The organism is Myxococcus dinghuensis (assembly GCF_024198235.1).
GTDB lineage: Bacteria > Myxococcota > Myxococcia > Myxococcales > Myxococcaceae > Myxococcus > Myxococcus dinghuensis.
This window is the reverse complement of sequence record NZ_JAKCFB010000051.1, coordinates 1-57,671: the sequence shown is the minus strand read 5'-3', so window position 1 is coordinate 57,671 and position 57,671 is coordinate 1. Positions and strand designations below refer to the sequence as shown.

44 protein-coding genes and 1 pseudogene (1 of these 45 running past the window's edge) are annotated in these 57,671 nt (G+C 70.3%); 26 read left to right on the top strand and 19 right to left on the bottom strand.

Annotated features, from left to right (window positions below):
* From LZ198_RS37890 to LZ198_RS37875, 4 genes are all read right to left on the bottom strand, one after another.
* Window positions 1-350 carry part of the coding region annotated (locus LZ198_RS37890) for a phage portal protein (protein WP_253977026.1) on the bottom strand (this coding region is incomplete at its 3' end). Its footprint begins 119 nt before the window's first position, so 350 of the 469 annotated nt are shown.
* A 28-nt stretch (window positions 351-378) separates the two neighbouring features.
* Window positions 379-1,791, bottom strand: coding sequence for a terminase large subunit domain-containing protein (locus LZ198_RS37885; RefSeq protein ID WP_253977025.1), 1,413 nt, complete (start codon window positions 1,789-1,791; stop codon window positions 379-381).
* Window positions 1,784-2,200 carry a hypothetical protein gene (locus tag LZ198_RS37880; protein WP_253977024.1) on the bottom strand — a complete coding sequence of 139 codons (417 nt, stop codon included), beginning with the start codon at window positions 2,198-2,200 and terminating at the stop codon, window positions 1,784-1,786. Before LZ198_RS37880 ends, LZ198_RS37885 begins: the two co-directional genes overlap by 8 nt.
* 566 nt (window positions 2,201-2,766) lie before the next feature.
* Complete coding sequence (locus LZ198_RS37875; protein WP_253977023.1) at window positions 2,767-3,426, bottom strand: sigma-70 family RNA polymerase sigma factor; 660 nt, start codon at window positions 3,424-3,426, stop codon at window positions 2,767-2,769.
* Between the two features lie 1,028 nt (window positions 3,427-4,454).
* On the opposite strand from LZ198_RS37875, the gene LZ198_RS37870 reads away from it, so the two are divergent.
* The 5 genes from LZ198_RS37870 to LZ198_RS37850 all read left to right on the top strand — a co-directional run bounded on the left by LZ198_RS37870 (window position 4,455) and on the right by LZ198_RS37850 (window position 11,981).
* Window positions 4,455-6,809 (top strand): virulence-associated E family protein, encoded by a 2,355-nt coding sequence (locus LZ198_RS37870; protein ID WP_253977022.1) that lies wholly within the window; start codon window positions 4,455-4,457, stop codon window positions 6,807-6,809.
* Between the two features lie 135 nt (window positions 6,810-6,944).
* Entirely contained in the window at window positions 6,945-7,265 is a 321-nt protein-coding gene (locus LZ198_RS37865; protein ID WP_253977021.1) for a hypothetical protein, read from the top strand.
* 40 nt (window positions 7,266-7,305) lie between these two features.
* Window positions 7,306-8,721: a DNA methyltransferase gene (locus LZ198_RS37860; RefSeq protein ID WP_253977020.1), complete on the top strand. Its 1,416-nt coding sequence runs from the start codon at window positions 7,306-7,308 to the stop codon at window positions 8,719-8,721.
* Between the two features lie 68 nt (window positions 8,722-8,789).
* Window positions 8,790-10,013 (top strand): PD-(D/E)XK nuclease family protein, encoded by a 1,224-nt coding sequence (locus tag LZ198_RS37855; RefSeq protein ID WP_253977019.1) that lies wholly within the window; start codon window positions 8,790-8,792, stop codon window positions 10,011-10,013.
* 54 nt (window positions 10,014-10,067) lie between these two features.
* Window positions 10,068-11,981, top strand: a complete 1,914-nt coding sequence (locus LZ198_RS37850; protein ID WP_256560269.1) for a DEAD/DEAH box helicase — start codon at window positions 10,068-10,070, stop codon at window positions 11,979-11,981.
* Here LZ198_RS37850 and LZ198_RS37845 read toward each other — a convergent pair.
* The gene (locus tag LZ198_RS37845) at window positions 11,970-12,248 is read right to left on the bottom strand and encodes a hypothetical protein (protein ID WP_253977017.1); all 279 of its coding nucleotides are present in this window, start codon (window positions 12,246-12,248) and stop codon (window positions 11,970-11,972) included. The two genes, LZ198_RS37850 and LZ198_RS37845, sit on opposite strands and share 12 nt — an antisense overlap.
* Before the next feature lie 239 nt (window positions 12,249-12,487).
* On the opposite strand from LZ198_RS37845, the gene LZ198_RS37840 reads away from it, so the two are divergent.
* The 5 genes from LZ198_RS37840 to LZ198_RS37820 all read left to right on the top strand — a co-directional run bounded on the left by LZ198_RS37840 (window position 12,488) and on the right by LZ198_RS37820 (window position 16,832).
* Window positions 12,488-13,018, top strand: a complete 531-nt coding sequence (locus LZ198_RS37840) for a hypothetical protein (RefSeq protein ID WP_253977016.1) — start codon at window positions 12,488-12,490, stop codon at window positions 13,016-13,018.
* Between the two features lie 85 nt (window positions 13,019-13,103).
* Window positions 13,104-15,113, top strand: a complete 2,010-nt coding sequence (locus LZ198_RS37835; RefSeq protein ID WP_253977015.1) for a DNA polymerase — start codon at window positions 13,104-13,106, stop codon at window positions 15,111-15,113.
* Between the two features lie 56 nt (window positions 15,114-15,169).
* Window positions 15,170-15,340, top strand: coding sequence for a hypothetical protein (locus LZ198_RS37830; protein WP_253977014.1), 171 nt, complete (start codon window positions 15,170-15,172; stop codon window positions 15,338-15,340).
* Complete coding sequence (locus LZ198_RS43545) at window positions 15,337-15,885, top strand: hypothetical protein (protein WP_253977013.1); 549 nt, start codon at window positions 15,337-15,339, stop codon at window positions 15,883-15,885. The genes LZ198_RS37830 and LZ198_RS43545 overlap by 4 nt, the downstream gene beginning before the upstream one ends.
* On the top strand, window positions 15,882-16,832 hold the full coding sequence (locus tag LZ198_RS37820) for a DNA cytosine methyltransferase (protein ID WP_253977012.1): 951 nt from the start codon (window positions 15,882-15,884) through the stop codon (window positions 16,830-16,832). The genes LZ198_RS43545 and LZ198_RS37820 overlap by 4 nt, the downstream gene beginning before the upstream one ends.
* A 246-nt stretch (window positions 16,833-17,078) precedes the next feature.
* Here LZ198_RS37820 and LZ198_RS37815 read toward each other — a convergent pair whose 3' ends face one another.
* The gene (locus tag LZ198_RS37815) at window positions 17,079-18,206 is read right to left on the bottom strand and encodes a site-specific integrase (protein WP_253977011.1); all 1,128 of its coding nucleotides are present in this window, start codon (window positions 18,204-18,206) and stop codon (window positions 17,079-17,081) included.
* A gap of 236 nt (window positions 18,207-18,442) precedes the next feature.
* Between LZ198_RS37815 and LZ198_RS37810 the strand changes: the two genes are divergently transcribed.
* From LZ198_RS37810 to LZ198_RS37800, 3 genes are all read left to right on the top strand, one after another.
* Window positions 18,443-18,790: a ComF family protein gene (locus LZ198_RS37810; RefSeq protein ID WP_253977010.1), complete on the top strand. Its 348-nt coding sequence runs from the start codon at window positions 18,443-18,445 to the stop codon at window positions 18,788-18,790.
* Between the two features lie 330 nt (window positions 18,791-19,120).
* A complete protein-coding gene (locus LZ198_RS37805) occupies window positions 19,121-20,386 on the top strand; it encodes an SBBP repeat-containing protein (RefSeq protein WP_253977009.1) in 1,266 nt (421 codons plus the stop codon).
* 103 nt (window positions 20,387-20,489) lie between these two features.
* Entirely contained in the window at window positions 20,490-23,198 is a 2,709-nt protein-coding gene (locus LZ198_RS37800) for a M1 family metallopeptidase (RefSeq protein ID WP_253977008.1), read from the top strand.
* 58 nt (window positions 23,199-23,256) lie between these two features.
* On the opposite strand, the gene LZ198_RS37795 is transcribed toward LZ198_RS37800, so the two are convergent.
* Window positions 23,257-23,754: a TPR end-of-group domain-containing protein gene (locus tag LZ198_RS37795; RefSeq protein ID WP_253977007.1), complete on the bottom strand. Its 498-nt coding sequence runs from the start codon at window positions 23,752-23,754 to the stop codon at window positions 23,257-23,259.
* A 253-nt stretch (window positions 23,755-24,007) separates the two neighbouring features.
* Between LZ198_RS37795 and LZ198_RS37790 the strand changes: the two genes are divergently transcribed.
* Window positions 24,008-27,667: a DUF3857 domain-containing protein gene (locus LZ198_RS37790; protein ID WP_253977006.1), complete on the top strand. Its 3,660-nt coding sequence runs from the start codon at window positions 24,008-24,010 to the stop codon at window positions 27,665-27,667.
* A 21-nt stretch (window positions 27,668-27,688) separates the two neighbouring features.
* Here LZ198_RS37790 and LZ198_RS37785 read toward each other — a convergent pair whose 3' ends face one another.
* The 3 genes from LZ198_RS37785 to LZ198_RS37775 form a co-directional block, all read right to left on the bottom strand.
* Window positions 27,689-28,873 carry a serine hydrolase domain-containing protein gene (locus LZ198_RS37785; protein ID WP_253977005.1) on the bottom strand — a complete coding sequence of 395 codons (1,185 nt, stop codon included), beginning with the start codon at window positions 28,871-28,873 and terminating at the stop codon, window positions 27,689-27,691.
* 203 nt (window positions 28,874-29,076) lie between these two features.
* Complete coding sequence (locus tag LZ198_RS37780; protein WP_253977004.1) at window positions 29,077-31,245, bottom strand: bifunctional alpha,alpha-trehalose-phosphate synthase (UDP-forming)/trehalose-phosphatase; 2,169 nt, start codon at window positions 31,243-31,245, stop codon at window positions 29,077-29,079.
* 15 nt (window positions 31,246-31,260) lie between these two features.
* Window positions 31,261-32,409, bottom strand: coding sequence for a hypothetical protein (locus tag LZ198_RS37775; RefSeq protein WP_253977003.1), 1,149 nt, complete (start codon window positions 32,407-32,409; stop codon window positions 31,261-31,263).
* A 136-nt stretch (window positions 32,410-32,545) separates the two neighbouring features.
* Between LZ198_RS37775 and LZ198_RS37770 the strand changes: the two genes are divergently transcribed.
* Window positions 32,546-33,763 (top strand): sensor histidine kinase, encoded by a 1,218-nt coding sequence (locus LZ198_RS37770; protein WP_253977002.1) that lies wholly within the window; start codon window positions 32,546-32,548, stop codon window positions 33,761-33,763.
* The gene (locus LZ198_RS37765) at window positions 33,760-35,112 is read left to right on the top strand and encodes a sigma-54-dependent transcriptional regulator (protein WP_253977001.1); all 1,353 of its coding nucleotides are present in this window, start codon (window positions 33,760-33,762) and stop codon (window positions 35,110-35,112) included. The genes LZ198_RS37770 and LZ198_RS37765 overlap by 4 nt, the downstream gene beginning before the upstream one ends.
* Window positions 35,113-35,196: 84 nt before the next feature.
* Here the strand turns inward: LZ198_RS37765 and LZ198_RS37760 are convergent, their stop codons facing one another.
* Complete coding sequence (locus tag LZ198_RS37760) at window positions 35,197-37,014, bottom strand: SBBP repeat-containing protein (protein WP_253977000.1); 1,818 nt, start codon at window positions 37,012-37,014, stop codon at window positions 35,197-35,199.
* A 317-nt stretch (window positions 37,015-37,331) separates the two neighbouring features.
* Between LZ198_RS37760 and LZ198_RS37755 the strand changes: the two genes are divergently transcribed.
* The 7 genes from LZ198_RS37755 (at window position 37,332) to LZ198_RS37725 (ending at window position 45,520) form a co-directional block, all read left to right on the top strand.
* On the top strand, window positions 37,332-38,363 hold the full coding sequence (locus LZ198_RS37755) for a hypothetical protein (RefSeq protein WP_253976999.1): 1,032 nt from the start codon (window positions 37,332-37,334) through the stop codon (window positions 38,361-38,363).
* Between the two features lie 395 nt (window positions 38,364-38,758).
* Window positions 38,759-39,844, top strand: a complete 1,086-nt coding sequence (locus LZ198_RS37750) for a hypothetical protein (RefSeq protein WP_253976998.1) — start codon at window positions 38,759-38,761, stop codon at window positions 39,842-39,844.
* Between the two features lie 135 nt (window positions 39,845-39,979).
* A complete protein-coding gene (locus LZ198_RS37745) occupies window positions 39,980-41,428 on the top strand; it encodes a DUF6209 family protein (protein ID WP_253976997.1) in 1,449 nt (482 codons plus the stop codon).
* Window positions 41,425-41,736, top strand: coding sequence for a hypothetical protein (locus LZ198_RS37740; RefSeq protein WP_253976996.1), 312 nt, complete (start codon window positions 41,425-41,427; stop codon window positions 41,734-41,736). The genes LZ198_RS37745 and LZ198_RS37740 overlap by 4 nt, the downstream gene beginning before the upstream one ends.
* Window positions 41,737-41,954: 218 nt before the next feature.
* On the top strand, window positions 41,955-44,468 hold the full coding sequence (locus LZ198_RS37735; protein WP_253976995.1) for a BamA/TamA family outer membrane protein: 2,514 nt from the start codon (window positions 41,955-41,957) through the stop codon (window positions 44,466-44,468).
* A 5-nt stretch (window positions 44,469-44,473) separates the two neighbouring features.
* Window positions 44,474-45,085 (top strand): hypothetical protein, encoded by a 612-nt coding sequence (locus LZ198_RS37730; RefSeq protein ID WP_253976994.1) that lies wholly within the window; start codon window positions 44,474-44,476, stop codon window positions 45,083-45,085.
* A gap of 102 nt (window positions 45,086-45,187) precedes the next feature.
* Window positions 45,188-45,520, top strand: a complete 333-nt coding sequence (locus tag LZ198_RS37725) for a hypothetical protein (RefSeq protein ID WP_253976993.1) — start codon at window positions 45,188-45,190, stop codon at window positions 45,518-45,520.
* 9 nt (window positions 45,521-45,529) lie between these two features.
* Here LZ198_RS37725 and LZ198_RS37720 read toward each other — a convergent pair whose 3' ends face one another.
* Window positions 45,530-46,546 carry an NADP-dependent oxidoreductase gene (locus LZ198_RS37720; RefSeq protein ID WP_253976992.1) on the bottom strand — a complete coding sequence of 339 codons (1,017 nt, stop codon included), beginning with the start codon at window positions 46,544-46,546 and terminating at the stop codon, window positions 45,530-45,532.
* Between the two features lie 82 nt (window positions 46,547-46,628).
* Between LZ198_RS37720 and LZ198_RS37715 the strand changes: the two genes are divergently transcribed.
* Complete coding sequence (locus LZ198_RS37715) at window positions 46,629-47,804, top strand: acyl-CoA dehydrogenase family protein (RefSeq protein ID WP_253976991.1); 1,176 nt, start codon at window positions 46,629-46,631, stop codon at window positions 47,802-47,804.
* 73 nt (window positions 47,805-47,877) lie between these two features.
* Here LZ198_RS37715 and LZ198_RS37710 read toward each other — a convergent pair whose 3' ends face one another.
* The 7 genes from LZ198_RS37710 to speD all read right to left on the bottom strand — a co-directional run bounded on the left by LZ198_RS37710 (window position 47,878) and on the right by speD (window position 56,244).
* A complete protein-coding gene (locus tag LZ198_RS37710; RefSeq protein ID WP_253976990.1) occupies window positions 47,878-50,235 on the bottom strand; it encodes an arylsulfatase in 2,358 nt (785 codons plus the stop codon).
* A gap of 167 nt (window positions 50,236-50,402) precedes the next feature.
* Complete coding sequence (locus tag LZ198_RS37705) at window positions 50,403-52,040, bottom strand: FAD-dependent oxidoreductase (protein WP_253977027.1); 1,638 nt, start codon at window positions 52,038-52,040, stop codon at window positions 50,403-50,405.
* On the bottom strand, window positions 52,031-53,527 hold the full coding sequence (locus LZ198_RS37700; protein WP_253976989.1) for a polyamine aminopropyltransferase: 1,497 nt from the start codon (window positions 53,525-53,527) through the stop codon (window positions 52,031-52,033). Before LZ198_RS37700 ends, LZ198_RS37705 begins: the two co-directional genes overlap by 10 nt.
* 30 nt (window positions 53,528-53,557) lie before the next feature.
* Window positions 53,558-53,785, bottom strand: a complete 228-nt coding sequence (locus LZ198_RS37695; RefSeq protein ID WP_234066390.1) for a DUF350 domain-containing protein — start codon at window positions 53,783-53,785, stop codon at window positions 53,558-53,560.
* A complete protein-coding gene (locus tag LZ198_RS37690) occupies window positions 53,785-53,946 on the bottom strand; it encodes a hypothetical protein (RefSeq protein ID WP_253976988.1) in 162 nt (53 codons plus the stop codon). Before LZ198_RS37690 ends, LZ198_RS37695 begins: the two co-directional genes overlap by 1 nt.
* A 28-nt stretch (window positions 53,947-53,974) precedes the next feature.
* Window positions 53,975-55,873, bottom strand: a complete 1,899-nt coding sequence (locus LZ198_RS37685; protein WP_253976987.1) for a DUF4178 domain-containing protein — start codon at window positions 55,871-55,873, stop codon at window positions 53,975-53,977.
* Window positions 55,870-56,244, bottom strand: coding sequence for an adenosylmethionine decarboxylase (gene speD, locus LZ198_RS37680; RefSeq protein WP_253976986.1), 375 nt, complete (start codon window positions 56,242-56,244; stop codon window positions 55,870-55,872). Before speD ends, LZ198_RS37685 begins: the two co-directional genes overlap by 4 nt.
* Window positions 56,245-56,344: 100 nt before the next feature.
* Between speD and LZ198_RS37675 the strand changes: the two genes are divergently transcribed.
* The gene (locus LZ198_RS37675) at window positions 56,345-57,337 is read left to right on the top strand and encodes a lipase family protein (protein WP_253976985.1); all 993 of its coding nucleotides are present in this window, start codon (window positions 56,345-56,347) and stop codon (window positions 57,335-57,337) included.
* Window positions 57,338-57,457: 120 nt separating this feature from the next.
* Window positions 57,458-57,671 (top strand): annotated as a pseudogene (locus LZ198_RS37670) (peptidylprolyl isomerase); the annotation flags it as partial.

Sequence of the window (57,671 nt, the reverse complement as noted above, 5' to 3'; positions counted from 1 at the left end):
AAGTCGTTGGGGTCCGCGAGCAGTCGCAACAGCGGATGGTCCGGCAGCTCCGCCGCGCCGCCCAGGTCGACGAGCGACTTCAACCGCTCCCGCCGCACGTCACCGCAGGCCCGCCGTAGCGACACGTCGACCAGGGCCTTCCGCGTCCCCGGGTCCTGCCGGATGAATGCCCTCCACATGACGTCCGCGAACGCGTCGCCCACCGTGTCGACGATGGTCCCCAGCCACGGCATTTCGGCGTAGGCCGCGAGCAGCGCGGGCACCTCCCGGCGCGGTGGAGCGGACGTCCACCGGCTCAGCTCCAGCCCCGTGCCCTTGCGCTTGCTGCCACCGCCCAGGGCGGCACGCATCCTGTCGAGCATCCCCATACCCATCACCTCAGACGGCGAAGAACTGTTCGGAGAACACGAGGTCGTGGACGCCCCAACAGAAGGCGTCGGCCCTGTCATCGCGACGGCCGTTAACCCCCGTGAATTTGCTGAGCTGCTGTTCGAGCTTGGGGAACGTCCCGACGAACTCGACGCGGCCCGCTTCGGCCAGGGCGGACACGGGCTCGGCTCGCTTGCTCTTCGCGCTCGTCGCCCGGACGGGCTTCACGTTGACGCTCACGCCCATCTCGCCCGCGACGGTGGAGATCAGCGTCTCCACCATCTCCCCGCCCGTGTTCACCTCCACCACGAGCGCATCGCAGCCCCACTCCAGATAGGCGCGGATGGCCTTCGTCGCCCACTCACGGGGACTCGCCCGGCACGACAGGTCCGCCAGGACGGACACGCGCTTCAACGGCACGTTGTCGGGGCCGAAGAGCGCGCTCGACTTGCACCCTTCGACGATGATTCCCGTTTCGTCCGAGCCCGTTTCGCTGGTGGGGCTCGGGTCCACGCTGACGATTCTGCGGTCGAGCTGCTGGGCGTACTCGTGCGGCTCCGCGTCGACGCGCCGCCACTTCGCGGAGCCGAAAATCGCGCCGGGCACGTCGAAGAGCAGGCGCCCGAGCACTTCTTGCTGGCCCCATCGGGTGTTCGCCAGCGCCCGCATGTTGGCAATCGCCGTGGGCGCCAGGTTCGCCACGTTGCTGAGCGACGAGCCCGAGCGCAGCACCACGCCGGGCTTGAGAATCTGCTTCTCCGCGTCGGCGAAGAGCAGCTCTTCAATCTTCTTCAGCGGGCGCGGCGTCCCCGTCAGGAGGAGCTGCGGCGGGTCCTCGCGCGAGCCGATGCGAAGCACGAGGGGAAGCTGGTCGACCGCGGCCATGTCGTGTTTCCACGAAGCCGGCTCGTCGCCCCAGCCCCATCCGGCATTCGGGCCGCGCAGTCGGTCGGGCTTATCCGCCGAGTAGCAGATGGCATAGACGCCGTTGGGCCACGTCACGCGCCGCTTGCTGGGCTCGTACTTCGGCGTGAACCACGGGGGCGACAGGGCGAGGATGCCGGACGCGCCGCGAATCATCGTGTCGCGCACGTCCGCCGCCGTCGGTCCAACCAGGGCCCCGACGCTCTTCGCCTGCCACGCTTTCTTGATGACCCACCGCGCGCCGCACCACGTCTTGCCGAAGCCGCGCCCGGCCATGACGAAGCACGTCGCGAACTTGTCCGGGGGGACCTGCTCACGCCGCGCCCAGAAGTCGAGGTCGTAGACGAGCAGCTCGACTTCCTTGTCGTCGAGACCGCCGAAGAGCTTCGCGAGCTGCGCGCGAGAGCCCGCCGTCTGGACCATGCGCGACGCGGGCGACTCGTGGGGCCCGAGGTTCTCTGAGAACTTCCCCCAGGCCCCCGTCAGAAGGCTACGCATCGGTGGCCCCCTTGTCGTCGAGCTGCTCGGGCGTGGCGGCTTCGGCAGGTGCCGGCAGTTCGTCGGGCAGGAACTTCCCGAGCCGGTCGATCAACAGCTCGCGCAGGGCGGCGGTGTCGGCGGACTGGTCCTCGGGGCTCTTCGCCTCGACGTTGTCGCGCCGGCCGTACAGCTCCGGGAAGCGGCGGGACAGCAGCCACTGGACGTGCTTGGGGTTCGTCGTGGACGCGGCCTGGAGCGTCTCTGTCGCGCCCTGCATGAACTCGGCTTCCGCCTTGTTCACCGCGACGAAGAACTCGCGGTAGAGGCCGCGCGGCTCGCTCGCGCCACGATGGAACCAGCGGGAGAGGGTCTGCTCGTCGACGCCCACGAGGCCCGCCGCCGCTCGACGGAACAGGCCGGACCTCAAGTGGTCGCAGATTTTCTGCTGAAGCTCAGGGGTGAGTTTGGTTGGTCTTGCCACCCCATCTAAATGGGTGCGGTTTCACGGACTTTTTCAGCAAGTGCGCCCTGCAAAACCTCTCGCCCCTGCGGTTTTCTGAAAATTTCTCAAAAGTGGTGCGCGCCGAGCACGACAGGAAACGGCCCGTGAAAGGAAATAATGACCGGGGGGCTGACCACAGGAGATTTCACTCACATTGAAATCAATACACCCGCCGTGAATGTCATTGCTTGGCACGAATTCGCGCGTCGCACCCCTGCGTGTCGGCACACGCCACCCGCCAGCGGTGGCGCCATCGTCCGCAAGCCCCTTGCTGCTCGACGAACGCCAGCGTCCCTTCACCGCGACGAAGCCGCACGCCGCACAACTCACACGCGCCGGGGAACTGGTTGCGTCGACGCGTGGCCACGAGGTCGGCACATGCCGCGTGCCGAGCGCCAACGGCGCGCTCGTAGGTGATGACCTCGCCCTGTTCGATGGGCAGGGAGCAGACGGCGCACGGCCCCCTTCGTGTCGCGACCAGGACGGGCACGCTACGCCTCCAGCTCGGCCATCAGCTCCCGCAGCTCCACCAGGGCGCGCGCCAGCATCCGGTCGACGCGGCTCTTTGGCGCGCCCCATGCTTCTGCGACGGAGCGCACCGACTGCGCGGGGCGATTGAGACCGAACACACGTGAGACGAGTTCTCGCTTCGGTGGGGCCAACCGCCGCACCGCTTCGAGCACGAGGGCTCGACGCTCCGCCTCCAGCAGCTCTCCCTCGGGCGTGTCCCCGTCAGACTCCAGGCACGACATCTCGCGGAGTGCGGATTCCAGCTCATCGACCCACGAGGCATCTTCCGAAGCACCGTCCGAAAAATGAGACGGTATGTCTATGCGATGGACCCGGATGACGTTGCGGTCGGCGCTGTGGATTGAACGGACAGTGCGACGCTTGTGCGCGCCGTCGCTCAGGTGAACGTCGCTACCGTGCATGCGCGCGTACTGCTCACAGGCAGTCCGCACCCGGAAGTAGGCGACTTCGCCGAACGACTGGCGCCCCCTGTTGGCGTCGTACTTGGACACCGTGCGGAGCACCGCCATCGCCGCAACTTGTTCGAGGTCTTCGGGCGACAGCGAGCCCGCAAGGGACACGAGAGCCCCGACGACACGCCGGATGATGGGCCGCACAGAGACCAGCAGCTCGGCGGACAACCGTCGCTCCAGCACGGCGTTGCCGCTCGCACGGGCTGACAGGACTCGGGCCACGAGGTCGGATTGCCGGGCGGCCTGGAGGTCGTACACCCTGTGGGAGACACGCCGTTGCTCTCTCCCGATGTGACAAATGGCCGCGTGAAACATCTCCCTGCCATGAGCATGCGGCATGCCGACCACACCCGTTTCACAGATAGTCTCAGACACGAAGTCTCAACGCCTCGCCCGAAGTGGAACGCACGCGGCTGGCCCCAAGCCCAACGTGCGCTTGCCCTGTAAATGGGTGTGACTTCTGCGAGTGGCTCACGGAGGCAGCAAGGGGCGGCAATGGTGTGCGGAGCGCAGGTCCCACGTAAATGGGTGTGACTTCTGCGAACGGCTCAGGACGCGACGTCCGGCAACTATCGAGCACCCCCACTCTCCTCTCTCTTTAGGAAACCTGGAGTGGGATAGATGGAGAGAGGAGATAGGTAGGGATATAGGAAAACGAGCCCACGCCCGTTGCCGCATGACGGTTCGCCCTGCCTCTCGTGCGTCAGCCGTCCTGTCCTGTCACCCTCTCTTCTCCTTTCTCTATAGAGACCTGGGGTGAGATAGGGGGAGATAGGAAGTAGGTAAGGCTATAGGGGAACGCGTCCGCGCCCGTTGCCGCATGACGATTCGCCTCCTGCCCCTCGCGCGTCAGCTGTCATGTCCTGTCACCCCCTCTTCTCCTTTCTCTATAGAGACCTGGGGTGAGATAGGGGGAGATAGGAAGTAGGTAAGGCCATAGGGGAACGCGTCCGCGCCCGTTGCCGCATGACGCCGCTGTGGCACGACGTCGAGCCAGTGAGCCATTCACGGAAGTCACACCCATTTACTCAGGGCAGCGCGTAACGCGTGCCGCTTCCGCCCGGCTGACGATTCCGTGGGCCATTCGGAAAATCCGCACCCATTTACCGGTCACCATGCACGAGACCCACACGCCTCCCGCCTCCGTCGCACGTCTCGCTGAGCCATTCGCAGAAGTCACACCCATTTACTCGGACGTGAGCCACTCACCCAACGATGCCGCCCCCCGCCTTCAAGCCCTTCGGCTGAAGGTCGCCTTCTACTCGTCCGCCCAGGACAACATCCCCCAGGCGACGGAGCTGTCGTGGCCCGAGCTGTCCGCAAGGCTCGTCACCCACCGTCGCAGTCAGTGCCCCACGTCGCCCTGTCCGCGTGGCTGCCCCGGCAAGAATGGCCCCGCCTGGAGCCCCGTCGACATCGTCGAGCGACGACGCACCGAGAACGTGCGCGCCGTTACCGTCGCCGTGTTCGACCTGGACCACCTCAACGCGCCGCAGCTCTCGTTCCTAGATGCCGTCGAACGTCACGGGCTGGCCTACGCCCTCCACTCGACGCACAGCAACCGCCCGCCCGACGACTACTGCCTTCGACTCGTGATGCCGTTGTCGCGGCCCGTGCTCCCGCGCGAATGGGCTTCGGTGCGAGAGGCAGCCATTCGCATGCTCAGCCTTCCCGCCGACCCGGCCACGAAGGACCTGGCGCGGATCTACTACCTGCCCGACGCGCCCACAGGTGCCGAGCCCTTCGCGGCCAGTGGAGACGGTGCGCCCCTCGACGTCGACGCGCTGCTCGCCATGGCACGTTCGGGCCTGCCCACGGTGGCAGCCCTGGTGTCCGCCATGCCGCCCGAGGCGCCCGCCGACCTGTACGAGCTGCGGGCCCTCCTGCGCCGCATCCGCAAGCCCGAGAACCTCGCCATCGTCCGCCGGGCGCTCGCAGGTGAGCCGCTGGCCGCCGTCGGCGCGCAGGACACGACGTTGAACATGCTCATGTCGTGCGTGGCCTTCGTCCTGCCGCTCTCCACGCCCGAGGCCGCAATCGTGGAGCTGTTCCGCGCGTCGTTCGCGGCAACGGACTGGCGCGAGGGCACCGAGCACCTGTGCGAGCAGGCCGTCCTCAAGCTGCGGCGTCACCGCGAGCGACGAAAGTCACGCGATGGCGCACGGCTCGCAGACAATGCGGCCATCTGGGAAGCCTTGGGGCTTCGCGCTCCCGTGTCTCCGCCGAGTGATGGGCCGGGGCACGAGGAGGACGCTCCCGACCCCGACGCGTGGGTGAAGCAACTGGTCCTCGACAACACGAGAGACACGCAACAGCAGCTCCGGAACTGTGAGGCGAACATCTTCACGGTGCTGCACAGCTCCCCCGAGTGGCACGGCGTCTTCCGCTTCAACGACGTCACGAAGAAGTTGGAAGTGGGGGGAGGCCCCCTCGGCTCCAACGTGGACCTGGAAACGCTCGACGTGCTCGTCGCCAACTGGATTCAGCGCAGCAGCTACGGGCAGCTCGGCTTGCGCCCCAAGGCACTGGCCGTCGCGCAGCAGCTCCTCGCCGTGGCCAAGCGCAACAGCTACGACCCCGTCTCTGACTACCTCGCCGGACTCGTCTGGGATGGAACGCCGCGGCTCGACGGGATGCTCGCGACGTACTTCGGCGCGCAGGGGGATGACCGATACCTCCGGGCCGTCGGCTCCAAGTTCGCCATCTCCGCCGTCGCGCGCGCCCTGCGTCCCGGGTGCAAGGTGGACACGGTCATGATTCTGGAGGGCCCCCAGGGCCTTCGGAAGTCGACCGCGTTCCGCATCCTTGCCGGGGAGTATTTCACCGACGCGCAGATTGACGTCACGAACAAGGACAGTGCGATGCTCGCCTCCCAATTCTGGTTCATCGAACTGGCCGAACTGAGCACGTTCCGGAAGTCGGAAGACCAGGCCCTCAAGGCGTTCATCACCCGGACGGAAGACACCTACCGGCCGCCCTACGGACGCGCCAACGTGCAGGCCCCGCGACGCTGCGTGTTCGTCGGGACGACCAACGACGACGACTACCTGCGCGACCCCACGGGCCAGCGGCGCTTCTGGCCGGTGAAGTGCTCTCGCATCGACACGGACGCCCTCAAGCGCGACCGCGACCAGCTCTGGGCCGAAGCCGTCGTGCGCTTCCACCAGGGCGAGGACTGGTGGCTGAGTGACGAGGATGCGGCGGGCGCCGAGAAGCAGGCCGCGCTCCGGGTAGATAACGTGGGAGACAGCCGCAAGGAGGTCATCCTGAAGTGGCTGCTGGAGATGCCGCCTGAGAAGCGCCCCTTGGACGTGACGCTTCTGCGCGTGGGCGTCGAAGCCTTCTCCCTCCATCAAGCCCAGGTCGACAACAAGTTCTCACGGGAGATTTCGGCGGCCCTCAAGGCGCTGCACTTCACGAGAGGCCAGCGTCGATTCGGGGACGGGACGCGCCCGCTCGTCTACTACATCCCGGACGAGCTGAAGAACGCGCCCATGGAGAAGCGTGACGAGCGGCGGACAGGGTTCGGCAACCCCGCCGGCTATGAGTGAGCCCGCATTGGGACACCGATGCTGCGGGCAAACTGGACTGGTGACGTCTCAACACCGAAATTGGACCAAGGCATAGTATCCCGCCTCCCCCGAGTCGGAGACGCTCTCAACTGCAACACACTCGGAGGTCCTTACATGTTCAACTTGATGAAGTCGCTTGCTGGCGTGCTGGTTCTTACCTTGTTCGTGGGCTGCGGGCCCGTGGATACCACTGGTGAAGGCGGTGCCAACGCTCCTCCCGTAACGCCTGACAACAATGAGGTGTCGGCAGAGAGCCTCGATGGATTCTTCGACTGTCTCGGAGTCCTCGAAGAAGACCTGGAGGGCAACCTTTGCGTCACGAATTGCATCTTCGGCCTTCCTGACATTTCGTATGTCACCTCCTGCCTCGTCACCAACTGCCGATTCACCCTCCCGCAAGTCACCGCGTGCTTGCCTGAACTCGTTGAGCTGTAGTCTCTGAACCACTCGCGGAAAGCGCACCCATTTAGAGGGCATGCGCAACAGCTTGTTGACCGACCGTGCGGCGCTCTTCGTTGGAGACGCCGCGCGAGTCGGGGATATCCTCGCCCCCAACAGCGTCGACACCCTCATCACCGACCCGCCAGCGGGCATCGGCTTCATGGGCCGCGAGTGGGACAGCGACAAGGGCGGGCGTGACGCGTGGGTGGCGTGGCTCGCCCACGTCATGCGCGAGGCCCTCTGCGTCCTCAAGCCTGGGGGGCATGCGCTCGTTTGGGCCCTGCCGCGAACCGCGCATTGGACGGCGACGGCCCTCGAGGACGCGGGCTTCGAGATTCGCGACGTCGTGCTGCACCTGTTCGGTACGGGCTTCCCCAAGTCCCTGGACGTGTCCCAGGCCATCGACAAGCAGCGGGGCAACCTGGACGAAGTCCGGTGCGTCACCCGCTGGATTGCGGAGGCAAGAGACAGGGCCGGACTCACCAACGCGAGAATCGACGCGGCCTTCGGCCACAACGGCATGGCGGGGCACTGGACGACGCAAGGCACCCAACCCGAAGTGCCCAGCGAAGCCCACTGGCCGACGCTGCTCGCGCTGCTCGGTGTCGAAGAAGTGCCCGAGTCCATTCGCGCGCTCGTCGAGCGGCTCGTCGCGCAGAAGGGCCAGCCGGGCCCCAACTGGTTCCGACGCGCAGTCACAGGCCACCATGAGGAAGCCGCGGCCGGGCAACGGTGGCTCGCCAACAACGGCGAGAAGGCGAACCTCACCCGCCGCGAGCGTCGCGATGAACCCGCCACCGAGGCCGCGCGGCAGTGGCTCGGGTGGGGAACGGCCCTCAAGCCCGCCTCCGAGCACTGGATTCTCTGCCGTAAGCCCCTGGTGGGCACCGTCGCGTCGCACGTCCAGCAGTGGCGCACGGGCGCGCTCAACGTCGCGGCCTGCCGGATTCCGCATGCAAGCTCCGAGGACTTGTCCGCGTCGAAGGCGCGCAACCCGGGGCGAGCCGACACGGTGACGAGCGCTGTCTATGGCGCGAACCGCCCGCAGCAGCGCGTCGACGAATCGGGGCGTTGGCCTGCGAATGTGACGCTCGACGAAGCCGCGGCCGAGCTGCTCGACGCTCAGGCACCCAACGGCGGGGCAAGCCGGTTCTTCTACGTGGCGAAGCCGAGCAGGTCGGAAAGGGACGCGGGCCTGAACGCAAACGGCGACCGCAACCACCACCCGACAGTGAAGTCAGTCGCGCTGATGCGGTGGCTTTGCAGGCTCGTCACGCCCCCAGGCGGCGTCGTGCTCGACCTGTTCGCGGGGAGTGGGTCAACGGGTGTCGCGGCGCTCGCCGAAGGCTTCGAGTTCGTCGGAATCGAGCGAGCGCCTGAGTACGCCGAGATTGCAGCCGCCCGCCTACGCCATGCCCTTGAGCCACTCCCAGAATCCGCACCCATTTAGGAAGGGTGACGCCCTCCTGCAAAGCTCCCACGAACAGCCCCTCCGTCGTTGCAGGGGTCATCCAGCGGTTGAGCGTCTCGCAGCTCAAGCGCCACAAGCAGTGCCCCCGCGCTTGGTACTTCGCGAAAGTCCTTCGGCTTCCGGAGCCCACCACGGGGGCGCAGCAGGTCGGCACCGAAGGCCACGCGCAGCTTGAGCACTTCCTATCAACGGGCGAGGACGTGCTGGGCGCGTTCGCGAAGTCGGGCGCCCACCTCCTGCCGACGCCCGGCGCGGACCTTCTCGTCGAACAACCCCTCGACGGTGAACCGCCACTGACGGCGGGCGGCATCCCCTTCACCGGGTTCATCGACCTTGTCGACGCGCGACAGCTCGCCTCCGACGGCGTGCTGCGCATCACCGACCACAAGTTCACCAGCAACATCGCAAGGAACGCCGCGACGCGCGAGCAGCTCGCCGACGCTGACACCGAGCCGGGCTTGCAGATGCTCGGCTATGCCGCGTGGGCGCTCCGCCAGGTCGAGCGCTTCCCGGGCCTGCGCGAACTGGAACTCGAACACCTCTATTACCAGACCCGAGGCCAGCGCCTTGCCGCGTCCGTCCTCGCCTCCGTGCCCGTTGAGCACGTCGAGCGCGAGTGGAGGACGAAGGTCGAGCCCCAGGTCGAAGCGATGAAGGAGCACGCGCAAGCCGCCCGCGCTTCCGACGTGCCCGCGAACTTCGGCCCCGCCTGCACCAAGTACGGCGGGTGTCCGTTCATGGCGAAGTGCCTCACCGGAGGAAGCAAGACGATGTCCCTACGCGACAAGCTGCTCAACAAGTCCGACCTGCCCGCCGTCCTGCCGCCCGATGCGCCCGAGCCCACGCCCGTTCAGGTGGCGCCCGAGGTCGCCGAGCAGCCCGCCCCCGAGGCCGAGCAGCCCGCGCCGAAGCGTCGTGGACGGCCGAAGACGACGAAGCCCGAGCAGCCCAAGAGCGACCTCCGAGTCCTCTTCGTCGACTGCATCCCGACGAAGCACGATGGGCCGCGCGCCGAGTCCCTCACGGAGTACGTGGACGACCTGCATCGCAAGGTCGCCGAAGCGGGCGGCGTCGACGACGTGCGCTTCGCGGGCTCGGACTCGCCGCTCGGCTTCGGGAAGTGGCGCGGGGCGCTGGCCATGGCGGCGCGTGCCGCGCTGCCCCCGCCCGGGAACTACGTCGCGCTCGGCGTGGGCCAGTCCGAGCTGATGCAGGTCATCGTCGAGGCGCTGGAGCCTTCCTTCGACGTGGTCGTTCGCGGCACCCGCTAACCACTCTCACCGGCCCCGCTGGCTTCGGCTGGCGGGGCGACGGCTCTTCCCGGCATGCGACTCCTCCAGCGGCTCCAAACGGGCGCGGCGCCCCTTCCCGTGCGTCCCGTCGCCCTTGCGAAGCTCACGGGTGACCGCGCCACGTTCGCGAAGGGGCAGCCCGTCGGCTGGTCTCCGGATCTCGCCCGGGTGCTCGACCTGCCGCGTCGGGACCTCGCGGCGAGCTACGGCGACGCGGACTTCGCCACGCTGGAAGCCTCACTGCGCGCGCCACCCGGAACGTCATGCACCTGTCGGACGCTCGGGAAGCGGTGCCCGTCGTCGTTGCTCCCAATCCAGCGATTGGCGCTCATGGAAGCCGCGCGCACGGGTGGTGGACTCTTCCCCATCGGCGTGGGCCACGGGAAGACCCTCGTTGATCTGCTGCTGCCGCTGGTCATGCCCGGCTGCAAGGTCGCCGTCCTCCTCCTGCCCTCCAACCTCCGCGCGCAGCTCGTCGACGTGGACTGGCACTTCTACGGCGGACACTGGCGCCTGCCCAACCTCGCGGGCGGCAGGTGGTTCCGACCTGGCCTGCCCGTGCTCCACGTCATCACCTACGAGAAGTTCAGCACCCAGGAAGGCACCGACCTCCTGACGCGCATGCGGCCAGACCTCATCGTCTGCGACGAAGCCCACAAGCTGAAGGACCGGAAGAGCGCGCGCACGGGCCGGTTCCTCCGCTACCTGGAACAGCATCCCGACACGCGTCTCGTGGCCCAGTCGGGCACGCTGGCGACGCGAACGGTGAAGGACTACGCCCACCTCGCGGCGTTTGCCCTACGCGACGGCAGCCCGCTCCCCCTCAATCGGCATGTCGTCGAGGAGTGGGCCGCGGCGCTGGACCCAGGCCATGCCGTTGCGCCTCCGGGCGAGCTGCTCAGGCTCGTTGACCCGTCACACTCACTCGACCCGCTCGAAGGGGGGAACGAAGCCGAGCGCGAGCGGCGTCGGGTGCGTGACGCCTACCGACGCTGGCGCAACGCGACTCCGGGCGTCGTGGCCACGGACGAGAGTGCCGTCGGCATGCCGCTGGTCATCCGCACGCGCGACCCGGGCAAGGTCCCCGCCGAGCTGCTCGCGCACATTCAAACGGCGCTCGCTGGGCAACGCCCCGACGGTGAGGAGTTCGTTGACGAGCTGCAACGCGTGGCGTGCGCCCGGCAGCTCGCGAGCGGCTTCTTCCACCGCTGGCGCTACCCGGCCATCCAGGGAGTGCCACAGGACGCCGAGCTGATTACCCGCTGGTTCTCGCGGCGACAGGAGTTCAACCGGGAGCTGCGCGAGCGCCTCAAGCGGCCCGCTGAGCACCTGGACTCCCCGGGGCTACTCGTCCGCGCCGCGATTCGCGCCCACCAGTCCCCGCCCTACGACGGGGAGCTGCCGACGTGGCGCGCGGCGTCCTGGCCCGCCTGGGGCGACATTCACAAGCGCGTCGTCCACGTCACGGAGGCCGTGTGGCTGTCCGACTTCATCGTGAAGGACGCGGCGAAGTGGGCGCTGCGCAAGGGACAGCCGGGAATCGTCTGGGTGGAGTTCCCGGAACTGGGCGAGCGCATCGCGAAGGCGGCGGGCGTGCCTTTCTACGGCGGCGGGCCGGAAGCATCGGCGACCATCATCCGGGAGAGTGGGAAGCGCTCCATCGTCGCGTCACTCCGTGCCCATGGGACGGGGAAGAACCTGACGATGTTCTCGCGGATGCTGTTCGTGAACCCACCAGCCGACGGGGCCGCGTGGGAACAGGCCATCGGCCGTTGCCATCGACAGGGACAGCTCGCCGACGAAGTCGAGGTGGAGCTGTACCAGCACACCGCCGAGCTGACGGGCGCATTCGAGAAGGCCCGCGACTTCGCACGGTTCATCGAAGAGACGGAGGGCACGCCGCAGAAGCTGAACCTCGCGAGCTACAACGCAGCGTCATGGCCCTAACCACACACCTCTCAGGTCAACATCCACGATGCGATAACGATGGCGCTCGCTCAGCTCTGCGGACCATCGGACCTCTCTCTCCGCCGTCTCCATGAGCAGGGAGACCTCTTCGTTCACGCTCGCGGGCGACGACAGCCATTTCGTCCCGAAGGGCTGGTAGGACTGAATCTCTTGCGTTCCGTCGCGCTGCTCAAGAAGGACAGGATCGCCTGACTTCGTCAGGGCCCAAACAAGCAAGGTCCCTCGCTCCAAGTCGAGGTCCACCATCGTAACGAACTCGTGAGTCCCCACCTTGAATGTTCTCTTGGCGACCGCACCCATTGAGTCCCTCGCTTTCCAAGTCGGCTTGCCAGTCGATTCTACGCCAAACTGAGCAGTCCTTCTTCGAGGTCACGATAGCCCCAGCCCAAATGAATTTCAGGCACTGAACCATTCCCAGAATCCGCACCCATTTACGTGGGGTCAGCGCACTTCGCTGCTGACGCAACCCAAGGACCCACGTAACCATGAACAACGCACTGACGAAGATTGCCACCGCCCAGGCCGCCACCGGAGGCCGCTACCCCCGCGCCGGACGCTACCTGTTCGAAGTCGCCGTCATCCGCATGAAGGAGGGCTTCAAGGGTGACTCGGCCATCGCCGAGCTGAAGGTCCGCGAGTCCGAGGCTCTCCCGGGTAACGAGTCCCCCAACCGCGTGGGCGAGACGGTCGACTACGTCGAGAACCTGAGCGACCAGAAGAAGGGCGGCGGCGGGCGCTTCAAGTCCTTCCTGATGACGCTGGTGGGCGCCGAAGAGCACGAGTTCGCCAACCCGGCCGTCCTGAAGAAGTTCTTCGACGAGCGGCAGGCGGGCACGCACCTCCTGATTCGGTGCGAGGTTTTCCCCAAGCAGCTCCCCGTGAAGGACGGCCATGCGGGCAAGGTCATCACCGGCTTCCGCTGGTCCCACGTCGAGCTGAACGACGAGCAGCTCGCCCAGGCCGAGCAGTCGCGCAAGGCGAGCAAGCTGCCCGCGCTCTCCGACGCCCTCGCCTGATGCCGGACGGCGACTGACGGCGCGCTTTTTCCGTCGGCGGCTGGCCCACGACACGGGCCGCTCTCCCTCCCACACAAGGCATCCCATGAACCTCTGGTCCTTCGACACGGAGACGTGGCTGATTCAGCCCGGCTTGCTTGCGCCCCCTCTCGTCTGCGGGAGTGTCGCGACACAGGCCACAGGCACCGAACGGCTGCTCGACAAGGCCCAGGCCCGGGAGTTCTTCCGCGATGCCATCGCCACACCGGACACGCACCTTGTCGGGGCCAATCTCGTCTACGACCTGGGCGTCATGGCGGCAGATGACCCGCGACTCGTGGCGCCCATCTTCGCGGCGCTCGAAGCGGGCCGCCTTCATTGCGTCCAGGTCCGCGAGGCGCTCATCGACATCGCGCGAGGCGTCTACGGCGTTCATCCGTTGACGGGGCGGAGGCTCGACGACGACGAAGGCGCCCGCTACCCGCTCGCGCTCCTCGTTCAGCGGCACCTGGGGCTCGACATCAGCGCGGACAAGCATGCCCCGGACGCGTGGCGCCTTCGCTACGCGGAACTGGACGGCGTCCCTGTCGAGCGCTGGCCCGCCGCGGCTGTCGAGTACCCGAAGCGCGATGCTCGCTACACGCTCGACGTGTACTTCTGCCAGGAGACCCTCGCCCGCGAGGTGTCCAACGGCGGCAACCTGCATGCCGAAGCCGACCAGATGCGCGCCGCCTTCGCGCTCCACCTCGCCTCCATCTGGGGACTGCGCACGAACGGTGTTGCCGTGGCGCAGCTCCGGGAACGCGTCGAGCGGGAGTGGAACGAGAACCGCGCGAAGTTCCAGGCGGCGGGCATCTTCCGGGCGGACGGCACGAAGGACTCGAAGCGCCTCGCTGCGCTCGTGACTGCCGCATATGACGGTCAGCCGCCCATCACTTCCCCCAGCGACCGATTCCCCGACGGTCAGGTCGCGACCGACCGCGACACGTTGCTGGGCTCAGGCGACCCCATCCTCGAGGAATTGGGGCGAAGTGGACGCGTCGACAAGTACAAGTCCACCTACCTGGATGTCGTCGAGGCAGGCACCACGCACCCCATCAACCCGCGCTTCAACGTGCTGGTGTCCACGACGCGCGTCTCCAGCGATTACCAGCAGCTCCCCCAGAAAGGCGGCATTCGCGAGGTCCACGAGGCGCGGCCTGGGTTCGTCTTCTGCTCGGTCGACTATGGCGGCCTGGAGCTGCGCACCATGGCTCAGCGGGCCATCTGGGAACTCGGCTACTCGAAGATGGCCGACGCCTTGAACAGCGGGCTCGACGTCCACACCCTTGCCGCGGCCGAGTTCCTCGGGACGAGCTACGCCGAGCTGCTGCCGTTGGTGAAGGCGAAGGACCCCGTTGCCGTCTCCTACCGGCAGCTCGCGAAGATTCTCAACTTCGGCAAGGGGGGTGGGATGCGGGCGGGAACCCTCGTCTACAACGCGCGCGCCAAGGACCGCGTCTCGTTCTGCCTTCTCGCCAAGCGAGCCGACGAGTGCGGCGTCACCCGTGAGGAAGTCACCGTCCAACGCAAGCCGAAGCGGGTTTGCCGGGTCTGCCTCCTGGTCGCGAAGGAACTGGACGAGCTGTGGATGCGGGCATGGCCCGAGCAGCGCGAGCTACAGGAGAAGGCACAGGCACTCGCCTACGGCGGTGGCTTCGCGGACGTCATGATTCCGGGCGTCAACATCCTGCGCGGCATGTGCGGCTACACCCAGATTTTGAACACGCCGTTTCAAGGCTTGGGCGCCGTCGGGTGCAAGCTGGCCATGTGGCGCGTCAGCCGCGAGATGTACGTCGACCGCCGCTCCCCCCTCTACGGCTCGCGAATCGTCCTCAACATGCACGACGAGCTGCTCAGCGAGCTACTCGCCGACGACGCGCAGCGGTTGCACGACGCGGCCGAGCGCAAGGCGTACCTCATGCGAGAGGCGATGAAGGAGACGACTCCCGACCTGGCGCCGGCCATCGAAGCCGAGCCCGCGCTGTCTCGAATTCTCTCGAAGGATGCCGCCACCGTGCGCGACAGCTCGGGGCGCCTGCTGGTCTGGGAGCCAGCCGCGAAGCGCGCGGCCTGAGCCACTCGCGGAATCCGCACCCATTTAGGGAGCACACGCCCTGAAAGGTGCAACGCATGGCCACGCGAACCAACGCGTCCGAGCTGCTTCCGCTTCCGTCCCCCTACCTCGAGGAGAACATCGACGACACGGTCGCTTTCGACGTCGCCGACTTCGACGAACTGCGGCTGCTGTCGGCGTTCGACGGCGAGGCTCTCTCCCTCCGTCTCCAGGTGGCCGAGCTGTGAGGCTCCTCGTGGCGCTCGACCCCGGGCTTCGCGAGTGTGGCGTCGCGCTCTTCGACCTCGACACGGGCGAGCTGCTCGTCGCGGGCATGCCGACCAACTTCGAGTCCAAGGCCCGTGGGCTGGCGGCATGGGCGAGCATGGCCACAGCCACAGCCGCGTTCGTTTCGTCGTTCCTGGAGCCGCTCAGGGCCGCTGGTGAGGCCGTCGCTATCGTGGTCGTGAGCGAGTGCCCCCAGGTCTACACGGCCGGGAAGAGCAAGGGCGACCCGAACGACCTCATCGAACTTGCCGGTGTCGTTGGTCGCGTCGCGGGCGCACTGGGGGCCACGTCGGAACGGAGCGTCTTGCCCCGCGAATGGAAGGGGACGCTCAACGGCGACGTCATGGTCGAGCGCATCAAGTCGCGGCTCGACGAGCGGCCCTGCGAACACCTCCGCGTCCAGCTCCCTCGCGCCCAGGACAAGCAGCACAACGTTTGGGACGCGGTTGGCATCGGGCTCCACGTCCTCGGTCGCCTTGTGCCCCGGAAGGTCTTCCCCAGGTGAGCGCGCATGGCTTGGTTGTTCATCCCGTTGGCGTTCATCCCCGCCGCGCCCTCGAACTCTTCGCTGGGGGCGGTGGACTCGCTCACGGCCTCAAGCTGGCCGTGCCTTCCCTTCGGACTGTTTGTTACGTCGAGCGGGAGGCATACGCGGCGGCCTGCCTCGTGGCCCGGATGGCGAAGGAAGAGCTGGATTCGGCACCTGTCTGGGACGACGTTGGAACCTTCGACGGCGTGCCGTGGCGTGGCGTCGTGGATTGCGTCAGTGGGGGATTCCCCTGTCAGGACATCAGCGTCGCTGGAAAGGGGGCGGGACTCGACGGCGAGCGCTCGGGCCTGTGGCGCGAGTACGCGCGAATCGTCGCTGAGGTTCGACCCCGCTTTGTCTTCGTCGAGAACGTCGCGGCGCTCCGTTCGCGGGGCCTCGACCGCGTGCTCGCCGACCTTGCCGCGCTCGGGTTCGATGCGGAGTGGGTGTGTCTCCGAGCGTCAGATGCCGGGGCTCCCCACAAGCGAGAACGGCTCTTCCTCCTGGCCCACGCCGAACACGGGAGAGAGTTCGAACGGCCATGGGAGGCGCGGGGGGAGGCCACGCAACGGCCGGCAGTCGGGGGCGGACCTGGGCGCGCTGGTGAAGGACTGGCCAACTCCGGGGGCATCCGACTGGAAGGCGGCGAGCTGCATCGGCCAGCGGCGCCGGCAGCTCTCGGAGGCCATCCTGAGCTTCCCGCGTGGCCCCCAGGGCGCGACGACCTCGAAAGATGGCGCTCCGTCCTCGCCGTCCGCCCGGACGTTGAACCCGCGATTTGTCGAATGGCTGATGGGCTGGCCCATCGGGTCGACCGACTGCGGCTCCTCGGAAATGGCGTCGTGCCCCAGCAAGCGGCGCTCGCCTACGGACTCCTGCACGCGCGGCTGTTCGGATCTGCGATGACGAAAGACGAACGGTAACATGGCCCCATATGCCACCGGCCCCGGGCTTGACGGCCCGGCTGTAACCATCGAACGCGCAGCCGAACTACTCCACTGCAAGAGGACTCGTGTCTTTGAGCTACTCGCCCAGGGGCGACTACGGCGAGCGCCCAAGCTCGGCAAGAAGACGACTATTCGACTGGACTCGATAATGTCGTGTCTCGGTATCCCTATGGAGAGGTTGGCGCCTGCCTCACGGAGACGCCACCAGCCCACCCGAGAAACTCAAGCAATCGAAGCTTCGTTTCGAGAGGCGATTAGATCTGTCGAAGGATCTTCAGGATGAAGGAGTCGCAGAGGGAGGCGGATCATCGGAGGAATCTCTTCCGTCAAATAGAACTTCTTCGTCGTCTTGGTGCTCGTATGCCCCATAACGGCCGAAACCTCTTCAATTGGAAGACCGCCTTTTGTTGTGCGCACTAGTTCGCCCTCCTTGCGCGCCCATGTCGAAAAGCTATGCCGGAGCTGGCTTGGATGAAGTGGGACGATCTTTCTTCGTTCCTCCTCAGTATGACACTTCGACCTGAGCCGCTCCGCAATGCGCCGCAGCGACTGAATGATGCCGGAGTCCTCCAGCCCTCTGCCGTATGACATGAGTCGCTCCACAGCGAAAAACGATTGCGCATCCAGACTAATCGTATGTGTCATATCGGCCTTAAGCTGTCGAAACGTAACGGTCCCCTTAATCCCGCAAGGCTCATTCACCTCTTTCAGAACAGCCTCACCTCGCGCTACCCGATCAATCTCGGTCCCATGCATTCCCGTCTTGGCTCGTATACACAGAGTGTCTCGGAGACGCTGGCTATTGGCCTCCCTGTACGCCTGTTCGACAGCCTCCATGCTGTAACCTTTGGGGCGAATGTTCTTCTCTGCCCGCGATGGAGGCACCTTCATTTCCGCCGTGGGATCTTCGGCAAGCCGCAGCATGTCCCGCTCGCGAAGCCACGCCGTAAAAGCCTTCAGCGCAATGATTCTAGGAGTCCGTGCCGTGGGCCACTTGTCCAGCAACAGGTACAACTCAGTAAGCGACACGTCCCGTAGCGACCTCCCTTCCAGTGCTACTCCCCACGCCGTCAGGTAAGGGGCAAGAACGTAGCGGCGGTAGTGATCCGTCAGCCCTTCGGCCTTCACATACCGAAGGAACGCCTCGAAGTTCTCCGCGTCGAGCGCAACCCCCTTCTTGATCTCTTTCGCAGCGGCTGCTGTGGCCTCCGCAACGGCCTGCTTCTTGGTCCTGTATGACCCAGGGTCACGCTCAAAGAGAACCAGTTCGGCCTTGGCGTCACGCTCGTTCGCGGCGTCCAAGGTGATTGCCCGGACGATGCCGTTGACCCGTCTCTCGATGACCCACACTTGCCGCCCCCGGGTCTCCCTGACTCGCCCCCCGTCCCACTTGCCAACCCACTTTGCGCCTCCTGTCGACACACTTCCTCCGCTGTTGTTATCTCGTTGTTAGACGGCATCACTAGCCGCCTTCTGACTCGGAAGTATACCGCTTCAAATACGAGGACCACCCGGAGCTGGCCGCGCCCCTGGCCCGGCTGCTGGCCTCGGAGGCGGGCCACTTCCTGGCCCGGGCGCCCGCCCTCGTGGTGGCCCTGCCCCTGCACACGCGCCGCTACCACGCGCGCCAGTACGACCAGGCCCACCTGCTCGCCGTGGCCCTGGCGCGGCACCTGGGACGTCACGCCCCGGCGCGGTGGTTGACGCGCACGCGCGAGACGCGACGGCAGGTGGGCCTGAACGAGGCGGAGCGCGCGGACAACCTCGCCGGGGCGTTCACCGCCGCCCGCCAGGTGGCGGGCCAGGAGGTCCTCCTGGTGGACGACGTCTTCACCACCGGCGCCACCGCGCGCGCCGCCGGCGTCGCCCTCCTCGACGCCGGCGCCTCCCGCGTGGAGGTGCTGACGCTGGCCCGGGCCTTCACCCACGTCTGAGCCGACGCGCGGCGCCGCGCCCTGAATCCCCCGCCGGACACCTCGCCGGGCAGGGCTCCGCGCGCGTGGCCGACGACCGCCCGGGTCGGTGCGACGTCTTGCTGCATCAATCCGGTTGCACCTGCGTCACGACATACAGGGGGTCCGCGAGGCCTCACGCCCGGGTCAGGACCTGTCTCGCGTGTCTTTCATTACCCATCTTCCGTGCGCGCGAATCCCATGCTCTTGCATGTGAGGCCATGGCGAGTCAGCACGAGCCCACGAGCGCGCGGACGATCGCCGCTCGGACCATGGCGCAGGTGTTCACCCTTCTTGGAAGAGGAGTCCGCGATGAAGCAATCCCTGTGGAGCATGGTGGGTCTGGCTGGCGCCGTCTGCGTGTCGGGCGTTTCCCTGGACGCCCAGGCGCAGCTCGCGTCGTCCGGCTGGGCCCGCCAGTTCGGCGCGACGTACGAGGACCAGGCCCAGGCAGTGGCCGTCTCCGGCAGCAGCGTGTATGTCGTCGGCCACACCGCGAACGCGCTCGGCGCGCAGCCGTACGCGGGGAGCCAGGACATCTTCCTGGCGAAGTACGACAGCGCCGGCAACGCCCAGTGGGTCCAGCTCCTCGGGACGCCGGAGCGTGACCGCGCCACCGCCGTCGCCACGGACGCCCAGGGCAACGTCTACGTCGTGGGCCACACCTTCGGCGGGTTCGACTTCTACGTGAACGCGGGCGGCCTGGACTCCTTCGTCGCCAAGTACGACGCCCAGGGCAACCGCCTGTGGCTGCGGCAGTTCGGCACGCAGATGGACGACTTCGCCACGGGCGTCGCGGTGACCGACAAGGTCTTCGTCGCGGGCTACACCGGCGGCAGCTTCGCCAACGGCGGCAACCCCTTCCAGTACGACGTCTACGTCGCCCTCTACGACCTGGGCGGCAACCCGTACTGGCTCCAGCAGTACGGCTCGCCCAACAGCGACGTGGCGGCGGGCATCGCCGTGACGCCCTCGCACGAAATCTACGTGGCGGGAGAGACGACGGGCAGCATCGACGGCGTCACCACGCCCACCGGCAGCGACATCTTCCTGCTGAAGCTGGACATCCTCGGCTCGCTCCAGTGGGCGCGGCAGCTCGACGCCTCCGGCAACGACCACGGCACGGGCGTGGCGGTGGGCCCGGACGGCGGCGTCTACGTCTCCGGCTACACCTTCGGCGAGCCGGACGGGAACGTCTCCAACGGCCTCTTCGACGCGCTGCTCGCCCGGTACGACGGCGCGGGCAACCGCCAGTGGAGCCGCCTGGTGGGCGGGGCCGGGGCCGACTACGCCCACGGCGTCGCGGTGACCGCCAGCAACACCGTCGTGCTCGCCGGCCGGGTCGGTGACTCGCTCGACGGCCTGCCGCACGCCGGCTGGGACGACGCGTTCATCGCCCGGTTCACCGCGGGCGGCACGAAGCTGTCGTCGCAGGTGTTCGGGACGGCCAGCCTCGAGATGACGCGCGGCGTGGCGGTGGACGCCGCCGGCAACGCGTTCGTCGCCGGCTCCACGTACGGCGCGCTGACGAGCGCCCCCAGCGCGGGCGGCTACGACGCCTTCCTCATCCGGTTCTGACCGGAGAATCCCGCTCTGACGGGCCCGGCGTCGAATCCAGAGTCAGGGTCGTTCCGCGCCCTTCCCGGTGGCCAAACGGGGAGGGCGCGGTAGTTTCGGCCTCATGCGCTGGCACCTCCTCCTCATCGTCCCCGCGTTCGTCTCGCTGCATTGCGGTCACGCGCCGCAGACGACTCCCTCCGAGGCTCCCCCACCCGTCGCGAAGCAGGAGTGGCCGGAGCCCCTCCCACCGGACCTGCGGCTGCCGGACTCCGTGCGGCCCACGCAGTACACGCTGGACCTGAAGCTGCTCTCCACGGAGCCCACGTACACGGGCACCGTCACCATCGACGTGGAGGTGCGCGAGCCGGTGCGCCAGGTGTGGCTGCACGGCCAGGACCTGGAGATCGGCTCGGCCCGCGTGGAGACGGAGGCCCGCGCGCTGGAGGCGAAGGCCGTCACCGCGAGCGACGGGCGCCTGGGGCTGCTGCTGCCGGAGGAGCTGGCGCCCGGCAAGGCCCGCATCGTCATCCCCTTCACCGGCAAGGTGGACCGCGAGCGCAGCCGCGGCATCTATTCGCAGGAGGAGAACGGCCTCAACTACCTCTACACCTTCTTCGAGCCGGTGGACGCCCGGCGCGCCTTCCCCTGCTTCGACGAGCCGGGCTTCAAGGTGCCGTGGAGGCTGCGGTTCACGGTGAAGGCCGGGGACGTGGCGCTCGCCAACCACCCGGTGGAGTCGAAGGAGGCGCTGCCGGACGGGCTGGAGCGCGTCACCTTCGCCAACAGCAAGCCCATGCCCAGCTACCTCGTCGCCTTCGTCGTGGGGCCGTTCGACGTGGTGGAGGCGGGCACCGCCGGACGCAACGCCGCGCCGCTGCGCTTCATCGTCCCGCGCGGCCGCGGGGGCGAGACGCGCTACGCCGCCAGCGTCACGGGGCGCATCGTCCAGGTGCTGGAGGACTTCTTCGACCAGCCCTACCCCTACGAGAAGCTCGACGTGGCGGTGGTGCCCCGCTACTGGGGCACCATGGAGCACCCGGGCATCGTCGCCCTGGGCCAGCCGCTGACGCTCATCCGCCCGGAAGAGGAGACGCTCGATCGGCGCAAGTGGTACGTCAACATCGCCGGCCATGAGCTGGGCCACTACTGGTTCGGCAACGTCGTCACCTGCCGCTGGTGGAACGACATCTGGCTCAACGAGTCGCTCACCTCGTGGCTGGACCGCAAGACGATGGGCGGCTTCGATCCGAAGTGGGGCTACGCGCAGGAGGCGGCGCTGAACTCCATCGCCAGCGCGCTGGAGGCGGACGCGCTCGCCTCCACGCTGCCGGTGCGCAAGCCCGCGGACACGCACGACGACGTCATCGGCTCGTTCGACAACTCCACCACCTACGCCAAGGGCTCCGCCATCGTCGGCATGTTCGAGGCGTGGCTGGGCGAGGAGAAGATGCGCGACTTCCTGCGCGCCCACGTCCGCGAGCACGCCTGGAAGACGGCCACCGCGGACGACTTCGCCGCCACGCTCGCGAAGTCCACCACCCCGGAGGTGGCGCGCGCCTTCCGCAGCTTCATCGACCAGGCCGGCGCGCCGCGCATCTCCGCCGAGCTCCAGTGCGCCCCGAACGCGGCGCCGAAGCTGAAGCTCTCCCAGGAGCGCTACGTGCCCGCGGGCTCCACCGCCAGCGCGGCCCAGACCTGGTCCGTGCCGGTGTGCGTGCGCGCCGGGGGCAAGCAGGGCGAGGCGCGCACCTGCCAGCTGCTCACCGCGCCCACCGGCGAGCTGGAGCTGGGCGTGAAGGGCTGCCCCTCGTGGGTGCTGCTCAACGCGGGGGGCCTGGGCTACTACCGCACCAGCTACACGCAGGCGCAGCTGGCGCAGGTGCTGGCCGTGCCCAAGGGCACGCTGTCGACGGCCGAGCGCATCACGCTCCTGGCGGACGTGGAGGCCGGCGTGCGCCGAGGGGACCTGCCGCTCGCGGTGGCCATGAAGCTGGTGCCCACGACCGCCAAGGACCCCGACGAGGCCATCGTCGCGCGCGGCGCGCGGCTGTTGCGGCTGGTCAACATGGAGGCCCTCACCCCGGCCGAGCGCGCCCAGCTGCGCGCGTGGGCGGGGACGCTGTACGGCCCGCGCGCCCGCGGGTACGGCTGGCAGCCGAAGCCCGGCGACAGCGACGAGGTGCGGCAGCGCCGCGCGCGGTACCTGACGCTGGCCACGACGCTCGGCGAGGACCCGGCCCTGGTGCGCGAGGCCGGCACGCTGGCGCGCGCGTGGCTCGCGGACCGCAAGAGCGTGGACCCGGAGGCCGTGCCCCTGGTGCTGCACGTGGCCGCGCGCAACGGGGACCGGGCGCTGTTCGACACGCTGCTGACGCAGGCGCGCAAGGCGGAGGACGTCAACGAGCGCAACGAGTTCCTGGGCGCGCTCGCCGGCTTCCGCGACCCGGCGCTCGTCGGACAGACGCTGGCGCTGGTGGCGAGCGGCGAGTTCGAGATGCGCGACAGCCGGCCCCTGCTCGTGAGCGCGCTCCTGGCGCCGGAGACGCGGCGGGCGGCGTGGACGTTCTACCGCGAGCACTTCGACGCGTTCGCCCAGAAGGTGCGCTCGGACGAGCTGGGCTGGCTCATCCAGATGACGGGCTCGCTCTGCGACGACCAGGGCCGCCAGGAGCTGGAGTCGTTCCTCGGACCGCGCGTGGCCAGGCTGGAGGGCGCGCCCCGCGCCTACGTCCGCGCCCTGGAGTCCGTCCGCCTGTGCGTGGAGGCCGACCGCCTGCACCACGCGGGCGTCCAGGCCTTCCTGCGCGAGCTGCCCCGCGCCTCACGCTGAAGGCCCCGGCACCGCGGACCGCGCCCTCCTCGTGACGGGGGCGCGCGGTCCCGGGCCGTCAGTCCGCCGGCGCCATCGTCTCGTCGCCCCGTGAGGACTCCGGCGCCTCCCGGGGCGGCTGGGACCGGAGCCGCTCGACGATGCCCGCGTAGCCGGGCAGCATCCGGACGTTGGCGAGGTCCGGGTCGCCCTGGAGGTGCCGCAGGTCGTCGAAGCCCGCGTCCACCGCGCGCTCCAGCCAGCCGAGCGCCTCCTCCCGCTCCATGGCGACGGACGCCGCGCAGGCCGCGTTGTAGGCCACGGACGCCTGCCGGGCGCCGGCCGCCCAGGCCTTCCGGTACAGCGCCAGGGCCTGGAACATGTCCCCCTTGCGGAAGGCCACGTCCGCGTCGATGGCCACCCGCGTCGAGTCCGTGGGGGCCAGCGCCGACCCGCCCTCGGACGGCGCGGCCGTGTCGGACGCCGCGGGCGCCTGCTCCCCGGGCGGGGGCGCCGCGGCCCTCCCGGCGCAGGCGACGAGGTTCAACACGGCGAGCACGACGACGAGTGGGCGCATGGGGCGGCTCTCCAGGGGAGCGGACACGGGCGCCCCGACGCACCGGGGCCCCGCCGGACACTCTAGAACGCGGAAGGGCCACACCTGCCCCCACCTGTCGTCATATCGTACCCAGGACACATTTTCGGTTGCCTGTCCGCCGTCCGGGGCCACATGCAGGGGAAGGCCCTGAAGGGTCCGCCTGTTCATCGGCGTCGGCGCCCGCGCTTTTCGGGGCCCGGCGCCCATTCGCACGTCGCAACGAGGAGAACGGATGTCCCGCTTCACATGGCTGGCCGCAGTCTTCGTGCTCACCTGCCCCCTCTGGGTGCAGGCCCGGCCCGCGGCGGACGAGACGGCCCGCGTGTACGCGGCCGAGGCGCTGAAGCAGGCCTCCTCGCCCCGGGGCGCCGCCGGTCTGCTGCGGCTGCACTCCCTGGTGGACGAAGTGGAGGACCTCACGCCGCTGGTGAGCACCTACTCGCTCATCGCCTCGCGCCGCAGCTACGACGCCAACACCCGCGCCACCGCGCAGCTGCTCCTGCTGGACACCGAGCGCGCCCGGGGCCGGCTGGTGCGCGCCAACGAGGTGAAGCAGTGGATGGGCTTCGTCGGCGACTACTACGTCGTCGGCGGCTTCGACAACGAGGGCAAGTCCGGCTGTGACACGGACTTCGGCCCGGAGGCGGCCAACCTGGACCTGGGCGCCAGCTACCCCGGCGCCAAGGGCCGCGAGGTGTCCTGGCGCAAGCTGACGGCGAACACGGCGGACGGCTACGTCGACCTGTCCACCGCCATCCGCCCCAACCGCGAGGCGGTGGCCTACGCCGTCACCTGGCTGGACTCCCCCACGGAGACGCGCGTGGCGCTGGGCCTGGGCACCTCCGGCGCCTTCCGCCTGTGGGTCAACGGCCAGCTCGCCGCCAAGGACGACCGCTACAACCTGCCGCGCCCGGACCAGTCCCGCGTGTCCGTGAAGCTGCGCAAGGGCCTCAACCGCGTCCTCCTGAAGGTGTGCCAGGAGACGGGCCCGCTGGGCTTCTACCTCCGCCAGGAGCTGCCGTCGCTGCGCGCGTCGCTGCCGGCCAAGGCGCCCGCCCTGGAGCGCGGCGCGCCGCCCGCGCCCCAGACGCTGCCCACCCTCACCTCCGCGCTGCGCGCGCTGGTGGAGCGCAGCCCCAACGACGCCCAGCTGCGCGGCGACTACGCGCGGGTGCTCGGCTTCTACCGCGCCTTCGACGACCGCGACCACACCGCCACCGTGGAGGCCACGCGCGCGGCCACCCAGGCGCCGCAGGACGCGCGCCTGCAGATGCTCGCCGCGGGCGTGCAGCGCGACGACCTGAACGAGCGCCGCCGCTTCCTCGAGGCCGCCATCGCCGCGGACCCCACGCTGTCCGAGGCCCGCGTGGCGCTGGCGGACCACGAGCTGGAGCGCGGCCACCCCGAGCGCGTCATGGCCCTGGTGGAGCCCGTGCTGGAGAAGACGCCGGACGACTCCGCCGCGCGGCTGATGCTCGCGCGCGCCTACGACGCCCTGGGTGAGCGCCCGCGCGCGCACGCCCTGGTGGAGGAGTCCTTCCGCCGGCAGCCCCGCCTGCCCCGCGCCGTGCGCGCCGCCGCCCAGGTGTCCCGCCAGCTCGGCCGCCACCGCGAGTCCATGGACCGCATGCGCGTGGTGCTCGCGCTGCGCTTCGACGACACCGGCACCCGCCGCGCCCTGGCCGCCCTGCTGGCGGACTCCGGCCAGGTGGAGGCCGCCGAGCGCGAGTACGCGCAGCTCGTCACCCTCAACCCCTTCGACAACGGCGCCCGCGTGCGGCTGGCGGAGCTGAAGGCGAGCAACGGCCAGGTGGACGACGCGGTGAAGCTCTTCGCCGAGACCCGCGCGCTGTCGCCCGACGAGCCGGAGGTCTACGAGCGCGAGGGCCGCGCCCTGCTGGCCGCCAGCCGCCGCGAGCCGGCGCTGGCCGCCTTCGAGCGCTCGCTGGTGCTGCGTCCGCAGAACCCGGGCCTGAAGGAGGCGCTGCGCGCCCTCAAGGGCGAGACGTCCGGCGCGGGCATGCAGTACCTGGTGGACGCCCGCCCCCTGGCGAAGGAGGCCGAGGCCTACGTCCACGAGGACGCCATCTACCTGGTCGACAACACCTACGTGCGCGTCCAGAAGAGCGGCCTGTCCAGCCGGCTGTCGCAGATGGTGGTGAAGGTGCAGAACGCGCGCGGCGTGGACGCCTTCCGCAACCTGCCCATCACCTACTCGCCGGACCGGCAGGAGGTGCGCGTGCTGCGTGTGCGCGTGACGAAGCAGGACGGCTCCGTGGTGGACAGCTACGGCGAGAACGACCGCAACATCAACGAGCCGTGGACGGGCATGTACTACGACGCCCGCGCCAAGGTGCTCTCCTTCCCGTCGCTCGCCGCGGGCGACACGCTGGACGTGACGTGGCGCCTGGACGACACCGCGCAGGACAACCTGCTGTCGGACTACTGGGGTGACGTGGAGAGCGTGCAGGGCGTCTACCCGAAGCTGCGCTTCCAGTACCTGGTGGAGATGCCGAAGGAGCGCCCGCTGTACTGGAACAAGAGCCGCCTGGCCGGCGTGGAGAGCGCCCAGGAGACGCCGGAGGACGGGCGCGTGCTGTACCGCTGGAGCGCGAAGCACGTGGCCAAGGTGGTGCCGGAGCCGGGCATGCCGGGCTGGGCGGAGGTGGCGCAGAACCTCCACGTCTCCACGTACAAGACGTGGGAGCAGGTGGGCCGCTACTGGTGGGGCCTGGTGCGCGACCAGCTCCAGCCCAACGCGGAGCTGCGGCAGACGGTGGACACCGTGTTGCAGGGCGTGGACCGCAAGGACGAGCTGGCGGTGGTGCGGGCCATCTACAACTTCGTGGTGACGAACACGCGCTACGTGGCGCTGGAGTTCGGCATCCACGGCTTCAAGCCCTACCGCGTGGACCGCGTGCTGTCGCGCCGCTTCGGCGACTGCAAGGACAAGGCGAGCCTCATCCACGCCATGCTGCGGGTGGCGGGCGTGGACAGCCGGCTGGTGCTGCTGCGCATGCGCAACCTGGGCGCGCTGGACGCGGAGCCCGCCAGCCTCGCCGCCTTCAACCACGCCATCGCCTACGTGCCCAAGTTCGACCTGTACCTGGACGGCACGGCGGAGTTCCACGGCGCGCGCGAGCTGCCCAGCGCGGACCGGGTGGCCAACGTGCTGGTGGTGGAGCCGGACGGCAAGAGCAGCTTCCTCACCACGCCGGAGGCGAAGGCGGCCGACAACGCGACGAAGCTGTCGCTGGACGTGCTCCTGCGAGCGGACGGCAGCGCGGACGTGAAGGGCCAGAGCACGGTGAGCGGCCAGAGCGCGCCGGAGTACCGCCGCGCGTACCGCCCGGAGGCGTCGCGCAAGTCCACCTTCGAGCGCGCGTGGGCGCAGAGCTTCCCCGGCCTGACGGTGAACGAGGTGAAGCTCAACGACACCACGAAGCTGGACGAGGACGTGGCGCTCGACTTCCACATGAGCATCCCGCGCTACGCGGAGGTGCTGCCCAACGGCGTGCGCTTCCTGCCCTTCGGCACGGGCCGCACCTACCAGCAGGCCTTCGCCTCGCTGGCCGAGCGCCGCTTCGACCTGGTGATGCAGAGCCCGTGGACCAACGGCTTCGACCTCCGCTACACGCTGCCCCCGGGCTGGTCGGTGACGGAGCTGCCGCAGGCGGTGGAGGAGTCCAACGCCTTCGGCCGCCTGAAGCTGACCTACCGCGTGGAGGACGGGAAGCTCGTCGCCGAGGGCCTGGTGGCGCTCGACGTCGCGCGGGTGAAGGCGGACGAGTACCCGGCGTTCCGGGACTTCCTCGGGCGCGTGGACCGCGCCTTCGGTCGCCGGGTGCTCATCCAGGGCCCGAGCGGGCGCACCGCGTCGCGGATGCCCTAGTCGTCGCCCGCGTGCCCCGCGCTACGTCGCGGCGGCGCGCGGGGTGAAGGCCGTACGCACGATGCGGTCCGCGAGCGCGGGCCGCGTCCGCGCCATGTGCAGGGTGTTGAGGGAGTAGATCAGCCGGCGGCGGACGTCGCGCGTGGCGAGCATGCCGCTGACGTAGCCCGGGCTCGCCCCCCGCTGGCCCCACAGCGTGAGGCCCTCCAGCGTCCAGCGCGTGAGCCCCGCCGAGTGGAGGGCCTGCCCGCCGCCGACGAGGGGCACGTCCGGCACGGTGAACAGCTCCTCCAACTGGGCCTCCGGCAGGAGGCCGCCCCGGAAGAGCGCGACGAGGAACGTGTCCAGGTCCGCGGTGCTCGAGATCATCTCCCCCGCGGCCCAGGCCCAGGACGCGTTGGCCTCCGTGACGTCCACGTGGCGCCGGGCGCCGTCGCCGTCGTCGATGGATTCGTAGCCCCGGGCGTGGGGGCCCGGGAGGGTGGGGTCGTTGCCCGGCACGGACGTGTCGCGCAGGTGCAGGGGCGCGAGGAGGCGCTCACGCACGGCCTGGGCGAAGGGACGACCGGTGAGCTTCTCGATGAGCAGCCCCGCGACGAAGTAGCCGGTGTCGCCCTCCTCCTGCCGCGTCCCGGGCGTGAAGTGGGGCCCCTGGGCGAGCGCGAGCGCCACGACCTCGCGCGGTGTCCAGCGGCGGAAGCGGTTCTCGAAGAACCAGGCCGGGTCCCGGGCCGGGTGCGGCACCGCGGCCAGGCCGTGGGTGTGGTCCAACAACTGCCGGACCGTGACGAGGCCGTGCGTGGGCGGCAGGAGGCCGGGCAGGTAGTGCTGGATGGGGCGCTCCAGGTCGACCCTTCGCTCGGCGGCGAGCTGGAGGACGACCGTGGCGGTGAAGGTCTGGGTGAGCGCGCCGATGCGGAAGCGACCGTCCGCGGGCACGGGCGCGCCGGTGCGCAGGTCGGCCAGGCCGCTCGTCCCCAGCCAGCGCCCCTCCGGACCGCTGACCCTCACCTGCGCCGCGCAGGCGCCGGAGTCCACCGGGCCCGCGATGACCTGACGCAGGGCCGCGCGGTCCAACGGGGCGAGCGTGGACGGCACTGGCCCCAGGAGCGGAGACAGGAGCTCCACGTCGTTCGCGGCCATCTCTTCGCTCGGGTCCCTCGCCCCGGTGAAGTTCACCACGAGCACGGCCGCACCGACCCGCATTCCCCGTCGCGGGACATCCATGGTCCATCTCCCCTCGAGAAAGTCCGACCCGGAGTATGAACACCGGCAGGCCACGGGGCTGTCACCGCGGGCCACGAAATCTCCCGGCGCCGCGCCCCGTGTCCGGTAGTCGAGGGAAGCCGCCCTCGACTATCGGGCAGCGCGGTGTGTCCTGGCGCTCCAGGACATGGGTATCCGCGACATCAGGGGGCGACCAGCGCCGCGAGCAGTTGACGCACCTCGGCGGGGCCGCTCACACGGTAGGTCGCGCGCGTGGGCTTGTTGCCCACGTGGATGGCGAGCCCGCCCGGCGGCAGCGACGCGAACAGGTCCTCGTCCGTGCGGTCGTCGCCCAGCGCCACCACGCGGGTGTCGGGCGGCAGGCCTCGCGTCGCCTGCGGAACGACGCGCCCCTTGTGGACATCCCGTGGCCGCACCTCCACGACCCTGTCACCCGGCATGATGTCGATGGGCTGGCGCGCGAAGGTGTCCGCCAGGTGGAGCCGCAGCTCGCGCGCCTGGAGCGCGCCGAACTCCGGGTCCACCTGCCGGTAGTGCCAGACGAGCGACGCGGACTTCTCCTCCACGAAGGAGCCGGGCACCCGGGCCGCGAAGGACTCCAGCACGGCGCGCACCGCGCCCTTCCACTCGATGGTGACGCCCTCCAGCATCTGCCACGGCTGGCCGGGCGCCGGGCGGGACCACAGGCCGTGCTCGGCGTACAGGCCCATGGGCAGCTCTCCGAACCACGCCTCCAGCGTCTCCCGCGGGCGCCCGCTCACCACGCTCACGGAGGTGTCCGGGCGCGCCACCAGCTTCCCCAGGAGCGCGAGCAGCTCGTCGTCGGGCGCCGCCAGCTCCGGCCTCGGCGCGAAGCCCACCAGCGTCCCGTCGTAGTCGAGCAGGAGCGAGAGGTGCGGCGCGCCCTTCAGGTCCGTCAGCGCCTCCAGGCCTCCCCGCGTGCTGCGCAGCGACAGCGTGGGCAGCCCCTGGAGCCGGTCCAGGAAGCTGGCGACCCACCAGTGGACGTCGTGCTGCTTCACCTGGGCGCGCAGCGAGCGCATGCGCTCGCGCCGCTCCGACTCGCCCATCTCCAGCGCCTGCTCGATGGCGTCCGCGACCGCCTCCACGTCGTAGGTGTTGACCACCAACGCGCGGTGCAGCTCGTCCGCGGCGCCGGCGAACTCGCTGAGCACCAGCACGCCGTCCTCGTCCGGCCGGGCGGCGCAGAACTCCTTCGCCACCAGGTTCATGCCGTCGCGCACGGGCGTGACGAGCATGACGTCCGCGGCGCGATACAGCCCCGCCAGCTGCTTCTCGTTGAACGAGCGGTACAGGTAGTGGACCGGCACGTTCTGGACGGAGCCGTAGAGGCCGTTGATGCGGCCCACCAGCTCGTTCACCTTCTCCCGGTAGGTGGCGTAGGCGTCCACCTGCGTGCGGCTGGGCACGGCCACCTGGATGAAGCGCAGCCGTCCGCGCCACGCGGGCTCGCGCTCCAGCAGGCGCTGCACCGCCAGGAGCCGGCGGGGAATCCCCTTGGTGTAGTCCAGCCGGTCGATGCCCAGGAGGATGCGCTGGCCCTGGGCGTTGCGGCGGATGGAGGCCACGTCCTCCAGCACGCTCGGGTCCTCCGCCAGCGACTCGAAGACGTGGGTGTCGATGCCCATGGGGAAGGCGCCCACGCGCACCTGCCGGCCGTTCCAGATGACGCGGTCGATGTCCGTGTCCAGCCCGAGCTGCCGCAGGAGCGCGCCGGAGAAGTGCCGCACGTAGCTCACGGTGTGGAAGCCGATGAGGTCCGCGCCGAGCAGCCCCTCCAGCAGCTCCTCGCGGTGCGGGAGCGTGCGGAAGATTTCGGACGACGGGAAGGGGATGTGGTGGAAGTAGCCGATGCGGGCGTCGGGCAGGCGCTGGCGCAACAGGCCCGGCACGAGCATCAACTGGTAGTCGTGCACCCAGATGGTGTCGCCCGGCTGGTAGTGCTTCGCCACCAGGTCCGCGAAGCGCTCGTTGACCTTGCGATACACGTCCCAGTCCCGGTCCTGCCGGGGGACGCGGTCGAGCATGTAGTGGCACAGCGGCCAGAGGACGCGGTTGGCGTAGCCCTCGTAGTAGCGGGCGACCTCGCTGGCCGACAGGTGGATGGGCACGCAGCGCAGCCCCGCGAGCTGGGCCTCCACCTGGGAGCGTTGACTGTCCGACAGACGGGAGACGTCCCCGGGCCAGCCGATCCATACCCCGCCGGAACGTTCGTGGGGACGGCTCAGCCCCGTGGCCAGCCCGCCCGGGCTGCGCACCACGGCGACGCTGTCCTTCTCCACCTTGACGGTGACAGGGAGACGATTGGAGACGAGCAGGAGTCGAGCCATAGAAGGCTCTGACCCTTATTCATTCCGAGCGGGAATGACCATCACCGATTCGCCGGAGGTGGCGGATGGTGGACCCTCTTCCACGCGTCGTGTCGCCCAGCCGAGTCGCGCGAGCAACGCGGGCTCGCGGCCGGGTTTCCAGATGAACGCATCGAGCACGTAGTGCGTGGCCTGCGGCAGCGCGAGCAACGGCACCACGAGCGCGAGCACGTCCGCGTCGAGCAGCCACCCCACGCTTCCGAACAAACCGGGCCGCTCGTGCCACACGAGGCGGTCCCACAGCAGCTCCTCCATGAACGCGAGCGCCCCGAGGAACAGCAGGAAGCCGGGCAGCCCCGCGCTCAGGAGTTCGCTGGCGACGCCGTAGCGGCCCTCCGCGTCGCGGCCCCGCGCGTAGCGGAACAGCAGCGCGAAGTACGGCACGCCGTGCAGCACCACGTTCATCACCGTGAACGTGAAGTCGTCCCGCGCGAGCACGATGCCGCCGAACCACGCCACCCACGTCGCGCCCACCAGCAACACCTTGCCGACCTGGAGCCCCTCGCCGCGCGCCACGCGCAGGGCCTGGAACGTCGCCCAGGCGACGAGCACCCCCGCGTGGAGGACGAGCGCGAGCGTCCCCACCCAGACCGGCAGGCCGGGGAGGAAGTCGCCCTCGACGAACCACCAGAAGCCCCGGGGCAGGTTCGCGTGCCACCAGACGACCGGGCCCACGGTGGCGGCATAGACGGCGGCGGCGTCCAGGCGTCGCTCCAGGGCGGGGGCGCGGGCCTTGCGCGCGTAGAGCGCGGCCCAGCCGTACTGCTGGCGGACGAAGTGGAACAGGGCCACGTAGGCGAAGAGCGCCCAGAACGCGCCCGCGGACACCTGGTACGCGGCCACACCGCACACCCACGCGACCAGCGGGGCGCCCAGGTAGAGGCCGGGTCGCTCGCGCAGGGCGGCCGGGTCCAGGTACGTGCGGAACAGCGTGGACCAGACGTGGGCCACGTCCACGCAGACCACCAGCAGCACCCAGGCCCACGCGGGCGTGTCGCCCACGACGCCGAGCCAGGGCGCCGCGCGCACCAGCGCCACGGACACGAGCGCGCTGCCCGCGAAGACGGACAGGTCCACGCCACGGCCGAACAACCAGCTCTGGGAGGGCGCGAGGAGGCGGGGCATCCGGGTGGAGGAGGCTATCAGCACCACCCCCGGGTTGGGCCATGCCCCCGAGGAGCGGTAGAACGCGGGCGCAAGCGCGGCGCGACTCGCGCGTAGTCCCTGGCGCGCCCCCTTTCCCGTGAAGGCCCCCGCTCCGATGTCCCCCACGCCTCCACCCCCTCGCTTCCGTCGCCGGCTGCTCGCGGTGATGCTCGTGGCGGGCCTGCTGCCGCTGCTGCTGCTGGGCGCGCTGGCGCAGGACGCGCTGGAGCGGGTGCTGTCCGTCTCCGTGTCCCCCGTCGAGGCCGTGCTCGACGCGGTGTCCACGGACCTGGAGCGCCGGGGGCTGCCCCGCGACACGCTGGACGAGGCCCGCCTCAACCTCGCGCAGGCGGAGCTGGCCCGCCGCGCCCTCGTCCGCCGCGTGCCCGCGTTCATCACCGTCCTCGTCCTCGTCGCGGCCGCCGTGCTGGTGCTCGCCGCGGTGCTGCTCGGCCGCTCGCTCACCCGGCCCATCGTCACCCTCACCGAGGGCATGTGGGCCTACGCGCGCGGAGACCTCGCCGTGCGCCTGCCCGCGAGCGACCCGCCGCGCGACGAGCTCCAGTTCCTCCTGGGCCAGTTCAACCGCATGGGCCAGGAGCTCGTCGCCCAGCGCGAGCGCCTCAAGGCCGCCGAGCAGATCGCCGCGTGGCAGGACGTGGCGCGCGCCCTCGCCCACGAGCTGAAGAACCCCCTCACCGCGATGAAGCTCTCGCTCGCGCGGCTGTCGAAGGCGGACTCGGGCTCCGCCGCCGACGCCACGCGCGTCGCCGAGTCCGTGGCGCTCCTCCAGGAGGAGGTGGAGCTGCTGATGCGGATGACGCACAGCTTCTCCACCTTCGCCCGCCTGCCCGCCGCGCGCTTCCAGGACGTCGCGCTCCGCCCGCTCCTGGCCGAGGTCTGCGCGCTCTACGCCGGCACCTCCCCCGTCCCCGTCGAGCTCGTCCCGGGCCCGGAGGCGTCGCTGCGCGCCGACCCGGACGGCCTGCGCCGCCTGTTCGGAAACCTGGTGAAGAACGCCACGGAGGCCTCCGCTCCCGACGCGTCCCCCGTCCGCGTCCAGCTCCAGGCCGAGGACGGCCGCGCCGTGCGCGTCCTCGTGACGGACGGCGGCAGCGGCGTGCCGGGCGTGCTCGAGGGCCCAGCCCTCACCCGGGGCCTGTTCAGCACCAAGCCCGAGGGCAGCGGCCTGGGGCTCCCCATCGCCCAGAAAATCACCCACGAGCACGGCGGCACGTTGCGCCTGGAGCCCGCGCCCGGCGGCGGTACGCTCGCGAGCGTGGAGCTGCCGCTCACGCCGCCTCCCTCCCCCATGGCCCCCACCACCCCATGAAGCCCGGTCCCCGAATCCTCGTCGTCGACGACGACCCCGGCGTGCTCAAGGCCCTCAGGGGCCTGCTGAGCGACGAGGGCTTCGAGCCCGTCGAGGCCCGCTCCACCGCCGACGCCACGCGCCTGCTCGAGGAGCCGGACCGCCCGCCCGCGATGATGCTGCTCGACCTGCGCATGCCGGGCGAGACCGGGCTGGAGTTCCTCGCGCGCCTGCCGCGCCCCCTCCCCGTCCCCGTGGTCGTCCTCTCCGGCGAGGCCTCTCCCGCCGAGGCCGCGCAGGCCCTCAAGCTGGGCGCCACGGACTTCGTCGAGAAGCCGCCGTCCCCCGAGCGGCTCCTGACGGCGCTGCGCAACGCCCTGGCGCTCGGCGCGCTCCAGGAGGAGCGCGAGCGGCTGCTGGACGCGCTCGCCCGGCCCGGCCACCTCGTGGGCGACAGCCCCGCCATGGAGTCGCTGCGCCAGCTCATCGCGCGCGTGGGGCCCAGCGACACGGCGGTGCTCATCACCGGCGAGACGGGCACGGGCAAGGAGCGCGTCGCGCGGGCGCTGCACCTGGCCTCCGGGCGCAAGGGCCGGCTCGTCGCCGTCAACTGCGCGGCCATCCCCTCCACGCTGCTGGAGAGCGAGCTGTTCGGCCACGAGAAGGGCGCCTTCTCCGGCGCGCTCGCCCGCCGCGCCGGCCGCATCGAGCAGGCCCACGGCGGCACGCTGCTCCTGGACGAGATTGGCGACATGCCGCTGGAGCTCCAGGCCAAGCTGCTGCGCGTGCTGGAGACACGCGAGGTGGAGCGGCTGGGCGGGTCGGTGCCCGTGCCCGTGGACGCGCGCATCCTCGCGGCCACGCACCAGGAGCTGGCCCGCGCGGTGCGCGAGGGGCGCTTCCGGCAGGACCTCTTCTTCCGCCTCGACGTCATGCCACTGCACATCCCCCCGCTGCGCGAGCGCACCGAGGACCTGCTCCCCCTGGCGCGCGCCTTCGCGGCGGAGTTCGCCGGCCCGGACGTCGCGCTCACCCTGGCGCCCGGGGCGGAGGCCGCGCTGCGCGCCTATCCCTGGCCCGGCAACGTGCGGGAGCTTCGCAACGTCATCGAGCGGCTCAACCTCCTGCGGGGCCACGGCCCGCTGACGCTGGGCCCGGAGGCCATCTCCGGCCCCATCGCCGCCGCCGCCCCCTCACGTCCCAGCCTGGGCGACAAGAGCTACCGCGAACACGTGGAGGACTTCGAGCGGGACCTCATCCGCGCCGCGCTCCAGGAGGGCGAGAGCATCGCCGGCGCCGCGCGGCTGCTCCAGGTGGACCGGGGCAACCTCTACCGGCGCATCAAGGCGCTCGGCCTGCCGGTGAGCTGAAGCCACGTGGCCGGGGTGCCCGAACGACGGGAACAGGGGCGCGGCGCACGCGAATCGTGCCGCGCCCCAGGTCACCTCACACCGTCACAGCGGCTTGGCGATCTTGCTCAGGAAGGCATCCGGGGCGCCCTGGAGCGTGTTCCCCTGGTAGTTGCCGTCCACGTAGCCGCCCACGTACAGGTTGCCCGTGTCGTCCACGACGACGCCCATGCTGCGCACGTCCTGCGCCGCGCCGTTCAGCTGCGCCGTCTCCTGCTGCACCACCCACTGCAAGGCCCCGCTGAAGTTCAGCTTGGCCACGTAGTTGTGGACCTTCCCGCCGCTCGTGTCCGTCACCTGGGTGATGTCCGCCACGCCTCCGCCCGTCATGTAGATGCCGGACGTGTCCACGTAGAGGCCCATCGCCCACGAGCCGGAGCCCGAGTCGAGCTCCCACACCCACTCCTTCGTCCCCGTCGGGCTGAAGCGCGCCACGAACACGTCGATCTGCGGGATGACGTTGGGCACCCCGTCCATGCCGCCGCCGGCGTAGCCCGCCAGGTACACGTTGCCGGCCGCGTCCACCTGCGAGCCGTACAGGTAGGCGCCGGTGTTGGGCGCCCCCGCCAGCCGGGTCCACTGCTTCACCCCGTTGGCGTCGTACTTGGTGACGAAGACGTCCTGCGGCCCCGTCAGCGTGTTGCCGTCCAGGTTGCCCGTCGTCCACCCGGACACGTACACGTTGCCCGCGTTGTCCGCCGCCGCCCGGCGCCCGTGGGTGACCTTCCCCGCGACGCCCAGCTGCCGCGTCCACTGCTTCACGCCGCTCGCGTCGTACTTCACCACGAAGGCGTCGTACTGCCCGGTCACCGTGTTGCCGTCCAGGCCGCCGTTCGTCGCGCCCACCAGGAAGGCGTTGTCCGCCGCGTCGAGCGACACGCCGTAGCCCTCCGTCTGGGCCCCCGCCACGCCAATCTGCCGCGTCCAGCCGAAGACGCCGGTGTAGCGGTAGCGCGAGATGAAGGCCGTGGTCCCCGTGGTCGGCACCGGCTGCCCATCCAGCGAGCCCCCGGTCCAGCCCGCCACGTAGATCTCCTCGAACGCGCGGTTGCGGGCCACGCCGTAGCCCAGGGTCACCGTGCCCGCCACGCCCAGCTGCTTGTGGAACAGCAGGTTGCCGTTCCAGTCGCGCGCCGTGAGGAACGCGTCCATGGGCCCCACCGCCGTGGCCCCGTTCAAGCCCACGGAGGTCATGCCGGTGGAGTAGGTGCGCCCGGCCGGGTCACCCGCCAGGTCGTGGATGCGGCTGAAGCCCCCGGACGCCCCGGACGTCTTCGTCCACAGGGAAGACGTCATGGGGTAGGGCTGACAGTCGATGAGCTCCAGCCGGGAGATGGAGATGACCACGTTGCCCGTGCGGGCGTCGTTGTCGTCCGTCACGTTCAGCCGGTACTTCTTGTACGCGCCCGGCGACGTGACGACGTACTCACGACGCCCGTTGCCCGGCCAGCCCGTCTGGTTGGAGCGCGCGTCCACCGTCACCCAGGCGCTGCCGTTCCACCCGTCCAGCGTCCAGTCCTTCGGGGCGCGCGTGGTGATGGTGCCGTTGTCGTAGCCGATGGCGTAGCGCTTCACCGTCTGCGCCGCGCCCGGGAACTCGTAGGCCAGCCACGCCGGCGTGTTGCCAATCGACGACAGCCAGAACGTCGTGGCGCTGTCGAACGCCTTCCACGCCGGATAGTCCGCGGAGTAGACGCTCGAGCTGGTGACGGTGCCTGACGGCGTCGTGTTGCTCGTCATCACCGGAATCAGGTTCGTGCACGTCAGCGCCTGCCCCTGCTCCGCCAGCTCGCCCCGGGGCTCCGCCTCGAGCGACTCCGCGCCCTGGCAGCCCATCAGCGCGATGGCGCCCATGACACCCATGTTTCGAAACTTTCGCCAAAGACTCACAATGACCTCCTTGATTTGCCGTTCGTGAATGAGGCGAACGGATTCACGACCGGGTTTCGATATCGAAACCCGGCTCATTCGATTGACTTCTCATTCGAGCTTGATTGACTTTCATTGAGCGTTCGCCTGACGGCGCTGCTCGGAGATTTCCCTCGGGCCGCGCACGCTCCGGGCCGCTCGACGCGCGAGGGGCCCCGCCCCGATTTGTGTCGGGTCGAGGATTCCTCTAAACCATGCGAGTCACCGAATTCACGGTGACCCTTCTCTCAGTGCCCTCCAGGAGAATCCCCATGAATCGCCTAGGCTCGGCGTTTCTCGCAGTCAGCCTCATGACCGGCTGTGGTGGTGTCGTCACCGAATCGGATGTGTCGGCCGAGGAGTCGCAGCAGCACACCGCCGCGCCCCTCACCTCGGCGAACGTCGACGTGCCCCCGGAGTGCCTGGGCATCCTCGACTTCGTGAACGGCGTGAACTACGCGACGCTCGACTACTACCTGCCCAGCAACATCGCGAGCGCCATCATCGCCCGCCGCGCCACGACGCCCTTCGTGTCCATCGCGGACATCTCGTCGCTCTCGGGTGTCGCCGACACCCGGCTGAAGGAGATCGAAGAGGGCGCGCGCGCCGAGTTCTATCTCAAGCCCAACTGCGTCGGCATCTTCGACGAGCTGGCGGTCTCCGCGGACGACGAGGCGGCCATCGTGGCCCTGGTGAACCGCATCAGCTCCACGGAGCTGCACGACACGCTGCCCAACGCCTGGAACGGCGCGGAGGCCCTGCTCAACACGCGGCCCTTCACGTCCGTCGCCGCCATCTCCAACACCGCCGGCATCGGCCCGGTGAGCCTGCGGAACATCCGCAACGCGGCCACGCTGAGCCACCCGCTGGAGGTCCTCGTCGCCGCCTTGGAGAAGGCCCCGAAGACCGACTACACCGGCGTGATTGCCCGCCACTTCGACTGGTGGAACGAGATGCGGTTCTGGATCGACGGCTCCTCGCGCACCGGTGGAATCACCTGCTTCGGCATCCCCGCGAGCCGCGTCCCCTACCCCGCCACCTGGCGCGCCAACCTCGCCGCGCCGGAGGAAGTCCTCGGCCGGTACGACGCCGCCATGGTGTGGGCCGACTACTACAAGCAGGTTCCCGAAGACATCAAGGTGGCCGGGCGCGCCAACCTCGCCAGCCAGCTCTCCGGGCGTCTGCTCTCCGGTTGCATCTACAGCTACACCACGTATCCGGGCTGGAGCGGCGGCACCGTCGCCTTCTTCTTCGACCCGGCGGACGGCTTCGGCGTGTCGACCCAGACCACCTGGACCGAGTGATTGCATGAATCCCTCCACCGCGTTCACTTGCGGGCGCGGTGGGGGTACCCCCGTCGATTCGGGTTCCCACGCGCGGACAGGGCCCATGAACTACCGGCGACCCGGCGCTCCTCGGGGCGGAAAGTGACGAAACCACCCCTCGCCGGGATGAGCCCTTCCAGGCGTGGGACCAACCTCTCGGCAGCAGTGGCGCGGGGCCTCTCGCGTCCACGCGAGACGCGGCTGCGTCCCGTGCGGACTCGGCTCCCACCGCGGACGCGGCTCATGCCCCAGGTTCACGTCGATGGCCCAGGGACGCATCACCCTCCCGGGCAGGCCACCCCGAATCCAGGTGAATCCCGACATCGAGGCATGTCCGTTGCACTCATCCCGGGCCTTCTCGGGAGACCATCGGCATGTCTTTGACCGCCAAGGATTATCGAACCATCTGGAGGCAGCTCCACGTCGACCACGATACGAAAGGGACTGGAGCCCGCCTGAAGGAGGAGATGGGCAACACCACGAATCCGGACAGCATGCGAGGCATCGTGCGAGGTGGCATGGCCGCGATGTCGTCGTATGCGGACTGGGAAGGCGCGCTCGACATCGCGGCGAACACGCTCGTGAACCTCTGCACAGCCCAACACGAGGCGCTGGCGGAGTGGGTCGCCGCGTTCGACAATTACATGAGTCCCATCGACCCGAGCTTCCGGGAGACCTTCTTCGGACGCTTCGACAAGGGCCGCCTCACGGGGATGACGTCGGGTGACGTCGTCGCGAACCATCGACGGGACATCGTCGGGATGGTCAAGCGGCTCATCAGCATGCCCGACTCGCCCACCGCCGCCGCGGGCATCGGGGAGAACGCCGTATTGAACGCCTACCGGAACATGTACTCCGTCCGGACGGGCAGCTACTTCAAGAGCATGTGGTCGAGCACCGACACGGACTCCCACCTGGCCCCCGTGTGGGCGGCCATCGTGGCGCTCCAGGTGGCCTGCCAACACGAGGAGGAGCGCCGGGCCGAAGCCATCCGCGAACAGGAGCGGCAGCGCGTCGCCCGGGAGAGGCGGGAGCGCCAGGAGGCGGAGGAGGCCTGGCTCAGGCGGAAGAGGCTCTTCAACGTCCTGAAGATCGACTCGAGCGAGTACGCCTACGACCGCAATGCCAAGGAGCGGATCAACTTCACCTGCGCCGCCCTGGTGAAGGATTTCCCCGTGGACGTCACGGAGTACGACGAGGAGGAGGTCGCCCGGCTGGTCGAGATCTCCAAGGGCAACATCTGCGTGGACCATGGCTACCAGCTCAGCGGCAACAAGCGGTACGTGCTCGACAAGCTGGATGAAATCGTCGCGCTCGCTCGCAAGAAGAAGTACCCCCTCACGGCACCCAAGTTCATCAAGACCCTCGAACAGGTCGCCGTCGACGCGTACTTCATCGGCGTGAGCGGCTCCGACGACGCCGACAAGAAGGATGTCAGCGGCGTGGAGCTGCGACGGTAGGGCCGCGCCGGACAGGGGTTCCCGAGGCAACGGAGCCCCTGACCTGAAATTCTGGCCGACCCGGAAACCCCACGCCTCCTGGAGCGATAATCCGTCGCGGCCCCCCCCAGGCCGATCTCCAGGAAGACCCGACTCATGTCGAACCGCATCGGCCGTCCGTCCTTCGTCCCCACCCCCTCCACCGGAGTCACGCCGAAGCGCCCGGCCCTCACCGCGGGAGAGAAGACGTCCTCGGCCCGCGCGGTGGACCAGTTCGACGCTCGCGCCTCCCGCGCCGCCACGCTGCTGACGGGCGCGAGCGCGACGACGGCCCCGGTGCCCGTCTCGTCGAAGGCGCTCGACATCCAGCCCCAGGTGCACGAGGCCACGGGTTACGAAGCCCGCTTCGAGCAGGGCGGGCGCAAGGCCTCCGCCGCCGTCGCGGAGCACGGGCGCGTGCAGCTTCCCACCGGCTCCGGCCGAGGCCCCTCCTTCCACGCCGAGGCGGGCAAGCCGCTGACCGTGAGCGCCGACCCGGCGCGCTTCTCCTCCAGCTACGAGAAGGTCGAGCTGGTGTGGCGCCTGTACCCGGGTGGCACCGAGAACGTGGTGCCCATGAGCGACGGCACGCGCGACGCGAACGGCCGGCTCGCCATCCAGCCCGCCACGTTCGACGTCCCCGCCGACGCCAGCGGCCTGGTGCGGCTGTCGTTCCGCACCACGGACAAGAGCGGCCGCGTCAGCAACCAGTGGGACCCCAGCAACGACGCCTCCGTCGCCGCGCGCGAGGGCGCGACGGTCTCCTTCACGGAAGACTTCCAGACGCAGGTCGACGGCACCCTGCGCGCGGGAGACTCGCTGCGCATCGCCTACGACCAGGATCGCCTCAAGGCCATCGCCGGTGGCAAGACACCCTCGGAGGTCGTCGCCTGCGTGTCCTTCAACGGCGAGCCCGCCATCGAGGTGCCGCTGGACATCCGCCCCGACCAGGCCGGTCAGTCCGGCGGCATGTTCCTGCCCTCCCTGCGCGTGCCCTTCGAGGCCACGAACGTGGCGCTGTGGTTCCGGGGCAAGGCGGACGACGGCACCTCCTGGGACTCCGCCTCCGGCCAGAACTTCCAGTTCTCCGTGGGCGTGGCGCATGACGACGCGGACCCGTCGTGGAAGAACGAGCTGCTGCGCAGCAAGAGCTTCCCGAACCTCACCGAGGACACGTTCGTCGGCATCGGCCCGTCGTCACAGCGCTACAACTGCATCGCCTGGACGGTGGGCAAGCGCAACGAGTGGGTCTGGCCCGGCACCCGCGTCGAGGACTTCGACGCGCTGTACGCGCAGCAGGGCTACGAACCGCTGGACTCGGTGGACCTGAGCCACGACCCCACGCTGGAGAAGGTCGTCATCTACGGGCGCAAGCCGGCCACGGGCAAGGGCCCCATCGAGGTGACCCACGGCGCGCTGATGGACGAGCAGGGCCGCTTCACGAGCAAGATCGGCACGCAGCCCCTCATCCGGCACGAGAGCGCTGACGACCTGACCGGGCCCTCGTATGGTGCGCCCGTGCGAGTCTACGTCCGTCCCCGGCAACCCGCGGTGAGCGTGTCATGAGCGAGGTCGCCACGCGCTTCGATGCGCTCGCGGCGCGGTGGGAGCTGCACTGCGCGGACCACCGCGAGTCCTCCAACCCCTCCGTGTTCCTGGACCACCCGACCTTCGAGGCGCTGGTGGAGATGGGACCGGAGGCGGTGCCCCACATCATCGAGCGCTACCGCTACGGCAGCCTCTTCTGGGGCGCGGCCCTGCGGCGCATCACCGGCGTCACCACGTTCGGGGATGGCGTCGTGGGGGACCTGGATGCGACGCGTCGCCACTGGCTGGAGTGGTGGGACGCACACCAGGGCACCTACACCCGCTGAGCGGCCCACCCTCCCGCTGACGCCGGCCCACGCCGCCAGCGGGAGCGACGCCAGCACGCGGAGTCCCTCTCCCTTTCCTGGAGGGGACGCGGCAATCACCAGGCGCGATGTCAGTATCACATCCTGATTCGACATCAGGATGTGCCCATGACATCGATGCGACAGGCGGGCATCCGTGCTTTCAAGCACTTGCCGCATCGTCCCGGCTGGAACGCTCCATGCTCTGCCCTCCGCGCATGAACCGCCTCGCGCTCATCTTCTGCCTCGCCTCGCTCGCCGCCGGCGCGCAGCCCTCGCCGCAACCCGGCAGCGCTCCCGCCCCCCAGGACTCCGCCACCGCTCCGGGCCAGCCCGCCCCCGTGAAGACGGAGGCCCCCACGGCCGGGCAGCCCGGACCGGCCCCCGCCGTGGACGCCGCGCCCCAGCGCTCCGAGGAGGAGGGGGAGGACGAGACGTCGGATGCGAGCACCGAGGAGAACCCCTTCGAGGCGTCCGCGTCGAAGGCGCCCCGGCGTCATGACGCGTGCGAGGACGAGGACCTCGACGACGAGGCCGACTCCGAGGAGGCCGCGGTGCTCGCGCCGCTCCAGCTCACGTTGGATGGGCGCGTGCTGGCCCCGGGCCTCGTCGAGCTCCACGGCCTCCAGCGGCTGAGCGAGAAGCAGGTGCGGGCGTTCGTCGGTCACCCCACCACGGCGCCGCGGCAGGTGCTCACGCCCCGGCAGGCCCAGGCGCTGCTGCGCAGGCTGGCGCACACGGGCCTCTTCGCCCGCGTCGAGCCCCACGTGCGCGTCCCCGAGCAGGGCCCGGCCGTGCTGGAGGTCCACCTCACGGAGAACCCCATCGTCACCGGGGTGAGCGTGGAGGGGCTCCAGGACCTCCAGGAGGACGAGGTGCTGGAGGAGCTGTTCCGCCTGCCGCCCCGCTTCCCGGACGAGGACGACGAGGAGGACGACCAGCTCGTCGCCACCCTGCGCCTGGACGGCGTCCGCGGCACGCTCTCCGTGGTGCACCCCTGCCCGCCTCCGCGTCCGCCGCGTGAGTGGCTCGCGCGCATGGAGCGCGGGAAGTTCCGCGCCGGCGTCGCGCTGGGCGGCGTGAGCGCGGCGATGCAGCGGGCGCTCGTGGACCTGCGCGACCAGGGCTACCTGCTCGCGAGCCTCTCCGGCACGCTGACGCCGGACGGGCGCCTGACGGTGAAGGTGGACGAGGGGCGCCTGGACGGCATCGACGTGGTGGGCGTGGACGGCGCCATCGCCGAGCGCGTGCGCGGCGCGCTCGACCTGAAGCCCGGCGACGTCTTCCTGCGCAGCGACGCGCGCCGCGCCATGGACCGGCTCCAGGAGCGGCTGCCCTTCCTCGAGGCGGGGAGCCTGGACGGCGACGAGCAGGAGCTCTCCCGGCGCCGCGCCGCGCGCATCGTCGAGGAGCAGGCGCCGGATGGCGTCCGCCACTACCACACGGAGGAGACGAAGCGCCCCGAGCGCCGCCGCCGCGAGCGCGTCGAGTTCGAGCTGAACTGGCGCGAGCTGTTCGAGCTGTGGGCCGAGGAGGGCCACAGCCAGGGCGTGGGGCTCGAGGGCTCGCGGTTGGTCGTCCACGTGCGCCCGCGCCGTCCGGACCTGGACGTGGACCTGTTGCCCGTGCACACCCAGGTGACGGGCTTCGCGCCGGGCCTGTCGGGCAAGCTGCGCATCTGGGACTCGAAGGACCGGGTCCACACCACGCTCGACGCCGCGGCCTTCATCCCCCTGCGGCTGGGCGGCCAGCGCATCCCCGATGACGAGGAGGGCACGAAGCGTCAGCGCCGCCCCAACCTGCTCGCCGGGGCCAAGCTGCGTGTCCCCGCCGCGGGGCTCGCGGAGCTGGGCGCGCAGGTCCACGACTTCACCGACACGCTCGACCGCTGGCGGATGAGCGACATCGACTCGTCCATCTACTCGTTCCTCATCAACCGGCCGGACCGCGACTACTTCCGCCGCAAGGGCTTCGCCGGCTTCGCCACGTGGCGCTGGTCCGAGTCCTTCCTCGCCGGCGTCTCGTACCACGACGACCGCTACCAGACGCTGCGCACCTTCTCGCCGCCCCTCACCCTCTTCCGCCGCGACTCCACGCCCTTCCCCAACACGCCCGTGTCCGAGGGGCGCTTCAAGTCCGTCGTGGTGCGGCTGGAGTACGCCAGCAACCCGCAGCGCTCGGAGGACGTCGGCTCGCTGTTCCGCACGCCGGAGACGCCGCTGCTCGACGAAGGGAAGGACACCTGGCGCACGCCGTCCCTGCGCTCGCTCGTCACCCTCGAGGTGGGCGAGGGACCCGCGGCGGGTGGCGCGGACGAGCGGTTCTGGAAGCTGGTGGGAGACTTCTCGCTGGTGGTGCCCACGGGCTGGAACGACACGGGCCTGAGGCTGCGCCTGCGCGGCGCGGGCGGCGAGCGGCTGCCCGAGCAGAAGCGCGAGGCGCTGGGCGGCTGGAGCGCGCTGCGGGGCTTCGGCTTCAAGGAGTACCGGGGCGACGCGTCGGTGCTCGCCAGCGCCGAGTACCGTTGGAACTTCTTCGGCCTCTTCGCGGACATCGGCACCGTGCACCAGGAGGACCGGTGGACCGACGCCCGCATCGGCCTGGGCACCTCCTTCCACTTCTCCGACGACGTGCGCGTGGACGTCGCCTGGCGCACCGACGAGAAGGCCACGGCCACCCCCGAGGCCCGCCTGTTCTTCGTGCGGACGTTCTGAGGCCCATGGCACCCATCGGGACACGGACGAGACGCGGACTCGGCGCGGCGCTGCTCGCCGTGGCGGGCCTGCTCGCGCCCGGGGCGTGGGCCGAGGAGCCCCACGTCGCCTGCGCCGCCACCGTCTCCGGGCGCCGCGTCATCGCGCGCGCGGAGGCGCTGGACTTCGTCTCCTCGGAGCTGGACCGGCTGGTGCGCCTGGGCATGGCGGGCCGGCTGGAGGTGGAGCTGACCCTGTGGCGACGCCGTTCACTCTGGTTCGACACCCAGGTGGACATCACCCGCGTCACCCAGGTGCTCGCCTTCTCGCGGGGCGGCTACTTCCTGGACGGAAGGGCCCTGGGCGAAACGCCCGAGGTGCTGGCCCTGGAGCGCGTCGCCTGGACCCTGGAGTCGAGACCGGAGCCCGGGGAGCGCTACCGCGTGCGAGTGGAAGTGAAGCTGCACGTCGTCACCGCCGCGAGCCTGGGCCGCATGGCCGCGTGGCTCACCCACGGGGGCGACGACGAGGACGAGACGCAGGACCGCTCCACCGTCACCGGGACCCTCCTGCGCTCCGTCGCCGAGGACCTGTCCCGACGCGCCGCCGGGCGCTGTGACGTCACACCCCAGCCCTGACACCCGGCCCGGACGCGGGCGGCCTCCCGCCCGCGTCCCCGAAGCCCCTCCCACCACCGCCTCACGAATGCCCGGCCCCTGGTCGCGGCAAGGAAGACCGTCATGCGCGCATGGCTGCTGTCGCTGCTCGTCCTGGCCACCTCGTGTGGCTTCCACCTGGAGGCGCCCGCCCGCACCGTGGACGTCGTCGTCCCGGCCGGCATGGAAGAGGACGGCCTCCATGTGCCCGTGCTCTACCTGGAGCAGGAGCGGGCCTTCTTCTTTCCGGAGGGGCTGGGCGGCGGCGCCCGGCCCGTCGAGCCGAGCGCCCGTGAGCTGATGGCGCTGGGGCGCCGCCAGGACATCGTCATCATCGAGGTGGGCGCGGAGACCTCGCGCCGCGAGGAGCACCTGCCGGACGGCCGGCGGCGCTACGTCACCCACGTGAGTCCGTAGCGAGACGGCTCACGCCACCCGCACGAGCGCGCGGCCGAAGTTCTCGCCCCGGAACAGTCCGGCGAAGGCGGCGGGCGCGGACGCCAGGCCCTCCACCACGTGCTCCCGGTGGTGCAACGTCCCGTCGCGCAGGCCCTGTCGCAGCTCGGCCCGCGCGACATCGAAGCGCGCGGCGTAGTCGAACACCACGAACCCCTCCATGCGCAGGCGGTGGGTGATGAGGTACGGCGTGTTGCGCAGCCCGGCGCGCTGGCTCGGGGGCACGCCGTAGTCCGCCACCAGGCCCGACACCACCACGCGCCCTTTCGAGGCCATGCACGCCAGCGTCGCGTCGAGCGTCGAGCCGCCCACGTTGTCGAGGTACACGTGGACGCCGCCCGGACAGGCGCGCCGGATGGCCGCCTCCAGGTCGGCCTCCGCGCGGTGGTCGATGACGGCGTCGAAGCCGAGCGACTCCAGCACCCAGCGACACTTCGCGGGCCCTCCGGCGATGCCCACCACGCGCGCGCCCTGCCGCTTCGCGAGCTGCCCCGCGATGGAGCCCACGCCGCCCGCCGCGGACGACACCAGCACCGTCTCCCCCGCCTGGGGACGCCCCAGCTCCAGGATGCCGAACCAGGCCGTCAGCCCGGGGATGCCGAGCACCCCCAGCTCCGCGGAGTACGACTCCGGCGGCCCCGGCTCCACCTTGCGCAGGCCCTGCGAGCCCACCACCGCGTGCTCGCGCCACCCCCACGCGCCCACCACCACGTCCCCGGCCGCGTAGCGCGGGTGACGCGACTCGAGCACCTCGCCCACGGCGGCGCTCGCGATGACCTCGCCCGGCGCGAGGGCGGGCGCATACGTGTCCACCCCGCCCAGCCGCGCGAGCGTGCCCGGGTCCACCGACACGAACAGCGTGCGCACCCGCAGCTCCTTCTCCCCCGGCTCGCGCACCTCGACGGACTCCACGCGGAAGTGCTCGGGCCCGGGCAGGCCGGGGATGTGGCGGGCGAGGACGACCTGGCGGCTGGGCAGCGTGCGCATGGGCGGCTCCTGTTCGGGCCCACACCATCCCCGGCCCCGCGCCGTCTGGCAATCCGGTGACGGGCCTTCATAGGCTGGCCGGATGACGAGCGCCCTCCCACACCCCACCGCCTCCACGCAGTCCATGCTGAGCACCGTCGAAGCGCTCGCGCCGGACCTGTCCGCGCGCTCCGACGAAATCGAGGCGGCGCGCCGGCTGCCCCAGGACCTGGTCGACACGCTGACGCGCGCGGGGGTCTTCCGGATGATGGTGCCGCGGGAGTACGGCGGCCTGGAGTTGCCCCCCACGCAGTCCTTCCAGGTCATCGAGGCGCTCGCGCGCGCGGACGGCGCCGCGGGCTGGTGCGCGATGATCGGCTCCGCCACCGCGATGGTCGCCGCCTGGCTCCCCGAGTCCGCGGGCCGCGCCATCTTCTCCACGCCGGAGGTCATCACCGGGGGCGTGGCCGCGCCCCTGGGGCGGGCCGAGCGCGTCGAGGGCGGCCACCGGGTCACCGGCCGCTGGCCCTGGGCGAGCGGAGGTCACCACAGCCACTGGATGGTGGGCGGCGCGGTGGTGACGGAGGGAGGCAAGCCGCGCATGGTGCGAGAGGGCGTCCCGGAGACGCGGCTGTTCCTCCTCCCCCGCGAGCACCTGGTGCTGCACGACACGTGGTTCTCCTCCGGATTGTGCGGCACGGGCAGCGGCGACATGGAGGTGAAGGACCTGTTCGTCCCCGACGACCACGGCTTCTCCCTCTTCGCGCGCCCCGTGCTCGCGCGGCCCCTCTACGGCTTCCCCTTCGGCCTGTTGTCGCTGGGCATCCCCGCCGTGGCGCTGGGCATCGCCCGGCGCGCCATCGACGCGCTGACGGCGCTGGCCCGGCAGAAGACGGTGGTGGTGGAGCGAAGGCTGCTGGCCGCGCGCCCCGCGGTGCAGGAGGCCGTCGCCGACGCGGAGGCGCAGGTGCGCTCGGCGCGGGCCTTCACCCTGGAGGCCATCCAGGCGGCGTATGACGAAGCCTCCCGCGGCCCCGTCTCGCTGCGCGCCCGGGCGGAGCTGCGCCTGTCGCTCACCCACGCCACGCGCGGCGCCGCGCGCGCGGTGGACCGCATGTACGAGGCGGCCGGCGGCACGGCCGTGTTCCGGGAGAGCCCGCTCCAACGTTGCTTCCGCGACGCGCACACCATCACCCAGCACGCCATGGTGGCGCAGCCCACGCTGGAGCTGACGGGGGGCGTGCTGCTCGGGTTGGAGCCGGCGCTGCCGACGCTGTGAGGACAAGAAGAGGCCCGGCCTCCCTGAAGCGCAGGGGAGGAGGCCGGGCCTCCGGGTGTGGCGCCACCACGAGTCACTGGCGCGCCATCATCGTCTTGCGCTCGGCGTCCTCGTCGTGGAGGTGCTCGCCGGAGACGTCCACCACCACCTCGCGCAGCCGGCCGCCCCGGAACTCGAAGGGCGGGTGGTAGCGCTTGCTGACCGACGAGTTCTCGTCGCGGCCACACGTCAGCCCCTCGCCCAGGCTGATGACCAGCGGCATGGTGGCGGTGATGTCGCTCTGCGCGACGAGGTCCCCGTCGATGAAGAGTCGTCCGATGCCCGGCGCGCCCTTGCCCGCGGGCAGGTCCGGCTGTCCGGTGGGCTCGAACTCGAAGCGCAGCTCCGTGCTCCCCTCGGGAATCTCCATCCCGGACTCGATGTGGAACTCCTGCTCGCCCACGAAGTTGTAGACGTAGTGCAGCCGCCGGTCCTGGATGAAGAAGGTGTAGCCGCCGGTGAGGCCGCCATGGCTGAGCAGCACGCCCTCCGTGTCGTCCTCCACGTCCACCCGCGCGGTGATGGAGTGGGGGCGGTTGAGGACGTGGACCGCGACGTTCTCCGGCGCGGGTGAGGTATGCGGGCGGTAGACGTAGCGCGTGCGGTCCGGGGAGATTTGCGGTCGCTCCACCGCGAAGACGGCGCGGTCCGGCGAGGCGAGCGGCAGGACCTTGAAGCGGCCCGCCTCCACGTACCAGAGGGCGATCATCTCCAGCAGCTTGCCGCGCTCGCGCGAGGCCACGTCCCGCGTCTCCGAGCAGTCCTCCGCGACGTGGTACAGCTCCCAGCCCTGGGCGTCGAGCTGACGCAGCCGCTCCTCGTCGAGCTTCGCCTCGCCGAACTCCACGCCGGCCTCCGCGAAGGAGGGCCCCGGGAAGGGACACACCGCCCTCCAACCGTCGTGGTAGAGCGCACGGCTGCCGAACATCTCGAAGTACTGCGTGTGGTGGCGGCTCTCCGCCCGCGTGTTGTTGAAGGAGTGCTTGAAGCTCACGCCCTCGATGGGGGACTGGGTGACGCCACGCAACGCCGTGGGCGGCTCCAACCCCAGGCAGTCGAGCACCGTGGGCACCATGTCGATGGCGTGGCAGTACTGCGTGCGCACCTCGCCCCGCGCGCGGATGCCCTTGGGCCAGTGGACGATGAAGGGGTCCGCGGTGCCACCGCGGTACACCTCACGCTTCCACCGGCGGAACGGCGTGTCGCCCGCCCAGGCCCAGCCCCAGGAGTAGTGGTTGAAGTACTTCGGTCCGCCCAGCTCCTCCAGCGCCGCCAGGTTCTGCTCCAACGACTCCGGCGTGTTGTTGAAGAACTTCAGCTCGTTGACGGAGCCATGCGGTCCGCCCTCCGGGCTGGCGCCGTTGTCGGAGATGACCATGACCAGCGTGTTGTCCAGCTCGCCCGTCTCCTCGAGGAACTGGATGAGCCGGCCGATGTGGTGGTCCGTGTGCTCGAGGAAGCCCGCGAACACCTCCATCATCCGCGCGTAGAGGCGCTTCTCGTCCGGGGACAGGCTGTCCCACTGCGCCACGTCCGGGTCATGCGCGGACAGCGTCGTGTCCGGAGGGATGACGCCCAGCTCCAGCTGGCGGCGGAAGACCTTGCGCCGGTACACGTCCCAGCCCTCGTCGAACTGCCCCTCGTACCGGTCCGACCACTCCTTGCGGACATGGTGGGGCGCGTGCATGGCGCCCGTGCAGAAGTACAGGAAGAAGGGCTTGTCCGGCGCGACCTGCTTGGAGTCGGCGATGAAGTCCACCGCGCGCTCCACCAGGTCCTCGGTGAGGTGGTAGCCCTCCTCGGGTGTCTGGGGTGGCAGCACCGGGTGGTTGTCGTGCACGAGGTCCGGGTAGTACTGGTGCGTGTCCCCGCCGAGGAAGCCGTAGAAGCGCTCGAAGCCCCGGCCCAGCGGCCAGCGGTTGTAGGGCCCCGCCGCGCTCGTCTGCTCCGCGGGCGTCAGGTGCCACTTGCCCACCGCATACGTGTTGTAGCCCTGCTCCAGCAGCATCTCCGACAAGAAGCCGTTCTCGAACGGGATGGTGCCGTTGTAGCCGGGGTAGCCGAGCGACACCTCGGTGATGGTGGCCATCCCGTTGGAGTGGTGGTTGCGGCCGGTGAGGATGCACGAGCGCGTGGGCGAGCACAGCGCGGTGGTGTGCATGTTGGTGTAGCGCAGGCCGCCCCGCGCGAGCCGGTCCAGGTTCGGCGTGCGGATGGGCGAGCCGAAGCAGCCCAGGTGCCCGAAGCCGGTATCGTCCAGGACGATGAACAGGACGTTGGGCGCGCCGTCCCTGGCGCGCAGCGGACGCGGCCACGCGGGCGAGGACTGCTCCCACGTCCGACCGATGGTGCCGGGGAAGGCGGTGCCGGGCTTGTATTCCTTGAGCGACATGAGGGCCTCCGTGAAGTCGAGCCACGGGGACCGGCGCCTCGCCACGCATCCGTCTGTCGCGAATGCGGCACGCGGCCCGCCCCGAGGATGAGGGATGGGCACGCCGCGCGACGCCCACCGCTGTCCCCGGGGCGCGCCCGGGCGACCAGGGCCCGGCCCGCCCGCCGCTACAGCCAGCTCTCCGAGCGGACGTCCAGCTCGGCGAGCACGCGCTCGGCGGCCTTCACCCCGAACCAGTTGGCCTCCTCGAAGAGGGCCAGCCCACCCAGGTCCGTGTGCGCGAAGTGCAGGTGGCGGCCCAGGCTCTGCGCGGCGGCGCGGCGCTCCGGGCCCCAGACGAAGCCCGGCGTGGGCCGCACCATGGCGTGCCCCCAGCGCTGCACCTCCAGCCGCTGCGCCTGTGCGGAAATGCCCGGGTGCGCCGGCCGCAGGTCCGCCATCACCAGCGCCTCCCAGTCCGCGTAGCTGGCCGACAGCGCCTTCTCCCGCTCCGCCTTCACGTCCGCGCCCGCCATGGGCAGGTACCACGTGAGCACCGTGGGCCCGCGCTCGTCCTGGCGCAGCAGCTGGTGCGTGGCCACCACGTAGCCCAGGCTGCGGCTCTCGTAGAAGACGTTGTCCCACGCCAGCGGGAAGCCGCGCGACGCGGGCGGCGAGGACAGCGTCAGGTTGGCCACCACCCAGGGCGCATAGCTGAACGCGCCCAGCCACGACGGGCGCTCGCGCCGCCACGGCTCCACCACGTGCGCGGCGATGAAGCGCGGGCAGGCCAGCACCACCTGCCGGGCCTGGAAGGCGCGGGGCTGGCCCGTGCGCGCGTCCAGCGCGTCCACGCGGCAGCCCTGCTCGCCCGGCGTCACCGTGTGCGCCAGCACGTCGCGCGACACCGCGCCAGGGGGCAGCGAGGACGCCAGTTGCTGGACGAGCCGGCCATTGCCCTCGGGCCAGCTCAGGAACCCCTCGCTGCGCTCACCCTGCCCGTTCTGCCGCGCGGCGAAGTACCAGATGCCGGCCCACGCGGAGACGTGCTCGGACACCGCGCCGTAGTCGTCGCGGCACGCGTAGTCCACCAGCCACTTCAACCGCGCGGAGCGGAAGCCCTCGCGCGTCAGCCACTCCGCCATGCTCAGCGCGTCCAGCGCGGTCCACTCCGCGTCGTCGCTGGACAGGGCCGTGGGCACGGCGAAGGCCTTGCGCCCCTTCGCGTCGCGCGCGGCGGCGAAGGCGTTCATGCGCGCGTCGAAGCGCGCCAGCTCCGCCAGGTCCTCCGGCGTGGCGCCCACGCGCAGGTAGAGGCCCTCGTACCAGTGCCCCTGGTAGAAGAGGCGCTCGTCCGGCTCCTGGATGAGCAGCTCCTCCTCGAACGTGGGCAGGCCCTGCGCGTCCACGCCGGCCACCGCCCCCATCTCCCGCAGGAGCCGCACCACCGGCCCCCGGTCCTCCAACGGCGCCGGCAGGTAGTGCGCGCCCCAGGGGAACGCGGACACGGCGTTGCGCCCCGAACGGGACGTGCCGCCCACCTCCGCCTCCAGCTCCACCACCCGCACGTCCTTCACGCCCGCGCCCTTGAGCCGCCACGCGGCGGACAGGCCCGCCACGCCGCCGCCCACCACCAGCACGTCCACCGGCTCCACGGCCTCCGCCCGTGGCAGCGGACCGCCGCGCAGGCGGTGCCCCAGCTCCACCGCGCGGTCCACCACGGCGCCGGGGATGGGCGCGCGCGGGGCGCTCTCGCGCTTGCAGGCGCTGGCCGCCACCGCCGAGCCGAGGAACGCGGCGACGAGCTCCCGCCGCGTCAGTTCCACCGGCGCCACTCCGCCTCGTAGTAGTGCACCAGCACCTGGTTGTTCAGCCGGTTCACCTCCGCGGGCATGGGCCCCATGTCCGGGGGGAACTGGGAGAGCGCCTCCAGCGTGGCCATGTCCAGGAAGCGCAGGCCCTCCGGCAGCGGCCGGTGGAAGCCCGGGGCCTCGTGGGCCACCAGCACGTAGCCCCACTCCCCGAAGGAGGGCACCAGCGCGTGGTACGGCTGCGTCCAGAAGCCCGCGGCCTTCAGCGTCGCCTCCACGCACCAGAAGGACTGCCGGGCGAACAGCGGGCTGGTGCTCTGCACCACCGCCACGCCGTCCGGCGACAGCCGCTTCTTGAGCAGCTTGTAGAAGCCCGTGGTGTACAGCTTGCCCAGCGCGAAGTTGTTCGGGTCCGGGAAGTCCACCACCACCACGTCGTAGCGCTGCGTGCCCTCGGTGAGGAAGCGCATGGCGTCCGCGTTGACCACGCGCATGCGCCCGTCCGTCATGGAGTGCCCGTTGAGCCGCGCCAGCTCGTCGTAGCGCGTGGCCAGGCCCGTGATCGCCGGGTCCAGGTCCACCAGCGTCACCGAGCGCACCTCCGGGTAGCGCAGCACCTCGCGCGCGGCCAGCCCGTCCCCACCGCCGAGGATGAGCACGTGCTCCACCTTCCCCGCGCGAATCATCGCCGGGTGCACCAGCGGCTCGTGGTAGCGGTACTCGTCGATGCTGGCGAACTGGAGGTTGCCGTTGAGGAACAGCGAGAAGCCCCGCTTGCCGCGCGTCAGCACGATGCGCTGGTAGGGCGAGCTGGACGCGTGCACCACGTCGTCCGCGTAGAGCTGGTCCTCGTAGAACGTCGTCAGCCGGTCGCCCAGCACGAAGCCCACGACCAGGAGCACCGTCAGGAGCACCGCCTTGACGCGCAGGCGCAGCGGGTTGCCGAGCAGCGGCGCGAGCAGCCACGTGCTCCACAGGCCCACGCCCGCGTTGAGGATGCCGAACAGGAGCGAGGTGCGCACCAGCCCCAGCTTCGGCACCAGCAGCAGCGGGAAGGCCACGCTGGCCGCCAGCGCCCCCAGGTAGTCCAGCGAGAGCACCTGGCTGACCAGGTCCTTGAACTTCAACTGGTCCTTGAGGATGCGCAACAGGAGGGGAATCTCCAGCCCCACCAGCGTGCCGATGACGATGACGCTGCCGTACAGCGCGACGTGGAACAGGTCCGTCAGCGTGAAGGTCAGGAACAGCAGCGGCGCGCACAGCCCGCCCAGCAGCGCCACCGCCAGCTCCACCTCCACGAAGCGCTGGGCCACCCCCTTGTCGATGTAGCGCGACAGGTAGCTGCCGATGCCCATCGCGAAGAGGTAGCCGCCGATGACGGTGGAGAACTGGGTGATGGAGTCACCCAGCAGGTAGCTGGCCAGCGCCCCGACGACGAGCTCGTAGACGAGCCCGCACGTCGCGATGACGATGACGGTGATGTACAGCAGCGTCTTGTTCAAGGCGTCACTTCACGCGGGAGGACGGCACGCTCAGCCGCTGATGGCGGCGGCGACGATGATGGAGAGCCCGAGGATGAAGGAGCCGATGACGATGCCGACCGCCGTGTTCTGGTCCGCCTCCAGCTCCTTGTGCACGTCGAACGGGAGGATGAGGCGGATGACGTAGAAACCCGCCACGAACACCGCCAGGCCGATGAGCGAATAGATGACGCTCGCCAGCACTCCCTGCCAGCTGACCACTGCGCCCAGTAACAACATCACTTCCCTCCCTGAAAGCCACCAGTCCAGAGCAGCACGCCGCCTGGCCCCCGGCGGACGTTGGTGGGTACCTTGTCCCGCTCCTCGCCGGAGAAGGGCGCCCAGCCGGTCATCATCACCACCGCGTACAACAGCAGCACCAGGCCACCGAACCACTTCATGTCGCGACTCCTCGTCGTGCCATGCGCGTCATCCCCCGTGCAGGTTGCTGTCCGCCCAGCGCCGCGTCTCGAAGCTGTTGGAGCGCGCGAACGCGAGCACGGGGCCCAGGAGGATGAGCACCAGCGCCACGCAGAACCAGCCGCCCCGGGGCGTGTCGTGCGTGAGCTTCACGTCGAAGGCGCGGCCCCGCGGCGCCCCCGCCTCGAACGACGCCGTGGTGCGCAGCACGTACGTCCCCGCCGGCAGCACGCTCAACGTCGTGCTCGCGGAGGGGCTGCCCTCGCTCCAGGAGCCGTCGCTGTCGCTGCCGTGGTAGTAGCTCAGCTCCTCGTAGAAGCTGACCACGTCCCCGGTCTCCTGGTTGACGAGGTCGCCCTGGACGCCCAGCCAGTCGTTGTCCACGCGGGTGGTCATCTCCACCTTCATGTTGCCGCGCCTGGTCAGCTCGAAGGGCGGGCTGAAGCTCATCGCGGACGCGGACCCGGAGACGGACTCCGCGGGCACGTTGACGGTCCGCTCCAGCACCACCTTGTCGAGCGCGCTCGCCGCGAAGAAGCCCGACAGCAGGAAGAGCCCGGCGATCCACGCCAGCGACCAGAGCGTGGTCGACTTCACGCTCCCCGCGAAGGGGTTGGGCTGGCTGGGGAGGATGCCCTCCGGCGTCCCCACCGCCTTCAACTGGAAGGCCTCCTTCACCACCTGCGGCGCGAGGTACTCGCCGTGGGTGTACGTCACCTCGTCCTCGGTGGCGTCCACGTTGATGGAGTACGGCGGCGCCACGTACTCGGTCGCCTCCGCGTGCTCGCCGGCCGTCACCTCCCAGTAGAACTCGCCCTGCACCGTCTCCGTGACGGCGGTGACGTCCTGGAAGGCCCGGTAGCGCCGGCCCTCGAAGAAGGCGGAGACGTGCGGTGACAGCGACACGTCGCCCGCGGGGATGGGCTCCAGGAACACCCAGTGGCCGTTGGAGACCATCAGCCAGGTGAAGCCCTGGGAGGCGTTGTAGAGGAGGTATTCCTCCCACGGGTAGCGCACGCCCTCCACCGTGCAGGAGCGCACGAGGAAGCCGATACACGTCCACTCCGTGCCCTTCAGCGTGCCCCGCGCGCCCAGCGGGATGAGGGGGGCGTGGTCGGGCTTCTCCAACAGGCGCAGGAAGGACAGCTTCCCGCCGCTGACATCCAGCAGCGCGCCGCAGAAGGGGCAGCCCACGCGCAGCGACTTGTCCGGCGCGCGCAGCTCCAACGGGCCGTTGCACTCGGTGCAGCGCGCCTGTTGCAGGTCCACCTTGCGCCGGGCGCGGGTGCGCAGCTGCCCGGTGTCGATGCCCAGCTGCTCCAGCTTCAGCCGGGTGCCGACGAAGGCCTCCGGCGCCGAGTCCCGCGTGCCGAAGTCCAGGGTGAGGAAGGCGCCCTTGGGGCCGGTGGCGTCGACGTAGTGGGAGTCCCGCGTGGGGTCCACGTCGCTGGGGAGCTGGCCCTCCGCGGCGACGACGCGGCCGTGGCCCCGCTCCTCCACCACCCAGGCCCGGTTGCGCAGGTGCAGCCGCTCACCGGGGTGCAGGTCCCCGAGCCAGACGTCGTCCTCGACGCCCGCGTCGAACAGCAGGTGGAAGGCGCCCTCGGACTCGCTCAGCCACCCGGTGCGGCCGTCGTCGAACTCGACGTACCACTCGTCCCAGGGCCCCGCGCCGTGGTCCTTCTGGAGGTGGCCCACGATGCGGAAGCCGATGCGCTGATGACGCCCCTCCAGGCCCAGTTGGAGCGGGGAGTCGGTGGCGAGGATGCGGCCGATCTTCCCGTGCGCCTCGAAGTCCGCGCCCTTGCGCGCGACCACCGTCTGGCAGTGGCCGCACACCACCACCTGCGCGGAGCCCGCGGTGAACTCCACGTCCGCGCCACACGACGGACACCTCCCCTGCGTCACGCCGTCACCCCCCGTTTCAGCTCGCGCACCTGGCAGGACGCCGCGCCCACGTGCCGGGCCAGGAGCGACTCGAAGTCCGGGCGGGTGCGGGGGCGGCAGCAGTACACGTTGAGCGCGGCGAAGCCATGCTCCGGGAACGTGTGGATGGCCAGGTGGCTCTCCGCCAGGAGCGTCAGGCCGGTGATGCCACCGGGCTCCGGGAACACGTGCCACTGGGGCTGGCCCACGACCCGCAGGTCGAGCAGGACGATGAGCTCCTCGAAGAGCGCGGCCAACGCCCGCGCGTCCTTGAGCAACCCTGGCGAGCAGCCGCTCGCGTCAACCAGCCATTCCTGTCCGGTGGTCAGCTTCGAAGTCCTCCTGCCCTCCACCTACTTAGCACGAGCCCCGCGAGACGAAAGCGCGGCCGCCGCGAAGGACTCCCGCGCGTTGGCGCGCCGCGCCCGCTTCCCGCTACGCTCCGCCCCCGCGATGGCTTCGTGGCCCGGTCCCGACCCCACCTCTCCCGTCCCCACTCCCGCGCGCGAGCCCGGCGCCGTCGCCCGGCTGACGCGAGGACTGCGCGGGTTGCCCCCGGCGTCCCGCTGGTGGGGGCCCGGCTGTGGGGGTCTCGCCGGCTGGCTCCAGCGCGCCGCGACGGGCACGACGCCGCCCTCGCCCGACGTGACGCCGCGCTTCCACCAACTGCTCGCCCGCGTGAAGGAAGGCGAGCCGGTGCTGCCCGCGGAGGCCCGGCGCCACCAGTACGTGCTGGTGCGCGGCATGCTCGGCGACGAGCTGCCCGGCTACCTGCTGGACAACGTGCAGCGGCTGGAGCGCCGGGGCCTGGACGTGCTCGAGGCGCCGGTGGATACGGAGGGCCTGCTGCGGGACAACGTGGCGGTGCTGCGCGAGGCGCTGCTGGACGCGGCGCACTTCGGCCGGTCGGTGGTGCTGGTGGGGCACAGCAAGGGCGGCGTGGAGTGCACGGCCGTGCTCGCGCTGTACCCGGAGCTGCGGCGCGTGGTGCGCGCGGTGGTGACGCTCCAGGCCCCCTACGGCGGCTCCTCCATCGCGCACGACCTGGCCACCGCGCCGGAGATGCGGCGCCTCATCGACTTCGCCTTCCCGCTGCTGTTCCACGGCGTATCGCGCTCCGTGGAGGACCTGGCGTATCCCCAGCGCATGGACTTCGTCCGGGAGCACCCCTACCCCACGGACATCCCCACCGTGTCGCTGGCCACCTCCCGCCTGTCCCGGCTCTCCACGATGTATCCGCTCCAGCGCTACCTGCACGAGCGCTACCGCTACGCGTCGGACGGCATGGTGACGGCGGTGGACGCGGAGGTGCCGGGCGCGCGCGTGGTGCGGCTGGACGACATGGACCACGCCCAGGCCGCGCTGCGCGCCCTGCCGGGCCTGTCGCGCTACCACCCGGGTGACGTCACGGAGGTGATGGTGGCCCTGGCGCTCGAGTCCGGGTGACGGGCCGCCCCGGGGACGCAGGGCAGGTGGTGGCTTCTGCCGTCGAGAAGACGGCCGGTGGCCCGGGTGCTCCAGGTCGTTCCCCGGACGCCGTGGCAGGTGGGCTAGGCTGCGCGCGCCATGCGAACCCGAATCCTGACAACCCTCCTGCTGTGCCTCACCGTCACCGCCTGCAAGGACTCCGACAAGAAGGACTCCGCTGGCAGCGCCGCCACCCCGCCGCCCGCCGCCGCGCCCGCGCAGAAGCCGCCCGCGCCCGCCGCCGCGCCGCCCGCCGCCACGGCCGAGGCCACGGGTGAGTGGACGAAGAAGGCGGTGGCCGGACAGGACCTGC

What these genes read in the sequence shown, in the direction of transcription:
- LZ198_RS37885 (WP_253977025.1), bottom strand. Translation starts at nt 1,791, where the DNA reads ATGCGTAGCCTTCTGACGGGGGCCTGGGGGAAGTTCTCAGAGAACCTC.
- LZ198_RS37865 (WP_253977021.1), top strand. Translation starts at nt 6,945, where the DNA reads ATGTTCAACTTGATGAAGTCGCTTGCTGGCGTGCTGGTTCTTACCTTG.
- LZ198_RS37860 (WP_253977020.1), top strand. Translation starts at nt 7,306, where the DNA reads ATGCGCAACAGCTTGTTGACCGACCGTGCGGCGCTCTTCGTTGGAGAC.
- LZ198_RS37850 (WP_256560269.1), top strand. Translation starts at nt 10,068, where the DNA reads ATGCGACTCCTCCAGCGGCTCCAAACGGGCGCGGCGCCCCTTCCCGTG.
- LZ198_RS37845 (WP_253977017.1), bottom strand. Translation starts at nt 12,248, where the DNA reads ATGGTGGACCTCGACTTGGAGCGAGGGACCTTGCTTGTTTGGGCCCTG.
- LZ198_RS37840 (WP_253977016.1), top strand. Translation starts at nt 12,488, where the DNA reads ATGAACAACGCACTGACGAAGATTGCCACCGCCCAGGCCGCCACCGGA.
- LZ198_RS37835 (WP_253977015.1), top strand. Translation starts at nt 13,104, where the DNA reads ATGAACCTCTGGTCCTTCGACACGGAGACGTGGCTGATTCAGCCCGGC.
- LZ198_RS37830 (WP_253977014.1), top strand. Translation starts at nt 15,170, where the DNA reads ATGGCCACGCGAACCAACGCGTCCGAGCTGCTTCCGCTTCCGTCCCCC.
- LZ198_RS37805 (WP_253977009.1), top strand. Translation starts at nt 19,121, where the DNA reads ATGAAGCAATCCCTGTGGAGCATGGTGGGTCTGGCTGGCGCCGTCTGC.
- LZ198_RS37800 (WP_253977008.1), top strand. Translation starts at nt 20,490, where the DNA reads ATGCGCTGGCACCTCCTCCTCATCGTCCCCGCGTTCGTCTCGCTGCAT.
- LZ198_RS37795 (WP_253977007.1), bottom strand. Translation starts at nt 23,754, where the DNA reads ATGCGCCCACTCGTCGTCGTGCTCGCCGTGTTGAACCTCGTCGCCTGC.
- LZ198_RS37790 (WP_253977006.1), top strand. Translation starts at nt 24,008, where the DNA reads ATGTCCCGCTTCACATGGCTGGCCGCAGTCTTCGTGCTCACCTGCCCC.
- LZ198_RS37785 (WP_253977005.1), bottom strand. Translation starts at nt 28,873, where the DNA reads ATGCGGGTCGGTGCGGCCGTGCTCGTGGTGAACTTCACCGGGGCGAGG.
- LZ198_RS37780 (WP_253977004.1), bottom strand. Translation starts at nt 31,245, where the DNA reads ATGGCTCGACTCCTGCTCGTCTCCAATCGTCTCCCTGTCACCGTCAAG.
- LZ198_RS37775 (WP_253977003.1), bottom strand. Translation starts at nt 32,409, where the DNA reads ATGCCCCGCCTCCTCGCGCCCTCCCAGAGCTGGTTGTTCGGCCGTGGC.
- LZ198_RS37770 (WP_253977002.1), top strand. Translation starts at nt 32,546, where the DNA reads ATGTCCCCCACGCCTCCACCCCCTCGCTTCCGTCGCCGGCTGCTCGCG.
- LZ198_RS37765 (WP_253977001.1), top strand. Translation starts at nt 33,760, where the DNA reads ATGAAGCCCGGTCCCCGAATCCTCGTCGTCGACGACGACCCCGGCGTG.
- LZ198_RS37760 (WP_253977000.1), bottom strand. Translation starts at nt 37,014, where the DNA reads ATGGGTGTCATGGGCGCCATCGCGCTGATGGGCTGCCAGGGCGCGGAG.
- LZ198_RS37755 (WP_253976999.1), top strand. Translation starts at nt 37,332, where the DNA reads ATGAATCGCCTAGGCTCGGCGTTTCTCGCAGTCAGCCTCATGACCGGC.
- LZ198_RS37750 (WP_253976998.1), top strand. Translation starts at nt 38,759, where the DNA reads ATGTCTTTGACCGCCAAGGATTATCGAACCATCTGGAGGCAGCTCCAC.
- LZ198_RS37745 (WP_253976997.1), top strand. Translation starts at nt 39,980, where the DNA reads ATGTCGAACCGCATCGGCCGTCCGTCCTTCGTCCCCACCCCCTCCACC.
- LZ198_RS37740 (WP_253976996.1), top strand. Translation starts at nt 41,425, where the DNA reads ATGAGCGAGGTCGCCACGCGCTTCGATGCGCTCGCGGCGCGGTGGGAG.
- LZ198_RS37735 (WP_253976995.1), top strand. Translation starts at nt 41,955, where the DNA reads ATGCTCTGCCCTCCGCGCATGAACCGCCTCGCGCTCATCTTCTGCCTC.
- LZ198_RS37730 (WP_253976994.1), top strand. Translation starts at nt 44,474, where the DNA reads ATGGCACCCATCGGGACACGGACGAGACGCGGACTCGGCGCGGCGCTG.
- LZ198_RS37725 (WP_253976993.1), top strand. Translation starts at nt 45,188, where the DNA reads ATGCGCGCATGGCTGCTGTCGCTGCTCGTCCTGGCCACCTCGTGTGGC.
- LZ198_RS37720 (WP_253976992.1), bottom strand. Translation starts at nt 46,546, where the DNA reads ATGCGCACGCTGCCCAGCCGCCAGGTCGTCCTCGCCCGCCACATCCCC.
- LZ198_RS37715 (WP_253976991.1), top strand. Translation starts at nt 46,629, where the DNA reads ATGACGAGCGCCCTCCCACACCCCACCGCCTCCACGCAGTCCATGCTG.
- LZ198_RS37710 (WP_253976990.1), bottom strand. Translation starts at nt 50,235, where the DNA reads ATGTCGCTCAAGGAATACAAGCCCGGCACCGCCTTCCCCGGCACCATC.
- LZ198_RS37695 (WP_234066390.1), bottom strand. Translation starts at nt 53,785, where the DNA reads ATGTTGTTACTGGGCGCAGTGGTCAGCTGGCAGGGAGTGCTGGCGAGC.
- LZ198_RS37690 (WP_253976988.1), bottom strand. Translation starts at nt 53,946, where the DNA reads ATGAAGTGGTTCGGTGGCCTGGTGCTGCTGTTGTACGCGGTGGTGATG.
- LZ198_RS37675 (WP_253976985.1), top strand. Translation starts at nt 56,345, where the DNA reads ATGGCTTCGTGGCCCGGTCCCGACCCCACCTCTCCCGTCCCCACTCCC.